The 43321-nt window shown below is 68.2% G+C and carries 42 protein-coding genes and 1 tRNA gene (1 of these 43 running past the window's edge); 29 read left to right on the forward strand and 14 right to left on the reverse strand.

Features of this window, described 5'->3' with window-relative positions; all coding sequences use genetic code 11:
* The 3 genes from U1F38_RS15310 to U1F38_RS15320 form a co-directional block, all read left to right on the forward strand.
* A protein-coding gene (locus U1F38_RS15310; protein ID WP_409987936.1) for a heme biosynthesis protein HemY crosses the window boundary here: on the forward strand, positions 1–302 show its final stretch. The gene continues 985 nt to the left of window position 1, outside the view; only the last 302 of its 1287 coding nucleotides appear in the window; its start codon lies off the left edge, out of view; the stop codon is at positions 300–302.
* Positions 303–479: 177 nt separating this feature from the next.
* Positions 480–1208, forward strand: coding sequence for a FadR/GntR family transcriptional regulator (locus U1F38_RS15315; protein ID WP_409987937.1), 729 nt, complete (start codon positions 480–482; stop codon positions 1206–1208).
* A 206-nt stretch (positions 1209–1414) separates the two neighbouring features.
* On the forward strand, positions 1415–2365 hold the full coding sequence (locus U1F38_RS15320) for a Bug family tripartite tricarboxylate transporter substrate binding protein (RefSeq protein ID WP_409987938.1): 951 nt from the start codon (positions 1415–1417) through the stop codon (positions 2363–2365).
* Positions 2366–2609: 244 nt separating this feature from the next.
* On the opposite strand, the gene ahpF is transcribed toward U1F38_RS15320, so the two are convergent.
* From ahpF to U1F38_RS15335, 3 genes are all read right to left on the reverse strand, one after another.
* Positions 2610–4214 carry an alkyl hydroperoxide reductase subunit F gene (gene ahpF, locus U1F38_RS15325; RefSeq protein WP_409987939.1) on the reverse strand — a complete coding sequence of 535 codons (1605 nt, stop codon included), beginning with the start codon at positions 4212–4214 and terminating at the stop codon, positions 2610–2612.
* Positions 4215–4440: 226 nt separating this feature from the next.
* Positions 4441–5010, reverse strand: a complete 570-nt coding sequence (gene ahpC, locus U1F38_RS15330) for an alkyl hydroperoxide reductase subunit C (RefSeq protein ID WP_409987940.1) — start codon at positions 5008–5010, stop codon at positions 4441–4443.
* A 178-nt stretch (positions 5011–5188) separates the two neighbouring features.
* Positions 5189–8062: a ribonuclease E/G gene (locus U1F38_RS15335; RefSeq protein ID WP_409987941.1), complete on the reverse strand. Its 2874-nt coding sequence runs from the start codon at positions 8060–8062 to the stop codon at positions 5189–5191.
* Positions 8063–8635: 573 nt separating this feature from the next.
* On the opposite strand from U1F38_RS15335, the gene U1F38_RS15340 reads away from it, so the two are divergent.
* The 4 genes from U1F38_RS15340 to U1F38_RS15355 all read left to right on the forward strand — a co-directional run bounded on the left by U1F38_RS15340 (position 8636) and on the right by U1F38_RS15355 (position 11707).
* Positions 8636–9622 (forward strand): RluA family pseudouridine synthase, encoded by a 987-nt coding sequence (locus tag U1F38_RS15340; protein ID WP_409987942.1) that lies wholly within the window; start codon positions 8636–8638, stop codon positions 9620–9622.
* Positions 9619–10281 (forward strand): HAD family hydrolase, encoded by a 663-nt coding sequence (locus U1F38_RS15345; RefSeq protein WP_409987943.1) that lies wholly within the window; start codon positions 9619–9621, stop codon positions 10279–10281. The genes U1F38_RS15340 and U1F38_RS15345 overlap by 4 nt, the downstream gene beginning before the upstream one ends.
* Positions 10278–10664: a Rieske (2Fe-2S) protein gene (locus tag U1F38_RS15350; protein ID WP_409987944.1), complete on the forward strand. Its 387-nt coding sequence runs from the start codon at positions 10278–10280 to the stop codon at positions 10662–10664. The genes U1F38_RS15345 and U1F38_RS15350 overlap by 4 nt, the downstream gene beginning before the upstream one ends.
* An 80-nt stretch (positions 10665–10744) precedes the next feature.
* Positions 10745–11707, forward strand: a complete 963-nt coding sequence (locus U1F38_RS15355; protein ID WP_409987945.1) for a S49 family peptidase — start codon at positions 10745–10747, stop codon at positions 11705–11707.
* 77 nt (positions 11708–11784) lie between these two features.
* Here the strand turns inward: U1F38_RS15355 and U1F38_RS15360 are convergent, their stop codons facing one another.
* Both U1F38_RS15360 and U1F38_RS15365 read right to left on the reverse strand, forming a co-directional pair.
* Positions 11785–12564, reverse strand: a complete 780-nt coding sequence (locus U1F38_RS15360) for an SAM-dependent methyltransferase (RefSeq protein WP_409987946.1) — start codon at positions 12562–12564, stop codon at positions 11785–11787.
* Entirely contained in the window at positions 12561–13169 is a 609-nt protein-coding gene (locus U1F38_RS15365; RefSeq protein WP_409987947.1) for a Maf family nucleotide pyrophosphatase, read from the reverse strand. The genes U1F38_RS15360 and U1F38_RS15365 overlap by 4 nt, the downstream gene beginning before the upstream one ends.
* Before the next feature lie 26 nt (positions 13170–13195).
* Here U1F38_RS15365 and U1F38_RS15370 point away from each other — a divergent pair, with 26 nt between their 5' ends.
* The 21 genes from U1F38_RS15370 to acpS all read left to right on the forward strand — a co-directional run bounded on the left by U1F38_RS15370 (position 13196) and on the right by acpS (position 31652).
* A complete protein-coding gene (locus U1F38_RS15370) occupies positions 13196–13744 on the forward strand; it encodes a YceD family protein (RefSeq protein ID WP_409987948.1) in 549 nt (182 codons plus the stop codon).
* A 194-nt stretch (positions 13745–13938) separates the two neighbouring features.
* A complete protein-coding gene (gene rpmF, locus U1F38_RS15375) occupies positions 13939–14121 on the forward strand; it encodes a 50S ribosomal protein L32 (RefSeq protein WP_409987949.1) in 183 nt (60 codons plus the stop codon).
* 156 nt (positions 14122–14277) lie between these two features.
* Positions 14278–15309, forward strand: coding sequence for a phosphate acyltransferase PlsX (plsX, locus tag U1F38_RS15380; RefSeq protein ID WP_409987950.1), 1032 nt, complete (start codon positions 14278–14280; stop codon positions 15307–15309).
* A gap of 21 nt (positions 15310–15330) precedes the next feature.
* Complete coding sequence (locus U1F38_RS15385) at positions 15331–16311, forward strand: beta-ketoacyl-ACP synthase III (RefSeq protein WP_409987951.1); 981 nt, start codon at positions 15331–15333, stop codon at positions 16309–16311.
* Between the two features lie 59 nt (positions 16312–16370).
* Entirely contained in the window at positions 16371–17321 is a 951-nt protein-coding gene (gene fabD / locus U1F38_RS15390) for an ACP S-malonyltransferase (RefSeq protein WP_409987975.1), read from the forward strand.
* A 19-nt stretch (positions 17322–17340) separates the two neighbouring features.
* On the forward strand, positions 17341–18096 hold the full coding sequence (gene fabG / locus U1F38_RS15395) for a 3-oxoacyl-ACP reductase FabG (RefSeq protein ID WP_409987952.1): 756 nt from the start codon (positions 17341–17343) through the stop codon (positions 18094–18096).
* An 89-nt stretch (positions 18097–18185) separates the two neighbouring features.
* Entirely contained in the window at positions 18186–18422 is a 237-nt protein-coding gene (gene acpP / locus U1F38_RS15400; protein ID WP_106703654.1) for an acyl carrier protein, read from the forward strand.
* A gap of 6 nt (positions 18423–18428) precedes the next feature.
* Positions 18429–19673, forward strand: a complete 1245-nt coding sequence (fabF, locus tag U1F38_RS15405; RefSeq protein ID WP_409987953.1) for a beta-ketoacyl-ACP synthase II — start codon at positions 18429–18431, stop codon at positions 19671–19673.
* 56 nt (positions 19674–19729) lie between these two features.
* On the forward strand, positions 19730–20212 hold the full coding sequence (locus U1F38_RS15410; protein WP_409987954.1) for a hypothetical protein: 483 nt from the start codon (positions 19730–19732) through the stop codon (positions 20210–20212).
* 16 nt (positions 20213–20228) lie between these two features.
* On the forward strand, positions 20229–20855 hold the full coding sequence (gene rpoE, locus U1F38_RS15415) for an RNA polymerase sigma factor RpoE (protein WP_409987955.1): 627 nt from the start codon (positions 20229–20231) through the stop codon (positions 20853–20855).
* Between the two features lie 2 nt (positions 20856–20857).
* Entirely contained in the window at positions 20858–21481 is a 624-nt protein-coding gene (locus U1F38_RS15420; protein WP_409987956.1) for a sigma-E factor negative regulatory protein, read from the forward strand.
* Entirely contained in the window at positions 21481–22572 is a 1092-nt protein-coding gene (locus U1F38_RS15425; RefSeq protein WP_409987957.1) for a MucB/RseB C-terminal domain-containing protein, read from the forward strand. Before U1F38_RS15420 ends, U1F38_RS15425 begins: the two co-directional genes overlap by 1 nt.
* Positions 22573–22649: 77 nt before the next feature.
* Positions 22650–24146 (forward strand): DegQ family serine endoprotease, encoded by a 1497-nt coding sequence (locus tag U1F38_RS15430; RefSeq protein WP_409987958.1) that lies wholly within the window; start codon positions 22650–22652, stop codon positions 24144–24146.
* 492 nt (positions 24147–24638) lie between these two features.
* On the forward strand, positions 24639–26447 hold the full coding sequence (gene lepA / locus U1F38_RS15435) for a translation elongation factor 4 (protein WP_409987959.1): 1809 nt from the start codon (positions 24639–24641) through the stop codon (positions 26445–26447).
* Positions 26447–27415, forward strand: a complete 969-nt coding sequence (gene lepB / locus U1F38_RS15440; RefSeq protein ID WP_409987960.1) for a signal peptidase I — start codon at positions 26447–26449, stop codon at positions 27413–27415. Before lepA ends, lepB begins: the two co-directional genes overlap by 1 nt.
* Positions 27416–27434: 19 nt before the next feature.
* On the forward strand, positions 27435–27803 hold the full coding sequence (locus tag U1F38_RS15445) for a DUF4845 domain-containing protein (protein WP_409987961.1): 369 nt from the start codon (positions 27435–27437) through the stop codon (positions 27801–27803).
* A 25-nt stretch (positions 27804–27828) separates the two neighbouring features.
* Positions 27829–28512, forward strand: a complete 684-nt coding sequence (gene rnc / locus U1F38_RS15450; protein ID WP_409987976.1) for a ribonuclease III — start codon at positions 27829–27831, stop codon at positions 28510–28512.
* On the forward strand, positions 28509–29495 hold the full coding sequence (gene era / locus U1F38_RS15455; protein WP_409987962.1) for a GTPase Era: 987 nt from the start codon (positions 28509–28511) through the stop codon (positions 29493–29495). The genes rnc and era overlap by 4 nt, the downstream gene beginning before the upstream one ends.
* Before the next feature lie 149 nt (positions 29496–29644).
* Positions 29645–30433 carry a DNA repair protein RecO gene (gene recO / locus U1F38_RS15460; protein ID WP_409987963.1) on the forward strand — a complete coding sequence of 263 codons (789 nt, stop codon included), beginning with the start codon at positions 29645–29647 and terminating at the stop codon, positions 30431–30433.
* Complete coding sequence (locus U1F38_RS15465) at positions 30430–31191, forward strand: pyridoxine 5'-phosphate synthase (RefSeq protein WP_409987964.1); 762 nt, start codon at positions 30430–30432, stop codon at positions 31189–31191. Before recO ends, U1F38_RS15465 begins: the two co-directional genes overlap by 4 nt.
* Before the next feature lie 59 nt (positions 31192–31250).
* Positions 31251–31652 carry a holo-ACP synthase gene (gene acpS / locus U1F38_RS15470; RefSeq protein ID WP_409987965.1) on the forward strand — a complete coding sequence of 134 codons (402 nt, stop codon included), beginning with the start codon at positions 31251–31253 and terminating at the stop codon, positions 31650–31652.
* A gap of 24 nt (positions 31653–31676) precedes the next feature.
* On the opposite strand, the gene U1F38_RS15475 is transcribed toward acpS, so the two are convergent.
* The 9 genes from U1F38_RS15475 to fdnG form a co-directional block, all read right to left on the reverse strand.
* Positions 31677–32069 (reverse strand): DsrE family protein, encoded by a 393-nt coding sequence (locus tag U1F38_RS15475; RefSeq protein ID WP_409987966.1) that lies wholly within the window; start codon positions 32067–32069, stop codon positions 31677–31679.
* Positions 32066–32545 (reverse strand): glycine cleavage system protein H, encoded by a 480-nt coding sequence (locus tag U1F38_RS15480; RefSeq protein WP_409987967.1) that lies wholly within the window; start codon positions 32543–32545, stop codon positions 32066–32068. The genes U1F38_RS15475 and U1F38_RS15480 overlap by 4 nt, the downstream gene beginning before the upstream one ends.
* 338 nt (positions 32546–32883) lie before the next feature.
* Positions 32884–32979: transfer RNA gene (locus U1F38_RS15485), tRNA-Sec, on the reverse strand.
* Positions 32980–32986: 7 nt separating this feature from the next.
* Entirely contained in the window at positions 32987–34900 is a 1914-nt protein-coding gene (gene selB, locus U1F38_RS15490) for a selenocysteine-specific translation elongation factor (protein WP_409987968.1), read from the reverse strand.
* 7 nt (positions 34901–34907) lie between these two features.
* Positions 34908–36392, reverse strand: a complete 1485-nt coding sequence (gene selA, locus U1F38_RS15495) for an L-seryl-tRNA(Sec) selenium transferase (RefSeq protein ID WP_409987977.1) — start codon at positions 36390–36392, stop codon at positions 34908–34910.
* Positions 36392–37402 (reverse strand): formate dehydrogenase accessory protein FdhE, encoded by a 1011-nt coding sequence (fdhE, locus tag U1F38_RS15500; RefSeq protein ID WP_409987969.1) that lies wholly within the window; start codon positions 37400–37402, stop codon positions 36392–36394. The genes selA and fdhE overlap by 1 nt, the downstream gene beginning before the upstream one ends.
* A gap of 62 nt (positions 37403–37464) precedes the next feature.
* A complete protein-coding gene (locus U1F38_RS15505) occupies positions 37465–38112 on the reverse strand; it encodes a formate dehydrogenase subunit gamma (RefSeq protein ID WP_409987970.1) in 648 nt (215 codons plus the stop codon).
* Complete coding sequence (gene fdxH / locus U1F38_RS15510) at positions 38109–39023, reverse strand: formate dehydrogenase subunit beta (protein ID WP_409987971.1); 915 nt, start codon at positions 39021–39023, stop codon at positions 38109–38111. Before fdxH ends, U1F38_RS15505 begins: the two co-directional genes overlap by 4 nt.
* Before the next feature lie 2 nt (positions 39024–39025).
* Positions 39026–42106, reverse strand: coding sequence for a formate dehydrogenase-N subunit alpha (gene fdnG, locus U1F38_RS15515; protein ID WP_409987972.1), 3081 nt, complete (start codon positions 42104–42106; stop codon positions 39026–39028).
* A 232-nt stretch (positions 42107–42338) separates the two neighbouring features.
* On the opposite strand from fdnG, the gene U1F38_RS15520 reads away from it, so the two are divergent.
* On the forward strand, positions 42339–43097 hold the full coding sequence (locus U1F38_RS15520; protein ID WP_409987973.1) for a 3-hydroxyacyl-CoA dehydrogenase: 759 nt from the start codon (positions 42339–42341) through the stop codon (positions 43095–43097).
* The last annotated feature ends 224 nt before the right edge of the window (positions 43098–43321 follow it).

The following is a 43321-nucleotide window of genomic DNA, read 5'->3' on the forward strand; positions in this document are numbered from 1 at the left end:
CGCTGGAACAAGCCCTGGCTGCAGACGGCGAGGACGCCGGCGCCGACACCGAATGGCTGGCCCGCATCGAGTCGGCGCAGCAAGCCCATCCGCACGACGCCACGCTGCAATACCTGGCCGGCATGGCCTGCCTGCAACGCGGCCTGTGGGGCCGCGCCCAGTTGCTGCTGGCGCAAGCCGCCCGCACGCTGGACGACGCCGGGTTGCGCCGCAACGCCTGGCGCGCGCAGGCGCGGCTGGCCGAGGAGCGGGGCGACGAAGACGCGGCGGCGCGGGCGTGGCGGCAGGCGGCCCAAGGCTGAACGACGGGGCTTGCCGGCAGGCCCGGTGTCGGCGGGGATTTTCGGCGGCAGCGGGTAGCGGGCCATTGACGGCGGCATGCCATGCATCCCGGCTCGCGATGCCGACAAGCCGCAGCATGTCACGACGATTTTGTGATACGACGTCACAAATCGTACTTTCGTGACTATGATGCGCGCATGGTGATTGCCCATCGTCCACCCCGCAGTCGGCCGCGCTCCCTGACGGTCGAGGTGGTCGAGGCCGTGGGCGACCGCATTCTGGACGGCAGCCTGGCGGCCGGTGCCAAGCTGCCGCGCGAGGCCGATCTGATGGCCGAATTCGGCGTCAGCCGCACCGTGGTGCGCGAGGCCATGTCGCGCCTGCAGGCGGCCGGCATGGTGTCCACGCGGCATGGCGTGGGGACTTTCGTGGTGGGCCCCGGCGACGCTGCGGCGTTTCGCATCGGACCGGATCAACTGGCCACGCTGCAGGACGTGGTCGACGTGCTGGAGTTGCGCATTGCGCTGGAGACCGAATGCGCCGGCCTGGCGGCGGCGCGCCGCAGCGAAGCCCAGTTGCAAGCCGTGCGCGAAGCCCTGAAGGCCTTCGTGACGGCGCTGCAGTCGGGGCAGGACGCGGTGACCGCCGACTTCCAGTTTCACCTGGAGATCGCGCGCGCCACGCAGAACCGGCATTTTGTCGAGTTGATGGGCACGCTGGGCCTGAGCATGATTCCACGCGCGCGCCTGGCCGACGAAGAGGGCCTCATGGCCGGGCAAGCGGCCTACCTGGCGCGCATCAACGCCGAGCACCAGAGCGTGCTGGACGCCATTGAACGCCAGGACGTGGAGGGTGCGCGCGCCGCCATGCGCACGCACCTGGTCAACAGCCGGCAACGCCGTCAGCAGGCTGCGCAAGCCCGCTGAACCCAACGTCCGATCAGGGTCGAGCGCGAAATCAGGGTTTGTGCCTACATGCGCATCGCCGACAGGTTGTACGATGTCATACCAATAAAGGATCAGAAGACCACGATCCGGAACGCACCCGGGGCGGTGCCGACAACCCGATTGCCGGCCCTGCCGCTGACCCATTCATTGGCCGCCCGGCCCATCCTCAACCAAGGAGACACACCATGAAGAAAGCGCTTGCCAGCATCGTTCTGGGCCTGGCCAGTGCGGCCGCCTTTGCCTGGCCGACCAAGACGGTCACCATCGTGGTGCCATTCCCGCCTGAGGGTTCCACCGACATGATTGCCCGCATCATCTCGGCCCAGTTGGGCGCCAAGATCGGCGGCACCGTGGTGGTGGACAACAAGGGCGGCGCCACCGGCACCATCGGCACTGCGCAGGTCGCGCGCAGCGCACCGGACGGCTACACGCTGCTGGTGTCCTCGCTGGGCCCGTTCGTGATCGCGCCGCACCTGATGAAGGTGCAGTATGACGCGCTGAAGGACCTGGACCCGATCACCGTGGCCGTGCAGGCGCCCAACGTGCTGGTGGTGCCGGCCGCATCCAGGCTCAAGTCGCTGGCCGAGGTGCTGGCCTACCTCAAGGCCAATCCGGGCAAGATGTCCTTTGCCTCCTCGGGCGCGGGCAGCAGCGACCACCTGACGGCCGAGCTGTTCTGGCAGCAAACGGGCACCAGCGGCCTGCACGTGCCCTACAAGGGCGGCGGGCCGGTGATGACCGACCTGCTGGGCAACCAGGTCGATTCGTCCTTCATGAACATCAACACCGCCATGCCGCAGATCAAGGCGGGCAAGCTGCGTGCGCTGGTCATCACCGGCGACAAGCGCTCGCCGCTGCTGCCCGACGTGCCCACGCTGCAGGAAAGCGGCGTCAAGGGCGCGGACGTTTATTCGTGGCAGGCGGTGGCCGGCCCGCACGGGCTGCCGGCCGACGTCAAGGCCAGGCTGCACAAGGCCATTGTCGAGATCCTGAGCGAGCCAGCCACCAAGGCCAAGCTGCTGGACCTGGGCTTCGAGATGGTGCTGAACTCGCCCGCCGAATTCGCCAAATACCAGGCGGACGAATACAGCCGCTGGAAAAAGCTGATCACCGAGCGCAAGATCACGGCGGATTGACCTGCATCTCAGTTGTCCATGGCGCTGCGCGCCACCCGCAGCCGATGAAACGCAAAGGGCCAAATGGCCGCGGAGCAGGCCAAGCCAGCGATCGCCGCGGAAGGGCTTGGCCCGCCCGCTGGCGATGCCCCCTGCAAGGGGGTGGGCGGAACATCGCGCAGCGAGTGGAGACTGGGGGTGTTTCATCTCAGCGCAACAAAAGCCCGCCAGCTGGCGGGCTTTTTTGCTCACGGCCTGTGATGCGTCAGGCGATGGCGTGCTCGGATGGCGTCACAGCCTGCTTGGCGGGCGCCGGCGTGCGGATCAGGTAGTCGAAGGCGCTGAGCGCGGCCGTGGAGCCCGCGCCCGCCGCCACCACGATCTGCTTGTAGGGCACGGTGGTGCAGTCGCCGGCGGCAAACACGCCGGGCACGTTGGTTTCGCCGCGCGCGTTGACTTCAATCTCGCCGAACTTGCTGCGCTTGACGGTCTCGCCCAGCCACTCGGTGTTGGGCACCAGGCCGATCTGCACGAACACGCCTTCCAGGTCGACGCGGGCATCCGTGCCGTCGCCGCGGTGCTTGAAGGCCAGGCCGCTGACCTTGCCATCGGTGCCGGTGATCTCGGTGGTCTGCGCGTTGGTGTGCACCGTCACGTTGGGCAGGCTTTTCAGCTTCTTGATCAACACCGCGTCGGCCTTCATCTCGGGCATGAACTCGAGCACGGTGACGTGCCTGACCACGCCGGCCAGGTCGATCGCCGCCTCGACACCCGAGTTGCCGCCGCCGATCACGGCCACGTCCTTGCCCTTGAAGAGCGGGCCGTCGCAGCTGGGGCAGTAGGCCACGCCCTTGGTCTTGTATTCCTCTTCGCCGGGCACGCCCACGTTGCGCCAGCGCGCGCCGGTGGCCAGGATGATGCTGCGGCTTTGCAACGTGCCGCCATTGCCCAGCCTGACGGTGATCAGGCCGCCGGGCTGCTCGGCCGGCACCAGCGCAGCCACGCTTTGCGCTGTGATGATGTCCACCTCGTAGTCGCGCACATGGCGTTCGAGTGCGCTGGCGTATTCGGGCCCGGTGGTGTGCGACAGGCCCGGGTAGTTGGCGATGTCCAGCGTGTCGTTGACCTGGCCGCCGAAGCGCTCGGTGACGATGCCCGTGCGGATGCCCTTGCGCGCCGTGTAGATGGCTGCGGCTGCGCCGGCCGGGCCGCCGCCGATGATCAGCACCTCGAACGACGCCTTGGCCGACAGCTTGGCGGCATCGCGCGTGGCGGCGCCGCTGTCCACCTTTTGCAGGATTTCTTCCAGCGAGGTGCGGCCGCCGTGGAACATCTTGCCGCCTTCGAACACGGTGGGCACGCCCATGATCTCGCGCGCCTCGATTTCCTTCTGGAACATGCCGCCGTCGATGACGGTGGTCTTGATGCGCGGGTTGAGGATGGACATGAGCGAGAGCGCCTGCACCACGTCCGGGCAGTTGTGGCAGGACAGGCTCATGTAGACCTCGAAGTCCAGGTCCTGGTCCAGCGCCTTGATCTGCTCGATGACCTCCGGTTCGACCTTGGGCGGGTGCCCGCCCGTCCACAGCAGCGCCAGGATCAGCGAGGTGAACTCGTGCCCCATGGGGATGGCGGCAAAGCGCAGTTGCGTGCCGCTGCCCGGGCGCGCGAGGGTGAAGGAGGGCACGCGCGCATCCTGGCCATCGGTGCGCAGTGTGATCTTGTCGTTGCGCAGGTTGGCGATTTCTTCGAGCAGCTCGCGCATCTCGGCGGACTTGGCGTCATCGCCCAGGGTCGCCACCATCTCGAACGGCTCTTGCACACGCTCCAGGTAGGCTGCGAGTTGTTGCTTGATGTCTGGGTCCAACATGGTGGTTACTCCTTGTTTGATAGCTGCCTGCGCCGATTCGGCGGGCGCAAGCGGCTGATTTGTTCAAAAAAAAGCCGAACGGCAGGGCGCGTGCGCCCCGTCGCCGTTCGGCGGTGGTTTGCGCCTCACCCCGCTGCCTTTTTCGGGGCACCCGTGGAGCGGGCTTTGCCCGGCCACTGGGTGCGCCCCTTGAGGGGAGGCGAGCGCAACTCGCTTCGGGGTGGTTTTAAATCTTTCCGACCAGGTCGATCGAGGGCTTCAGCGTCTTCTCGCCTTCCTTCCACTTGGCCGGGCACACCTCGTCGGGGTGCGCGGCGGTGTACCGGGCGGCTTTCAGCTTGCGCAAGGTCTCGCTCACGTCGCGGGCGATTTCGTTGGAATGCACTTCCATCGTCTTGATGGTGCCGCTGGGGTCGATCACGAAGGTGCCGCGCAGCGCCAGACCTTCTTCCTCGATGTGCACGCCGAAGTTGTGGGTCAGTTGGTGCGTGGGGTCGCCCACCAGGAAGAACTTGGCCTTGCCCACGGCGTCGGACGTCTCGTGCCACACCTTGTGGCTGAAATGCGTGTCGGTGGTGACGACGAACACCTCGGCGCCCAGCTTCTGGAACTCGGCGTAGTGCTCGGCCGCGTCCTCGATCTCGGTCGGGCAGTTGAAGGTGAAGGCCGCCGGCATGAAGATCACGACCGACCAGGTCTTGCCGTTGCTGAAGTTCTTCTCGGTGACTTCCTCGAACTTGCCGTTGTGGAAGGCCTGGGTCTTGAAGGGCAGGACCTTGGTGTTGATCAGGGACATGGGGAGTTCTCCTTGGGTTGATGAAACGGGATGACTGAAGTTTAGATTAAAACTATCACAAATTCAATTCGTTTTAACTAAACTATTTTTAGGGTGACTCTATCGGCCAAAGGAAACGGGCTGGACGGTTGCCCATCCAGCCCATTCTTTCACGTCGCGCCTTCAGCCTTTCAGGCGCTCAGTGCGCCGAGCGCTCGAAGGGCAGGGTGATCGCACCCAAGTCCTTGCGGGTCTCCACCAGCACCAGCGGGCCTTCGTCGAGCTCCACCAGCGGCGGGCGCTCGCGCGGCACGTGGATCGGGCGCGGCTCGGCGGCAATCGCCGCCTGCACGGCAGCCACCTTGTCGGCGTCGGAGTTGACCCAGTTCAGGCCAGCCTGATCGGCCACCCGAGCCAGCGCGTCCACTGGCAGCGCAAATGCACCGACCTTGGGCATGCCGACGGCCGCCGCTTGCGCGGGGGCGGGCGCCGCAGGGGCCGGAGCCGGGGCAGGGGCCGGCGCAGCGGCTGGTGCAGGGACGGCTGCGACCGGCGTTGGCGCGGGACTCACCACGGGGGCAGCCAGCGGAGCGGCCGGCGCCGGCGCCTCGCTGTCCGCCGGGCGGGCGAAGTACGAGCGCACCGCCGGTGCCGCGGGTTCGGCCTCGGCGCTGTCGGCGTGCTGCGGCTGCGGCGCGGCGGGCTGGTCGGGCGTGCGGTCTTCGGCGCGCTCGCGGTGCTCGCGGCCTTCACGGCCCTCGCGTTGTTGGCGTTCGCGCGGGCGGCGTTCGCGGCGCTCGTCCGTCGCGCCTGCATCCGAGCCGGCCGCGTCGGCCAGGGGTTGCGCGACTTCGCCAGGCGCGGCGCCGTCGGCGCGCGGTTCGCCCGGCTCGCGCCGGCCTTCGCCGCGGCCGCGGCGGCCGTCGCCCCGCGGCGGACGCGCCGTGCGGCTGCCTTCGCTTTCGCCGGCGCTCTGGACTTCGTCCGTCACGCCTTCGCGGCGCTCGCGCGGCGCGCGGTCGCCACGTTCGCCACGTTCGCCGCGGTCACCACGCTCCGGGCGTTCGCCGTTGCGGCGGCCGCCGTCGCGGGGGCGGCGGACTTCGCCGTTGGCGTCGGCGGTGCCGGTCTGGGCTTCGCGTCCTTCGCTGCGGCCGTCATCATTGCGGGCTTCGCGCCCGCGGCCTTCTCCCGAGCGGCCTTCGCCGTTGCGGCCGCCACGGCCGCGGCCGCCGCGGCGCTGGCCGCTGCGTTCACCGCGGCCTTCACGCTTTTCCTCGGGTGCGGCGGCGGGTGCCGGCGTCGCCGGGGCCGCTTCCGCCGGGGGCGTGGGCGCCGATCCGAACAGACCCTTGAGCCAACCCATCAGGCCGCCCGTGCTGGTCTCGACCGCCGGGGCGGCGGCGACAGGCGCCCGCGTCGGCACGGGCGCCGCGGCGGGCGCGGGCGCAACCGGCGGGGTCGGCAGCGGGGTGTCGCGCAGCACGCCCTTGATGACGGGCTGCTGGCGGTTGGTGGGCTCCTGGCTGCGGCGGGTGACCGTGGTCGGGTCCTCGAACTCCTCGGCCATCTTGTAGCTGGAGTCGATGTCGTCCAGGCGCGGGTCGTCGTGCTTCAAGCGGTCGAGCCGGTAGTGCGGCGTCTCCAGCGTCTTGTTGGGCACCAGGGTGACGTTGACGCGCTGCTTGAGCTCGATCTTGGCGATCTCGGGGCGCTTTTCGTTCAGCAGGAAACTGGCCACTTCCACCGGCACCTGCACGTTGACGGCGGCGGTGTTGTCCTTGAGCGATTCCTCCTGGATGATGCGCAGGATCTGCAGCGCGCTGGACTCGGTGTCGCGCACGTGGCCCGAGCCGCCGCAGCGCGGGCAGGGGATCGAGGCGCCTTCACTCAGCGCCGGCTTCAGGCGCTGGCGGCTCATCTCCAGCAGGCCGAACTTGCTGATCGAGCCGAATTGCACGCGCGCGCGGTCCTGGCGCAGCGCCTCGCGCAGGCGGTTTTCGACCTCGCGGCGGTTCTTGCTCTCCTCCATGTCGATGAAGTCGATCACGATCAGGCCGCCCAGGTCGCGCAGGCGCATCTGGCGCGCCACCTCGTCGGCGGCCTCCAGGTTGGTGCGGGTGGCGGTCTCCTCGATGTCGCCGCCCTTGATGGCGCGCGCGGAGTTGACATCCACCGCCACCAGCGCCTCCGCGTGGTCGATCACGATGGCGCCGCCCGAGGGCAGGCTGACTGTGCGGCTGTAGGCCGACTCGATCTGGTGCTCGATCTGAAAGCGCGAGAACAGCGGCGCGTTGTCGCGGTAGCGCTTGACGCGGTGCGCCTGCTCCGGCATCACGTGCGCCATGAACTGGTGCGCCTGCTCGAACACGTCGTCGGTGTCGATCAGGATGTCGCCGATGTCGCTGTTGAAGTAGTCGCGGATGGCGCGGATCACCAGGTTGCTTTCCTGGTAGATCAGGAAGGCGCCCTTGCCCTCCTTGGCGGCGCCGTCAATGGCGTCCCACAGCTTGAGCAGGTAGTTCAGGTCCCACTGCAGCTCGGGCGCGCTGCGGCCGATGCCGGCGGTGCGTGCGATGATGCTGGCGCCCTTGGGATATTCGAGCTGATCCATCGCCTCCTTCAGCTCGGCGCGGTCCTCGCCCTCGATGCGGCGGCTGACGCCGCCGCCGCGCGGGTTGTTGGGCATCAACACCACGTAGCGCCCAGCCAGGCTGACGAAGGTGGTCAGCGCCGCCCCCTTGTTGCCGCGCTCTTCCTTCTCGACCTGTACCAGCAGGCTCTGGCCTTCCTTGATCGCGTCCTGGATCTTGGCCTGGCCGACCGAGACGCCCTCGGCGAAGTACTGGCGCGAGATTTCCTTGAAGGGCAAAAAGCCGTGGCGCTCCTCGCCATAGTCGACGAAGCAGGCCTCCAGGCTGGGCTCGACGCGCGTGACGACGGCCTTGTAGATGTTGCCCTTGCGCTGTTCGCGTCCTTCGATCTCGATCTCGTAGTCGAGCAGTTTTTGTCCATCGACAATCGCCAGGCGGCGCTCTTCGGCCTGCGTGGCGTTGATCAGCATCCGTTTCATGATGCGTGTTCCTTTGCGTCAAAAAGCATGGCCCCATCCAAGGGGCACTTGACGCCGGGACGGCGCGCAGAAAACGCAAAGACGAAACGGGGGACCGAGAGTGCGCTCAGGCGGCTGCCAGACCCGGGTGTGGGGCAGGGGCCAAAGGAGGGGCGGGGGCCGCAACGTGCGCGGGTGCCGCCGCGGCCAAGGCGATGGCCTTGGCAGCAGTCGGCAGCGGCGCGGGCGTGCAGGTAATGCGCCCTGGCGCAGACATGCGGGGCGCGGGCATCAGCCAGCGCCAGCAGATCGCAAACCAGGTCATCAGCACGTTGTGTTCTCGTTGGGAGCCGACTCGCGGCAGCCGCTTGTTGCAGCGCTGCCGCCAATCTCGGGTGTTTCGTCGTCAGAGTTTCATTGCGCCATCCGTGCCCGCGCTTTTTTGGGCCGGGCGACCCGGTGTGGGGCCCTGCGCTTTCTTGTGCGGACGCGGCGTCGAACGTTTGCGGGCCGGGCGGTGCGTGCCTGATGGAATTAGACTTGCCGTGATCGGGATGTCCATTCCGGTTCAGATTCAAGCGTCAACACCACCGGATGCCAGCAGCAACCATTATAGAGGCGCAGCCCGCCCGCCCGGGCGACGCCGCCGCCAAGCCGCAGGTGTTGCACCTGACGGTGGATGCGGAAAGCGCCGGCCAGCGCCTGGACAACTACCTGATCCGCCAGCTCAAGGGCGTGCCCAAGACCCATGTCTACCGCATCATCCGCTCGGGCGAGGTGCGGGTGAACAAGGGGCGTGCCGGCGCCGACACGCGCGTGCAGGCCGGCGACGCGGTGCGCGTGCCCCCGGTGCGCCAGGCCGAGCGCGCCGAAAAGCCGGTGCCGGCGCGCGAGTTCGCCGTGTTGTTCGAGGACGATCATCTGCTGGCCATCGACAAGCCCGCTGGCGTGGCCGTGCACGGGGGTTCGGGCCTGGCCTTTGGCGTGATCGAGCAACTGCGCCGCGCCAGGCCCGACGCGCGCCTGCTGGAGCTGGTGCACCGGCTGGACCGCGAAACCAGCGGCGTGCTGCTGATCGCCAAGAAGCGCAGCGCGTTGAAGCACCTGCAGGAGCAGTTTCGCGACCGCAGCACCGGCAAGACCTATCTGGCGCTGGTGGCGGGCGATTGGCCCGAGCGCCTGAAGGTGATCGACATGCCGCTGCACAAATATCTGCAGGGCGATGGCGAGCGCCGCGTCAGGGTGGTGGACGCGGCGCACCCGGACGCCATGCGTGCCGTCACCCTGGTCAAGGTGCGCGAGCGGCGGGACGGCTGCAGCCTGCTGGAGGTCACCATCAAGACGGGGCGCACGCACCAGATTCGCGTGCACCTGGCGGCGCAGGGCCATCCGATCGCGGGCGACGACAAGTACGGCGACTTCGACTGGAACCGGCGCCTGCAGAAACAGGGCCTCAAACGCATGTTCCTGCATGCGTGGCGGTTACAGTTCGAGCATCCGGCCAGCGGCGAGCGCCTCGAATTGCACTCGCCCCTGCCGCCCGATCTGCCCTGGCCCTCCCAAGCTTCCACGCCCGCATGAATCGCCCCCGCCAGTTCGACCTGATCTGCTTTGATTGGGACGGCACCCTGTTCGACTCCACCGGCATCATCACCCGCTGCATCCAGCAGGCCGTGGTGGACGTGGGCGGCGCGCGGCCCAGCGATCAGGCGGCCTCCTTCGTGATCGGCATGGCCCTGGCTCCGGCCCTGGCCAAGGCCGCGCCCGACGTGCCGCCCGAAAAATACCCCGAACTGGCCGCGCGCTACCGCCATCACTACCTCAGGCACCAGGGCGACATCAGCCTGTTCGACGGCGTGCTGCCCATGCTGGCCGATCTGCGCGGGCGCCACCATTGGCTCACGGTGGCCACCGGCAAAAGCCGGCGCGGCCTGGACGACGTGCTGGCCACGCGCCAGTTGCGCGGCGTGTTCGACGGCTCGCGCACGGCCGATGAAACTGCGGGCAAACCCGACCCGCGCATGCTCAATGAACTGATGCGCCAGTTTGGCGCCGAGCCCGAGCGCACGCTGATGATCGGCGACACCACGCATGACCTGCAAATGGCGCTGAATGCCGGCTGCGCCAGCGTGGGCGTGGGTTATGGCGCCCACCCGCTGGACGACTTCGACGCGCTGCACCCGCGTTTCGTGGCGCGTTCGGTGGCCGATTTGCATCGCTGGCTGGACGAGCAGGCATGACCGCAGCCACCGAGCCCCCATCGGCCGCCATCGAGCTTTGCCCGTCGGGCGATCTGGCCGAGGGCGGCCTGGCCGTGTCCTTCGACGTGGTGATCGACGGCGAGCACTGCCGCGCCTTCGCGATTCGCTTCGAGGGCCGCGCACATGCCTATCTGAACCGCTGCACCCACGTGGCGATGGAGCTGGACTGGCAGCCGGGCCGCATCTTCGACGACACCGGCCAATGGCTGCTGTGCGCCTCGCATGGCGCGGTCTATGCGCCCGATACGGGCGAAGGTGTGGCCGGGCCGTGCCAGGGCGGCCTGTTCAAGATCGAACTGACCGAGGCCGACGGCATGGTCTGGTGGCACCCCACCGAGCGCTTGCAGCCGCTTTCATTCTGACACCGCGGTGGCGGCGTCGGCGGGCGTTGTTTGATGGACAATCGACGCCATCGAGGATTGCGCAGGCTGCGCCGCACGACATGGAAAATGAAATCACGCTGGACGCCAAGACCATTCACTGGGAGCGCGAGGCGATCGAGAAGCTGCTGATGGCCGAAGTGCGCGAGCGCCGGGCCGCGCGCCGCTGGCGCATGCTGCGCAGCCTGCTGTGGATGGTGCTGGTCGGCGGTCTGATCTGGGTGATGTTGTGGGGCAACCAGTGGCCCGGCGGCGCCAGCGTGAGCGGGCCACACACCGCCATGGTGTCGATTCGTGGCGAGATCGCCGACCGCGGCGAGGCCAGCGCCGAGCTCATCCTGCCGGCCATGCGCAGCGCGCTGGAAGACCCCGGCTCCAAGGCGCTGGTGCTGCTGATCAACTCACCCGGCGGCAGCCCGGTGCAGGCCGGCTTGATCAACGACGAGATTCGCCGCCTGCGCAAGCTCTATGACAAACCGATCTACGCGGTGGTCGAGGAAACCTGCGCCTCGGCGGCCTATTACATCGCCTCGGCCGCCGACGATATCTACGTCAACAAGGCCAGCATCGTCGGCAGCATCGGCGTGCTGATGGACGGCTTCGGCTTTGTCGGCACCATGGACAAGCTGGGCGTGGAGCGGCGCCTGCTCACGGCCGGCGCCAACAAGGGCTTTCTCGACCCGTTCAGCCCCCAGTCCGACACGCAAAAGCAATTTGCGCAGACCATGCTCAACCAGATCCACCAGCAGTTCATCGACGTCGTCAAGCAAGGCCGCGGCGATCGCCTGAAGGCCACGCCGGAAACCTTCAGCGGCCTGTTCTGGACGGGTGAGCAGGCCATCGGCATGGGCCTGGCCGACGGCACGGGCAGCCTGGACTCGGTGGCGCGCGACGTGGTCAAGGCCGAAAAACTGGTGGACTACACCAACAAGGTCAATTTTGCCGAGCGCTTTGCCAAGCGCTTCGGCGCCGAGATCGGGCAGGGCGCGGTGAGCGCCCTGCGAGCGCTGCCGGTGCTGCGCTGATTGGTTTCACGCGGGGGCGACGCCTCGCGTCGAAGCCGTCTGCCGCCAGCCCGGACAGGCCGCCCGCAGGGCGCCGCTTACCGGCCGATGGCGAATACCGCCGGCAGCGCGGCGGAGGCGGGTGCCGTTGTGGCGCTTCGCCAGTCGGTCACGCTTTGGCTGACGCAGCGCGCGTGCTCCAGCGTCAAACCATGACAAATCGCCAGGCGCGTGCCGGGCTGCAATTCATGCAGCAGGGCCTGCACCAGCGCGGCGTTGCGGTAGGGCGTTTCGATGAAGAGCTGGCTTTGGCCTGTCTTGCGAGCCAGGGCTTCCAGTTCGCGAATGCGCGTGGCGCGGGCCGCTGGCTCCTGCGGCAGGTAGCCTACAAAGGCAAAGTTCTGGCCGTTCAGCCCGCTGGCGGCCAGGGCCAGCAGGATCGACACGGGCCCCACCAGCGGCACCACGGCGATGCCCAGGCCATGCGCGGCGCGCACCACCGAGCTGCCGGGGTCGGCCACGGCAGGCATGCCGGCCTCGCTGATCAGGCCGACGTCGTGGCCTTTCAGTGCGGCGGCCAGCAGGGGGCGCACGTCGGGGTGGGCGGACTGCGGGTCGTGATCGCCCTTTTTGTGCACGGCGCGCGGCAGCTCGGTGATGGTGTGCGCCTGCACCGGCTGCGCCAGCGGCGCCACGGCGTCCACACGCTTGAGGAAGGCTCGGGTGGACTTGGCGTTTTCGCTGATCCAGTGGGTGATGCGCGCGGCCGCCTGCAGCGTGCCCAGCGGCAGCACGTCGGTGATGGGCGCTTGCGGCGTGCAGCCGTGGTCCAGCGGCGTGGGCACCAGCAGCAGCCGGCCCGGAGGCGGCGCTGTCATGGCAGCATGCAGCCGGCGGCGCGCAGCAGGCGCGCGGTGCGGATCAGCGGCAGGCCGACCAGGGCGCTCGGATCGTCGTTGTGGATGGCCTCGAGCAGGGCGATGCCCAGGCCCTCGCTCTTGGCGCTGCCGGCGCAGTCGTAGGGCTGCTCGGCGCGCAGATAGCGCTCGATCTCGCCCTCGTTCAGGGTGCGAAAGCGCACCTCCACGGCGGCCAGGTCGGTCTGCTCGAAGCCGGTGGCCACGCACACCACGCTGAGCGCGGTCTGAAAGACAACGGTCTGCCCGCTCATGGCGCGCAGCTGCGCCACCGCGCGCTCGTGCGTGCCGGGCTTGCCCAGCGGTCGGCCCGCCAGGTCGGCCACCTGGTCGGAGCCGATCACGATCGCCTGGCGGTGGCGCGCGGCCACGTCGCGCGCCTTGGCCAGCGCCAGGCGCAAGGCCAGCGCGCGCGGCGCCTCGCCGGGCTGGGGGGTTTCGTCCACGTCGGGGGCGGCCACGTCGAAGGCCAAGCGCAGGCGAGACAGCAATTCGCGGCGGTAGCGGGAGGTGGAGCCCAGCACCAGCGGGCGCGCTGTGTCGGGCGTGGCGAGGAGGGCGCTCATCCGGGGGATTCTCTTACACTGCCGGCATGACTTTCCCGTTTCAGCCCGAGCGGCTTGATGTGGCTGCATTTGCGCAGTCCAAGGCGTCCCTGTCGGAGCGCGATCCACTATCAATTTACGAGCGCCTTGCGCAGGAGGCCATTGGTCCAACGCCCGATATTGCTGTGGACTGGAGCGTGCACGGCGAGCAGCGCAGCGCGGTCGATGGCGTGGTGCGCCCGGCGCTGCACCTGCGCGCCCGCGCCGTGCTGCCGCTGGCCTGCCAGCGCTGCATGGGCGAGGTGCGGGTGCCGCTGGAAGTGGATCGCCACATCGTGTTCGCGCAGGGCGAAGACAGCGCCGCCGCGCTGGACGATGCCAGCGAGGACGACGTGCTGGCTTTGACCAGCGAGCTGGACGTGCGCGATCTGGTCGAGGACGAGTTGCTCCTGGCGCTGCCCCTGGTGCCGCGCCACGAGGTGTGTCCGGGCCCGGTCAAGCTGTCGGCGCAGGATGCGGATTTCGACGCGGCCGGCCAGGAGCAGCCGCATCCGTTTGCCGGCCTGGCGGCGCTCAAGACGGGCAAGCCGCACTGAAGCCCCCAACTCGTCCGTTGTGAAGCGGCTGCATGGGGCTTGGTCGGCCTCGGGTTTCGCACTATAATCAAAGGCTTTTCGCGCGGGGCTGCTCAATTTGGCTTGGCGCGATGTGTTCAAACCAACGCCTGTTTCGCTGGCTGCGCCCTTTGGGGCAGCTTCTGGCGAAACCCTTTGATTTCCAAGGAGCCACCATGGCCGTTCAGCAAAACAAGAAATCGCCGTCCAAGCGCGGCATGCACCGTTCGCACAACGCCCTGGCCACGCCGGGCATTGCGGTGGAGCCCACCACGGGCGAGACGCACCTGCGCCACCACATCAGCCCCAACGGGTTTTATCGCGGCCGCCAGGTCATCAAGGCCAAGACGGAGGCCTGATCGCGGGCCGTGGGTGCCGGTGTTCGCCCGCCCCGGCCAAGCCCTTCTATACTTTCCAGGCCCGGTGCTACACGTCGTAGCCTCGGGCCTGTGTCGTTTCCGGCGTTTCCTTGACTGACAGTGCGGGGCGGCCCTCGGGTGCCCGCGGGAGCTTGCATGACCGTTGTGGCTGTTGATTGCATGGGCGGCGACCATGGGCCGCAGGTCACCTTGCCGGCCTGCCGCCGTTTTCTCGACAGTCACCCCGACGCCCGCCTGCTGCTGGTGGGCCAGCCCGAGGCGCTCAAGGGCTTTGCACACGAGCGCGCGCAGATCGTCGCGGCCAGCGAGGTGATCGGCATGGACGATGCCATCGAGGTGGCGCTGCGCAAGAAGAAGGATTCGTCCACCCGCGTGGCGATTCAGCAGGTGAAGGACGGCGCCGCGCAGGCCGCGGTGTCGGCCGGCAACACCGGCGCGCTGATGGCCGTGGCGCGCTACCTGCTCAAGACGCTGGAGGGCATCGACCGGCCCGCCATCGCCACCCGGATTCCCAACGCCAAGGGCGGCGCCACCACCGTGCTCGACCTGGGTGCCAATGTCGATTGCACGGCCGAGCACCTGCTCCAGTTCGCGGTGATGGGCTCGGCCCTGGTGTCGGTGCTCAACAACGATCCGCAGCCTACGGTGGGCCTGCTCAACGTGGGCGAGGAGGCCATCAAGGGCAGCGAGGAGATCAAGCGCGCGGGCGAACTGCTGCGCGCCGCGGCGGCCACGGGCGACCTCAACTTCGTCGGCAATGTCGAGGGCAACGACATCTTCAAGGGCGCGGCCGACATCGTGGTGTGCGATGGCTTTGTCGGCAATGTGGCGCTCAAGACCATCGAGGGCCTGGCCACGATGATCGGCGGCTTCATGAAGGAAGAGTTTTCGCGCAACCTGTTCACCAAGGCCGCCGCGCTGGTGGCCTACCCGGTGCTTTCGGCGCTCAAGCGCCGCATGGACCACCGGCGCTACAACGGCGCGGCGCTGCTGGGCCTGCGCGGCCTGGTGTTCAAGAGCCACGGCTCGGCCGACGCGCTGGCCTTCGAGCAGGCGATTGCCCGCGCGTATGATGCCGCGCACAACCAGTTGCTGGCGCGCGTGCAAAGCCGCATCGCCCATGCCTTGCCGCTGCTGCAACCCCAGCCGGCCAGTGCGGCAAACTGAATTGACCAAGAATCGATACCGATGACGCGACGCTATTCCCGCATCACGGGCACCGGCAGCTACCTGCCCCCGCGCCGCGTGACCAATGACGACCTGGTGGCCGAGCTGGCCCGCCAGGGGGTCGAGACCTCCGACGAATGGATCGTGGAGCGCACCGGCATCCGCGCGCGCCACTTTGCCGCGCCCGACGTGGGCGCCAGCGACCTGGCCGTGCCGGCCGCGCAGGCGGCCATGCAGGCGGCCGGGGTGCAGGCCGGCGACATCGACCTGATCATCGTCGCCACCTCCACGCCCGACATGGTGTTCCCGTCGACGGCCGCCATCGTGCAGCACAAGCTGGGCGCCAGCGGCTGCCCGGTGTTCGACGTGCAGGCGGTGTGCAGCGGCTTTGTCTATGCCCTGACCGTGGCCGACGCGCTGATTACCAACGGCACGGCCCGGCGCGCGCTGGTGATCGGCGCCGAGGTGTTCTCGCGCCTGCTGGACTTCAAGGACCGCACCACCTGCGTGCTGTTCGGCGACGGCGCAGGTGCCGTGGTGCTGGAGGCTTCCGACACCCCCGGCATCCTGGCCACCGACCTGCACGCCGACGGCAAGCACGTCGATATCCTGTGCGTGCCCGGCCACGTTTCGGGCGGGCAAATCCTGGGCGATCCGCTGCTCAAGATGGATGGGCAGGCCGTCTTCAAGCTGGCCGTGGGGGTGCTCGACAAGGCCGCGCGGGCGGTGTTGGCCAAGGCCGAGATGGACGCCTCCAGCATCGACTGGCTGATTCCGCACCAGGCCAACATCCGCATCATGCTCAGCACCGCCAGGAAGCTGCATCTGCCGCCCGAAAAGGTGGTGGTCACCGTGCAGGACCATGGCAACACCTCGGCCGCCTCCATCCCGCTGGCGCTGGACCACGGCGTGCGCGCCGGCCAGGTCAAGGCCGGGCAGACCGTGCTGCTGGAAGGCGTGGGGGGCGGTTTCACCTGGGGCGCCGTACTCCTGAAAATGTAGCTGCCTGCGCTTGCTGGACAAGCGATGGGCCTTTATTCGTTGTTTATTCTGCAATGAGCATGACACCGTTTGCCTTTGTTTTTCCCGGCCAGGGCTCGCAGTCCGTGGGCATGCTGGACGCCTGGGGCGACCACCCCGCCGTGCGCGAGACGCTGACCGAGGCCTCGGCCGCGCTGGGCGAAGACCTGGGCGCGCTGATCGCCACCGGCCCCAAGGAGACGCTGGCGCTGACCACCAACACCCAGCCGGTGATGCTGGTGGCCGGCGTGGCCTGCTGGCGCGCCTGGCGCGCCGAGGGTGGGGCGCTGCCGCAGGCGGTGGCCGGCCACTCACTGGGCGAGTACTCGGCCCTGGTGGCGGCCGAGGTCCTGAGCCTGGCGCAAGCCGTGCCGCTGGTGCGCCTGCGCGCCGCGGCCATGCAGGACGCGGTGCCCGTGGGCACCGGCGCCATGGCCGCGATCCTGGGGCTGGACGCTGAAAAAGTGATAGCGGGTTGCGCTGACGTGACGCGAGCCATGGGCTCAAACGGTGCCGAAGTGGTGGAGGCCGTCAATTTCAACGACCCGATGCAGACCGTGATCGCCGGCAGCAAGGCCGCGGTGGACAAGGCCTGCGAGGTGCTCAAGGGCCTGGGAGCCAAGCGCGCGCTGCCGCTGCCGGTGTCGGCGCCGTTTCACTCCAGCCTGATGAAGCCGGCGGCCGAGCGGCTGAAGGCGGCGCTGGCCGATATCGACCTGGCCGCCCCGCGCATCCCGGTGGTCAACAACGTGGACGTGGCGGTCGAGTCCGACCCGGCCCGCATCCGCGATGCCCTGGTGCGCCAGGCAGCCGGCCCGGTGCGCTGGGTCGAATGCGTTCAGGCCATCCGGGCGCGTGGCATCACCCACGTGATCGAATGCGGCCCGGGCAAGGCGCTGGCGGGCATGACCAAGCGCATCGACGCCGAACTGGTCGGTGCATCCCTGTACGACCCGGCCACCCTGGCTGAGGTCAAGGCGTTGCTGGCCTGACAGCCCGAGGAAGCACGACATGGCAGAGACGACAACCCCCATGGCAGGCCAGGTGGCCCTGGTGACCGGCGCTTCGCGCGGCATTGGCGCGGCGGTGGCGCGCGAGCTGGCCGCGCGCGGCCTGAAGGTGATCGGCACGGCGACGAGCGCCGACGGCGCGGCGCGCATCGGCGCGGCCCTGGCGGACTTTCCCGGCTGCCGCGGCGCGGCGCTCGACGTCAACGACCTGGCCGCCGCCGAGGCGCTGATCGAGGCCATCGTCAAGGAACACGGCGCGCTGCACGTGCTGGTCAACAACGCCGGCATCACGCGCGACATGCTGGCCATGCGCCTGAAGGACGAGGACTGGGACGCGGTGATCGACACCAACCTGAAGGCGGTGTTTCGCATGAGCCGCGCCGTCATGCGCCCGATGATGAAGCAGCGCTACGGGCGCATCGTCAACATCACCAGCGTGGTCGGCGCCTCGGGCAACCCGGGGCAGGCCAACTACGCGGCGGCCAAGGCCGGCGTGGCCGGCATGACGCGGGCGCTGGCGCGCGAGCTGGGCAGCCGCGGCATCACCGTCAACTGCGTGGCGCCGGGTTTCATCGCCACCGACATGACGGCGGCGCTGTCCGACGAGCAAAAAAGCGCGCTGACGGGCCAGATTCCGCTGGGGCGCCTGGGCCAGCCGGGCGACATCGCGAGCGCCGTGGCCTATCTTGCCAGCCCCGAGGCGGGCTACGTCACCGGGCAGGAGCTGCACGTCAACGGCGGCATGTACATGGCCTGATCGAACTTCTTTGTTACTTGGGCGGGTACGCGATTCGGCGTGTAAGCCCGGGTAAAATCCACATTTTTTACAACCCTCAGAGGGAACCCATGAGCGATATCGAAGCACGTGTCAAGAAAATCATCGCCGAGCAGCTCGGCGTGGAAGAGTCCCAGGTGACCAACGAGAAAGCCTTCGTGGCCGATCTGGGCGCCGACTCGCTGGACACCGTCGAATTGGTGATGGCGCTGGAGGATGAGTTCGGCATCGAGATTCCCGACGAGGACGCCGAAAAGATCACCACGGTGCAGGCCGCGATCGATTACGCCAACAGCAAGAAGGCCTGACCGCCCATGAGCCGGCGCCGAGTCGTCGTCACCGGATTGGGTTGCGTCAGCCCCGTGGGCAACACGGTGGCCGAATCCTGGGCCAGCCTGCTGGCCGGGCGTTCGGGCATCGACGCGATCACGCAGTTTGATGCAGCCGCGTTTGCCTGCCGCTTTGCCGGCGAGGTCAAGGGTTTCAACATCGGGGACTACATGCCCGAAAAAGAAGCCCGCCACATGGACCGCTTCATCCACCTGGGCCTGGCCGCGGCCGACCAGGCGGTGCGCGACGCCGGCCTGCCCACGGGTGACGCGCTCGACCCCGAGCAGGCCGTGCGCATCGGCTGCAACATCGGCTCGGGCATCGGCGGCCTGCCCCTGATCGAGGCCACGCATGGCGAATACGCCAGCCGCGGGCCCCGGCGCATCTCGCCGTTCTTCGTGCCGGCCTCGATCATCAACATGATCTCCGGGCACGCCTCGATCCGCTTTGGCTTCAAGGGCCCCAACATCGCCACCGTGACGGCCTGCACCACCGGCCTGCACGCCATCGGCGTGTCGGCGCGCATGATCCAGCACGGTGATGCCGACGTGATGGTGGCCGGCGGCGCCGAATCCACCGTGTCGCCCCTGGGCGTCGGCGGCTTTGCCGCCGCGCGCGCGCTGTCCACCCGCAACGACGATCCCAAGACCGCGTCCCGCCCCTGGGACAAGGACCGTGACGGCTTCGTGCTGGGCGAGGGCAGCGGCGTGCTGGTGCTCGAGGAATACCAATACGCCAAGGCGCGCGGCGCCCGCATCTATGCCGAGCTGATCGGCTTCGGCATGAGCGGCGACGCCTTTCACATGACCGCGCCCGACGTGGACGGGCCGCGCCGCTCCATGGTCAACGCCCTGCGCGACGCCGGCGTCAACGCCGACCAGGTGAACTACCTGAACGCCCACGGCACCAGCACCCCGCTGGGCGACGTGAACGAGACCAACGCCATCAAGGCGGCGCTGGGCGATGCGGCGCGCTCCGTGGTGGTCAACTCGACCAAGTCCATGACCGGCCACCTGCTGGGCGGCGCCGGCGGCATCGAGAGCGTGTTCACCGTGCTGGCCATCCACCACCAGAAGAGCCCGCCCACGATCAACATCTTCAACCAGGACCCCGAGTGCGACCTGGACTACTGCGCCAACACCGCGCGCGACATGAAGATCGACGTGGCCATGAAGAACAACTTCGGTTTCGGCGGCACCAACGGAACCCTGGTGTTCCAGCGGGCTTGATCGGGAGCCGGCGCGGGCCGCCGGCACCCCATCGCCCCTTGTTCCGGCGGATCTTCATGCACAGCGCGCCCGCCGTCACGCACCCCACCGGTCGCACGGCGCGGCTCGCGCTGTTGCTGGCAAGCCTGGGTGCGCTCGGGCTGGCCGGGGCGATCGGCGTGGCCGTCTCCGGCGGCGCGCAGCCCCGGGCAGCATGGCAAGCCGGCGCCCTGCTGGCCGCCTGCGCGGTGGCGCTCGGCGCTTTGTGGCGGTTTTGGCATGCGCAGCGTCCGCGCCAGCTGGCCTGGGACGGCGCACAGTGGCGCCTGCAAGACGGCAGCGCGCCGGCTGTGCCCGATGGTGCGGTGGTTCAGGTGCAGGTGCGCCTGGATCTGCAAGCCATGCTGCTGTTGTGCGCCCAGGACCTGGAAACCGGACGCCATGTCTGGCTTTGGGCGCAAAAGGGCGCAGATGCCGATCGCTGGCATCTGCTGCGCTGTGCCGTGTGGGCCATGCCGCCAAGGCCCCAAGGCGCCGCGGCCGACGCCACGCCCGTTTGATGGGGCGGTCCAGACCTTGACCAACCCAGGCCCCGACCGCCCCGCCGACAGCGAAGCCTTGCTGGTGCAGCGCGCCGCCGCGGGTGACCAGCGCGCCTATGAATTGCTGGTGATCAAGTACCAGCGGCGCATCCAGCGCCTGATCGGGCGCCTGGTGCGCGACGTCGACCTGGTGGAAGACATTGCGCAGGAGACTTTCATTCGCGCCTGGCGGGCGCTGCCGCAGTTTCGCGGCGACGCGCAGTTCTACACCTGGCTGTACCGGATTGCGGTCAACACGGCCAAGAAGGCGCTGCTGGAGCTCAAGCGCGACCCCACCGTCACGGAGGCGGCGCTGCGCTCGTCCGACGAGGACGATGAAACTTCCCGCCGCGAGAACGAACTAATTTCGGAATCCACGCCGGAAACGGAGCTGGCGGCCCGAGAAATCGCCGCCGCCGTCAATGCGGCGATGGAGGCCTTGCCCGACGATTTGCGCCAAGCCATCACGCTGCGCGAGATCGAAGGGCTCAGCTACGAAGAGATTGCCGAAACCATGAACTGCCCCATCGGAACCGTCCGCAGCCGGATTTTTCGGGCCCGCGAGGCCATTTCCGCCAGGGTCAAGCCCTTGCTCAGTCATCAATCGGGAAAACGGTGGTGATCATGAATCCACAAACCGACATCGACAGCGCGCGCGCGAACATTTCTGCTCTGGCCGACGGCGAGTTGGGCGGCGACGAGGCCGCGCGAATCCTGGATGCAATGGATGCCGGCGCGACGCGCGAGTGCTGGCACCTCTATCACCTGATCGGCGACGTGCTGCGCGCGCCGGATCTGGGCGACGCGCGGCACGACGTCGAATTCGTCTCGCGCCTGCGTGGGCGCCTGCCGCCGCAGGTGTCGGTGGTGGCGCCGGCGCAAGTGCCCGACGCGCCCGCGGCCGCGCGCCCGGCGGCCAACGACGGCGTGTTCCGCTGGAAGATGGTGGCCGGCCTGGCATCGGTGGCGGCGGTTGCCGCCATTGGCTGGGGCAGCCTGGGCAGCATCGGCCCTGCAGCGCCGGGTGGCGGGCCGCAGATGGCCTCGAACACCGGTCCGGCACCCGCCAACGCCGTGTTCGCGGCGGCGCAACCGGGCGCGCCGGCGCCCGCCGGCACGGCGGTCATGTTGCGTGACCCCGAGCTGGATCAACTGCTGGCCGCACACCGCCAGGCCGCTGGCGTGTCGGCCTTTGGCGATTCGGCGGCATTCATGCGCGCCGCCGCTTTTGAAGGGCCGGCGCGTTGATGGCCACCGCGCGCGAGCTGGGGCCCTTGCGCGGCTTGGCATGGTCGGCGGTGCGCCGCCGCCGGGCGCTGCTGCGCCGGCTGGGCAGCGCCGCGCTGCTGTGGTGTGCCGGGGGCGTGGTCGGGACGGCCATCGCGCAGGGTTCGTTTGGCGGCGGGGCGGTGTCCGTCGGCCCGCAGCCGCGCACGGTGAACGAATGGCTGGTGCGTTTGCAGCAGGGCTCCAACGTGCCCGCCTTCATGGGCACCTTCGTGGTGACGGCGTCCTCGGGTGCCATGGCCAGCGCGCGCATCTGGCACGTGTGCGAGGGCAATACGCAGTTGGAGCGGATCGACGCGCTTTCCGGTCCGCCGCGCTCGAGCTTTCGGCGCAATGACGAGGTCAGCCTGCTGTTGCCCGAGGCGCATGTGGTGCGCACCGAGCAGCGCGAGCCCGGCGGGCGTTTTCCCAACCTGCTGCGTCCCGGCGCCGATCAGACGGCGGCGGCCTTTTACACGGCGCGCGAGGAGGGGCCAGAGCGGGTGGCCGGGCAGGAGACCGACATTGTGTGGCTCAAGCCCGTCGATGCACTGCGCTACGGCTATCGCATCTGGAGCGAGCGGCGCACCGGGCTGGTGCTGAAGATGCAAACGCTGGACGATGCCGGCAAAGTGCTGGAGCAGTCGGCGTTTTCCGAGGTGCAGATCAACCCGCCACAGCCGGTGGTGCAGGCGCAGCTGAAAATCAGCGGCGTCGAGGGCTGGCGCAGCGAGCGCATCGAGCGCCAGCGCACCGATGCCGCGCAAGAAGGCTGGCGCATGCAGCAGGGCGTGCCGGGTTTCGAGCCGCAAGGTTGCTGGCGCCGGCAGATGACGGCCGCAGGCCCCACGCTGCAATGGGTGTTTTCCGATGGCCTGGCCACCGTGTCGATGTTCATCGAACCCTTTGACGCCAAGCGCCACGTGCGCCAGGGCGTTTCCAGCCTGGGCGCCACGCATGCCATGAGCCACCGCTGGCCCGACGCCCGCGGCGCCTGGTGGGTGACGCTGATCGGCGAAGTCCCGCTGCCGACGCTGCAACGCCTGCTGGACAATTTGCGCCACGACAAATGACGCTGCCTGCGTGGCCGGCAGGCGCCACGCCCGACACCCCGAAACCCGAAACCCTCTCGAGCAAGGATCTTGCCCTCATGAAACCTGTCGTCGCTTTCCGCCGTGCCCACCTGGCGGGCCTGTTGCTGCCGCTGTTGCTGAGCACGGGGGCGCTGCCGCTGCCCGCGCTGGCGCAGACCCAGGCCGCCCCTGCGGTGCGCACGCTGCCGGACTTCACCGACCTGGTCGATCAGGTCAGCCCTGCAGTGGTCAATATCCGCACCCTGGAGCGGGTGCGCGGGGGGGGCGACGGCGATGCCCAGGCCGACAAGGACATGCAGGAGTTCTTCCGGCGTTTCTTTGGCGTGCCCATGCCCAACCTGCCGCGCCCGGCGCCGCGCTCCAATCGCCCGTCGCCGCAAGCGCCCGACGAGGAGGTGCCGCGCGGCGTGGGCTCGGGCTTCATCCTGTCGGCCGACGGGTACGTGATGACCAATGCGCATGTGGTGGACGGCGCCGACGAGGTGATCGTCACGCTGACCGACAAGCGCGAGTTCAAGGCCCGCATCGTGGGCGCCGACAAGCGCACCGACGTGGCCCTGGTCAAGATCGACGCCACGGGGCTGCCGTTTGTGAGGGTGGGTGACGTGAGCCGGCTGCGCGTGGGCGAGTGGGTGATGGCCATCGGCTCGCCCTTCGGCCTGGAAAACACCGTGACGGCCGGCATCGTCAGCGCCAAGCAGCGCGACACGGGCGACTACCTGCCCTTCATCCAGACCGACGTGGCCGTCAACCCGGGCAACTCGGGCGGGCCGCTGATCAACATGCGCGGCGAGGTGGTGGGCATCAACAGCCAGATCTATTCGCGCTCGGGCGGCTTCATGGGCATCTCGTTTGCCATCCCGATCGACGAGGCCATGCGCGTGAGCGATCAGCTGCGCGCCAGCGGCCACGTGACGCGCGGGCGCATCGGCGTGCGCATCGACCAGGTCACGCGCGAGGTGGCCGAGTCCATCGGCCTGGGCAAGCCACAGGGCGCGCTGGTGCGCAACGTGGAGAGCGGCTCGCCGGCCGAAAAGGCGGGCATCGAGGCGGGCGACATCATCACGCGCTTCGACGGCAAGCTGATCGACAAGGCCAGCGACCTGCCGCGCATGGTGGGCAACACCAAGCCGGGCACGCGCAGCACGGTGACGGTGTTTCGGCGCGGACAAAACCGCGACCTGGCCATCACCATCGCCGAGCTGGAGCCGGAGCAGACCGCGGCTGCGCGCAAGTCGGGTGCCTCCGGCAGCGAGCCGGCCAAGGCGCCCGGCACGGCGCAGGCGCTGGGGCTGACGGTGGCCGATCTGACGGCGACGCAGCGCAAGGAGCTCAAGGTCAAGCACGGCGTGCGCGTGGAGGCCGCCGCCGACGCGGCGGCGCGCACCGGCCTGCGCGAGGGCGACGTGATCCTGGCGGTGGGCAACACCGAAATCGCCAACGTGCGCGAGTTCGAGGCGGCCGTGGCCAAGGTCGATCGCTCCAAGCCCATCAACATGCTGGTGCAGCGCGGGGACATGGTGCAGTTCGTGCTCATTCGCGCGTCCCGCTGAACGGGTGGGCGGCTTGCCGGAATTCCGATAAAACCATGGGGTTTTTGGGATTTCCGGCCGGGCGTGAAGCAGCGGTGTCGTTCTTTTGACCCACGGCGAAGCGGCGGCCGTGTGGATGACTGGACAGGCTTACAGATCGAATCGGCTAAAATTCAGGGCCTCATTCTGCTGAATTCGGAATATGCCAGCGCTTGGGACATCCACCATGCGAAAGGGGATTGGTGTCCACAGCAAACAAACCAACAAATCACAGCTTGTTCACGGATTTGTTTGCCGTGATCTGTTGATAATATGTTGATAAATTATTCGTTGTGACGTCGCAACGTCGCCGATATTTGGATTTTTGATCTTGGCACTGCCGATTTCTGCCTACAATGAAGCTCCAACTATCGCAGTTGCCATAGATTGTTGGTTGAGGGCGCGTCACATTCAGTGCGCGCCCTTTTTTCGTGCGTGATCAAAGCGCAATCAATCACTTGCCTTCGTTCCTTGATGGATCACATCAGAAATTTTTCAATCATTGCGCACATCGATCACGGCAAATCGACGCTGGCCGATCGCCTGATTCAGCGCTGCGGCGGGCTGGCCGAGCGCGAGATGCAGTCGCAGGTGCTCGACTCGATGGACATCGAGAAAGAGCGGGGGATAACCATCAAGGCGCAGACCGCCGCGCTGCACTACACAGCGCGCGATGGCAAGGTCTACAACCTCAACCTGATCGACACGCCGGGCCACGTGGACTTCTCGTATGAGGTCTCGCGTTCGCTGTCGGCGTGCGAGGGCGCGCTGCTGGTCGTCGATGCCTCGCAGGGTGTCGAGGCGCAGACGGTGGCCAACTGCTACACCGCGCTGGACCTGGGCGTCGAGGTGCTGCCCGTGCTCAACAAGATGGACTTGCCGCAGGCCGACCCGGAGAGCGCCAAGGCCGAGATCGAGGACGTGATCGGCATCGACGCGAGCGAGGCGATCGCCATCTCGGCCAAGACCGGCATGGGCATCGACGAGGTGCTCGAGCAGATCGTCGCCAAGGTGCCGGCGCCGCGCGGCAAGCTGGATGCGCCCTTGCGCGCCATGATCATCGACAGCTGGTTCGACGCCTATGTGGGCGTGGTGATGCTGGTGCGCGTGGTCGATGGCGAACTGAACAAGGGCGAACGCTTTCGCATGATGGCCACCGGCGCGGCGTATGAGGCCAACCAGCTGGGCGTGTTCACCCCCGCCAACGTGCAGCGCGAACAGCTGAAGGCCGGCGAGGTGGGCTACATCATCGCCGGCATCAAGGAGCTGAAGGCCGCCAAGGTGGGCGACACCATCACGCTGGACAAGAAGCTGCCCAACAACCTGGGGCCGGCCGACAAGCCGTTGCCGGGCTTCAAGGAGGTGCAGCCGCAGGTGTTCGCGGGCCTGTACCCGACCGAGGCCAACCAGTACGACCAGTTGCGCGACAGCCTGGAGAAGCTGCAGCTCAACGACTCGTCGCTGCGCTTCGAGCCCGAGGTCAGCCAGGCGCTGGGCTTTGGTTTTCGCTGCGGCTTTCTGGGTCTGCTGCACATGGAGATCGTGCAAGAGCGCCTGGAGCGCGAGTTCGACCAGGACCTGATCACCACCGCGCCCAGCGTGGTCTATCAGGTCGAGAAGGGCGACGGCGAGGTGATCCTGGTGGAGAACCCTTCCAAGATGCCCGATGCGGCACGCATCCAGGAAATCCGCGAGCCCATCGTCACCGTGCACCTGTTCATGCCGCAGGACTACGTGGGCCCGGTGATGACCCTGTGCAACCAGAAGCGCGGCGTGCAGATCAACATGCAATACCACGGCCGCCAGGTCATGCTGACCTACGAGCTGCCGCTGGGCGAGATCGTGCTGGACTTCTTTGACAAGCTCAAATCCGTCAGCCGCGGCTATGCGTCGATGGACTACGAGTTCAAGGAGTACCGCGCCTCGGACGTGGTCAAGGTGGACATCCTGCTCAACGGCGAGCGGGTGGACGCGCTGTCGATCATCGTGCACCGCAGCCAGGCGCAATACCGCGGCCGGGCCGTGGCCGCCAAGATGCGCGAGATCATCAGCCGCCAGCAGTTCGACGTGGCCATCCAGGCGGCCATCGGCGCCAACATCATCGCGCGCGAGAACATCAAGGCCTTGCGCAAGAACGTGCTGGCAAAATGCTACGGCGGCGACATCACCCGAAAGCGCAAATTGTTGGAAAAGCAGAAGGCAGGCAAGAAGCGAATGAAGCAGATCGGTTCGGTCGAGGTGCCGCAAGAGGCCTTTTTGGCCATCTTGCAGGTGGAGGAATGATGCCGATCCTCACCGCCATCATCCTGGCCGCCTTCGTGGCGTATGGCGCGGCCTGGTACACGGGCAGCATCGAGGGCAACTTCGCCCTGCTGCTGCTGCTGGCCACGGTGGTCACCGGCATCTACTGGCTGGCCGACCGCTTCATCTTCCTGCCGCGCCGGCGCGCCGCGGCCCAGGCCGCGCAGGACCAGTTGCAACGCCGACGCACCGAATTGGCCGCGCAGGGCATCACGCAGGTCGATCAGGCCGATGCCAAGCTCACCACCGACCGCCTGCTGGCGCAACCCTGGTGGCTGGACTGGACGGCCGGGCTGTTCCCGGTGATCCTGATCGTCTTTCTGCTGCGCTCCTTCGTGTTCGAGCCCTTCAAGATTCCCTCGGGCTCGATGATTCCGACGCTGCTGATCGGCGACCTGATTCTGGTGAACAAGTTCACCTACGGCCTGCGCCTGCCGGTGGCCAACACGCGGCTGACCGAGGGCCACGCGGTGCAGCGTGGCGACGTGGTGGTGTTTCGCTACCCGCCCAAGCCCAGCGTGGACTACATCAAGCGCGTGATCGGCCTGCCGGGCGACGAGGTGTCCTACCTGAACAAGCGCCTGACCATCAACGGCAAGGAAGTGCCCCAGACCGCCGTTTCGGACTTCTTCGACGAGTCCACGATGGAGTACTTCAAGCAGTTCAACGAGCAACTCGGTGACGTTCGTCACGACATCATCGTGGATACGCGGCGCGCGGCCTTCATCGGCAACCCCGACGCCTTTCCGTACCGGGATAATTGCCGCTACAGCATCGAGGGGGTGACCTGCAAGGTGCCCGAGGGGCAATACTTCATGATGGGTGACAACCGCGACAATTCGCTGGATTCGCGCTACTGGGGCTTCGTGCCCGAAGGCAACATCATCGGACGGGCGTTCTTCGTCTGGATGAACTTCGGCAACCTGGGGCGCATCGGTTCGTTCCATTGACGGTTTGGAGGGAGTTCACATGACGCATTCCAACGCTGCGCGCCAACGCGGCATTTCCTTCATCGGCCTGCTGTTTCTGGGCGTGGTGCTGGCCTTTCTGGCCATCGTCGGCGCCAAGGTGGTGCCCACGGCCAGCGAGTACATGTCCATCGTCAAGGCCGTCAAGAAGGCCGCCAGCGACGGCGACACCGTGCCGGCCGTGCGCGCGTCCTTCGACCGCACGGCGTCGGTGGACTACATCGACTCGATCAGCGGCAAGGACCTGGAGGTCACCAAGGTCAACGACAAGATCGTGGTGCGCTTTGCCTACGACAAGGAAATTCCCTTGTTCGGCCCGGCCTACCTGCTGATCAAATACCGGGGTTCTTCCGCGGGTGGTTACGACTAAGTCACGGCGCCCCGCCAAGCCGGCGCTGTCGCCCGAACTGCAGGCGCTCGAGCATCGTCTGCAACACCGTTTTGCCAACCCGGCCCTGCTGCAACGCGCGCTGACGCACCGCAGCTTCTCGGCCGACCACAACGAGCGCCTCGAATTCCTGGGCGACTCGGTGCTGGGCCTGGGCGTGGCCCACATGCTGTACGAGGCACTGGGCGAGGGCGCCGAGGGCGATTTGTCGCGCCTGCGCGCCCAGCTGGTGCGCCAGGACAGCCTGCACCAGCTGGCGCTCAAGCTGGGCGTGCCGCCCCTGCTGCGCCTGGGCGAGGGCGAACTGCACTCGGGGGGGCAACGCCGCCCGTCCATCCTGGCCGACGCGCTGGAGGCGCTCATCGGCGCGGTTTATCTGGATGGCGGCCACGGCGCTGCCGACGCTCTGATCCGGCGGCTGTTCGAGCAGGTCGAGATCTCGCCCGCCATGTCGGCCGCCGCCAAGGACGCCAAGACCCGCTTGCAGGAATGGCTGCAAGGTCGCAAGATGGCGCTGCCGCAGTATGAGGTCACGCAGGTCTTGGGTGCGGCGCACCGCCAGACCTTCGAGGTGCGGTGCACTGTGGCGCAACTGGCGCTTCAAGCCATCGGCCAGGGCCCGTCGCGCCGCGCCGCCGAGCAGGACGCCGCCGTCGCCATGCTGCGCCTGCTGGACACTCCATCACCATGAATGCTTCTGAAACAATAGCTGACAGCGCAGGCCCACAGGGCGTTGCAAGCCAATCCGATCAAAATCCGGTGCCCACGCAGCGTTGTGGCCTGATCGCCATCGTGGGCCGCCCCAACGTGGGCAAGTCCACGCTGCTCAATGCCCTGGTCGGGCAGAAGATCAGCATCACCAGTCGCAAGGCGCAGACCACGCGCCACCGCATCACCGGCATTCGCACGCGCGCGGACGAGCAGGGCGGCGGCACGCAGTACGTGTTTGTCGACACGCCCGGCTTTCAAACCCGCCACAGCAGCGCGCTCAACAAGTCGCTCAACAAGACTGTGCTGGGCGCCATCGATGGCGTCGATCTGGTGCTGTTCGTGGTCGAAGCCGGCAACTTCACCCTGGGCGATGCCAAGGTGCTGTCACTGCTCAAGCCCGGTACGCCCGCGCTGCTGGTGGCCAACAAGCTCGACACGGTCCATCGCCGCGCCGAGCTGGCACCCTGGCTCAAAGGCATGGCCGAGCGCCACCCCTTTGCCGAATTCGTGCCGATGTCGGCCAAGAATCCGCGCGACGTGGCCCGGCTGCTGGATGTCTGCGCGCGCTACCTGCCCGAGCAGCCCTGGTGGTATGGCGAAGACGAGCTGACCGACCGCAGCGAGAAATTCCTGGCTGCCGAGGTGGTGCGCGAGAAGCTGTTTCGCCTGACGGGCGACGAGTTGCCCTACACCTCCACCGTGGTGATCGACCAGTTTGCCGAGGAAAAAAGCCGCGCCCACGGCCGCATGGTGCGCATCGCCGCCACCATCGTGGTCGAGCGCGACGGCCACAAGGCCATGATCATCGGCGAGAAGGGCGAGCGCCTGAAGCGCATCGGCACCGAGGCCCGGCAAGAGCTTGAGAAACTGATGGACTGCAAGGTGTTCGTCGAGCTGTGGGTCAAGGTGCGCTCGGGCTGGGCCGACGACGAGGCGCGCGTGCGCTCGTTCGGCTACGAGTGAGCCCCGCGAAAGCGGATGCGGATACCGGACGCAGAGGACGCAAAGGCTTCGCAGAGAACGCGAAAGATGCAAAGAGCTTCTTGGTTGTTCCTTTTGCGTCCTCAGCGAATTTTTGCGACCTCTGCGTCCGGTAGTCCGATTCCTCTCCAATGCCCTCCCACCGCGTCACCCACGAACCCGCCTACGTCCTGCACCACTATGACTGGAGCGAGTCCAGCCTGATCGTGGAGGCCTTCACGCGCTCGCACGGGCGCATGGCGCTGGTGGCCAAGGGGGCCAAGCGGCCGTCATCCAACTTTCGGCCGGTGCTGCTGCCCTTGCAGCCGCTGCTGCTGTCCTGGGGCGGCGAGGGCGAGATCCGCACGCTCAAGGGCGCCGAATGGGGCGGCGGGCTGGTGATGCCCACGGGCGAGGCGCTGCTGTCGGGCTATTACGCCAACGAGCTGCTGCTGCGCCTGCTGGCACGCGAGGACGCGCACCCACGTCTGTTCGACGCCTATGCCGCGCTGGTCCATGTGCTGGCCTCGCCCGACGCCGAAGTCCTGTCGCCCGCCGCGCTGCGCGCCTTCGAGCTGCTGCTGCTGCGCGAGACCGGACACCTGCCGGCGCTCGATGCGCAGAGCCTGACGCTGGCGCCGATCGAGGGCGACACCGGCTATCGCCTGGTGGCCGAAGGCGGCCTGCGCGAGGCGCACGGCGACGACGATGGCGCGTGGCTGCCCGGCCTGGCCTGGCAGGCGCTGGCCGCGGCCCTGGGCGACGAGGCGGCATTCAGCGCCACGCTGCAGGCGGTCGCCCACTGGCCGCTGGCGCAGCAGGCGCGGCTGCGCCAGCAATTGCGCGAGCTGCTCCACTACCATGGCGGTGGCAGCACCTTGCGCACGCGCCAGCTCATGCTGGATTTGCAGCGCCTGAAAACCCGATCGACCGCACCATGACCGTCCAGCTATCCGTCAACGTCAACAAGGTCGCCCTGGTGCGCAACACGCGCCACCTGGGCATTCCCAGCGTCACGCGCGCCGCCACGCTGTGCCTGCAAGCCGGTGCGCACGGCGTCACCGTGCACCCGCGGCCCGACGGGCGCCACATCCGCCCGCAGGACGTGTTCGAACTGGCCGCGTTGATGAAGCAGTGGCCCCGCGCCGAATTCAACATCGAGGGCAACCCCACGCAGAACCTGCTGGACTTCATCCGCGCGCTTGCGGGCCGGGACATGCGCCCGCAGCAGGCCACCTTCGTGCCCGACAGCGAGAGCCAGTTCACCAGCGACCATGGCTGGAGTTTGTCCAGGGATGCCGAGCGCCTGCGGCCCCTGATTGCCGAATGCCACGCGCTGGGCGTGCGGGTCAGCCTGTTCATGGACCCAATGCCGGATCAGATGGCCGCCGCCCGCGCCGTGGGCGCCGACCGCGTCGAGCTCTACACCGAGCCCTACGCCGCCGCCTGGGGCACGCCCGATCAGGCCGCGCAGTTGCAGCGCTACGCCGCCGCCGCGCAGGCCGCGCTGGATGCCGGCCTGGGCGTCAACGCCGGCCACGACCTCAACCGCGACAACCTGGCCGCCTTCGTGCGCGCCGTGCCCGGCCTGGCCGAGGTGTCGATCGGCCATGCCTTCATCGCCGATGCGCTGGAACTGGGCTATGCGGCCACCACGCAGGCCTATCTGGCGTGCATCGCCAGCGGTGACAAATCCTGATTTGATAGCTGCTTGCGCAGGCAAGGCAAGCGCTGGTGTCCATTTTTCCTTGTGAACGCATGATTTACGGCATTGGCACCGACATCTGCGACATTCGCCGCATCCGCGCCAGCTTCGAGCGCCATGGCGAGCGCTTTGCCCAAAAGATCCTGAGCGAGGGCGAGCTGGCAATCTGGCGCCGGCGCAGCGCGCGTTGGCCCGGGCGCGGCTTGCGCTACCTGGCCACGCGCTTTTCGGCCAAGGAGGCCTTCAGCAAGGCCATCGGCCTGGGCATGCGCCTGCCCATGCACTGGCGCCGCTGCGAGATCGCCAACGCACCGGGCGGCGCGCCGTGCATCGTGCTGCACGGCGAGCTCAAGACCTGGTTCGAGGCGCGCGGCCTGCAGGCGCACATCACGCTGAGTGACGAGAGCGACTATGCGGTGAGCTTTTGCGTGGTCGAGCGCGAGGCGGCGCGCTGACGGCGCGGATGGCCCGGATGGCGATCAAAACACCAGCGCGCGCCAGCGCCGGTCGATGGCGCGGGCCATGAATTGCACGGCGCCGCCGCGCTGGCAACCGGGCCACAGCGGCGCCGCGTCCAGGCCCTGGGCGTGCAGGGCGTCGCTGCAGGCAAACAGGCGCGCACCCAGCGCCACCGCTTCGGTGATGTTGTCGGCAATGCTCTTGTCCACCCGCGGGCTGGCGCGCAGGCGTGCGGCCACGCCCGGCACCAGCAGGTGCACGCTGGCGGCGCTGAAGTACAGCTCCACCGGCACCTCCATGGCGGCCGCGGCGGCGGCGTGGAAAAAGGGCGTGGCCAGCCGCTCGGGCGCGGCCGGGTCGGCCGCCCACAGCAGGATGGCCACGCCCGCGACGCTGTCCTCGGCAAAGCTCATGGCGGCGTGTCCGGGCGGCCGGTGGCGCCGCAGTCAAGCGCGTGCGCATGGGCGCGCGCATGCTCGGCCATGGCGGCCTCGAGTGCCGGCCCGTGCAGCAACCGGGCCTGGTCGGCGGCCAGGTCCGTCAGGCGCAGCCGCGCGATCCAGCCCGCGCCACAGGGCTCGCGGTGCACCCAGTCGGGGCGATCGTCCAGCGCCGGATTGACTTCGAGCACCGTGCCGCTGACGGGCGACTTGACGGCCACGATGGACTTGGACAGCTCCACCACCGCGATCGTGCCGCCCTGCGCCACCACACTGCCCACCCGCTTGGGCCGGCACATGAAGACTTCGCCCGACAGCGCGATCCCCAGCGGCGTGATCCCCACCGTCGCCGTGCCGTCGTCGTGCACCCGCGCCCAAACCTGGTGGTCGACCAGCACGTGCAGATCGGCGGGCAGGGCGGTGAGAGCGGATTCGGTGGCGCTACTCATCGCAGCACCGCGTAGAGCGTCCGCTGTCGGCAGCGCCAATAACCCGAAGAGCCAGAAGGCCGCGGAGCAGGCCATGCAAGCCCGTGCTCCACGGCGCATCCATCGTCGGCAGCGCCAAGAGCCCAAAAAGCCGTGGGGTGGTGGAGCAGGTCACGCCAGGCCATGCGCGACGGCGCATCCATCGTCGGCAGCGCAAAAAACCCAAAGAGCCACGGGGCTGCGGAGCAAGCCATGCCAACGATCGCCGTGGCCGGGGTCTCCCCGGCCAGGGGCGATGCCCCCGTGAGGGGGGAGGCGCAACATCGCGCAGCGAGTGGAGACTGGGGGCGGGCGTTTGCTGGCGGAAAGGTATGGGAGTCGAACCCACCCGGCGACGCTTGGCGCCACCCACCGGGTTTGAAGCCCGGCCCACCCACCAGGATGGTTGCCTTTCCGTTTTGGTCATTGCAAAAGTTCGGTTTCGGCGCGCAGGCGATGGACGTCGCCCACGCGCCGGGTCAGGCCGATGCGATCGAAGTATTCCAGAATCTGGATGGCGCGCTTGCGGCCCAGGCCCGTGGCGTCGCGAAAGGCGGCCGCCTGCACTTCGCCCGTGTGCCGGGCGCCGACATCGCGCGCCAGCGCCGCCAGCCGAGTCATGGCGCCCGGCGGGTAGTACAGGTCCTTGACCACCTGGTGCAGCTCGCCGCGCCGCGCCAGCCGCGCCAGCGTGGTGCGCACCAGCGGCTCGGGCTCGCCGGCGTCGCGTGCCAGGTCGCGCGCCCACGCACCCTCGAAGCCGCAGGCGCCCAGCGCGGGCGCCACCTTTTGCGCAATGCGGGTTTCGGTGGCCGACAGCTCGGCGCCGTGCGTGGGCAGGTGCGCCACGGGGCCGTGCAGCGCCACCTGGCCCTGGGCCGCCAGCCGCGCCACCAGCGCCTGCCACAGCGGGGCGGGCAGGCGGGGTGCGGCCAGCCGCCGCAGGCGCGCGGTGTCGGGGCCCAGCTCGTCGGGCTGCTTTTCATGAAAGCTCTGCAAGGCTTGCAGCACGGCCTCCGCGTGCGCCTGGACCTGCGCGGCGCCCAGCGCAAATCCGCCTTGCACCAACGCCCCTTCAGCGACAGCGTCGTCGGGCGGTGCGGCAAGGCCCTGGGCCATGGCAAAGCGCGCCAGATCGACGCCCTGGGGCGCGACGGCGAGCAGGGCCTGCAAGCGCTCGGCCACGCTGCGCTGGCCCAGCGCCTGCAACTGGGCCAGGCGCTGCGGCGTGCGGCGGTAGCGCGCGGGGCCATCCGGATCGAGCACCTGGCCGCCGGCCAGGGTGCGGCTGGCCGCGGCATCGCGCAGCAGCACGCGCTCGCCGTGCCAGGCGCCCAGCGGTGCGTGCAGCACCAGTTGCGCCAGCGCCGTGTCGCCGGGGGCCAGCCGGTCGGTGCCCAGCAGGGCGACGGTGGCATTGGTGTGCGCGGCGCCGATGTGCGCCTGCACGTGCGCGCCCGAGCGCAGCGCCTGCGCCTCGCCCGGCCACAGCGTGAGTTGCAGGTCCAGCCGCGACGTGGCCAGCGCCACGGCCGGGTCGGTCAGCCACTGGCCGCGCGCCACCGCGTCGCGCGCCACGCCGGCCAGTGCCACGGCGCAGCGCTGGCCGGCGCAGGCCTGTTCAACCGCCTGGTTTTGCGCGTGCAGGCTGCGCACGCGCGCGCGCAGCGGCGCGCCGTGCGCGGCGGGCGACACGGCCAGCTCGTCGCCCACGCGCACGCGGCCGGCGTGGATGGTGCCGGTGACCACGGTGCCGGTGCCGGACAGGGTGAAGGCGCGGTCGATGGCGAGGCGGAAGGCTTGCGATTCGGATGGGTCGCCAGCGCTTTCCCCATCGGCGCGAGCAGCTTCAAAAAGATGAGCGCGCAGCGCATCGATGCCCGCGCCGGTGGCGGCCGATGCCGCCAGGATCGGCGCCCCCGCCAGCGCGGTGCCGTCGAGCAGCACCGCCATTTCCTCGCGCACGGCTTGCACGCGGCTTGGCGCGGCGCGGTCGATCTTGGTGATGACCACGGCGCCGCGCGCAATGCCCAGCAGCGAGAGCACGGCCAGGTGCTCGCGCGTTTGCGGCATGGGCCCGTCGTCGGCGGCCACCAGCAGCAGCGCAAAGTCGATGCCGCTGGCGCCGGCCACCATGGTGTGCACCAGGCGCTCGTGGCCGGGCACGTCGATGAAGCCGATGCGCGGGCCGCCCGGCGTGTCCATGAAGGCGTAGCCCAGCTCGATGCTGATGCCGCGTTTTTTCTCCTCGGGCAGGCGGTCGGTGTCCACGCCGGTCAGCGCGCGTACCAGCGTGGTCTTGCCGTGGTCGATGTGGCCGGCGGTGCCAATGATCATCGAGCTATCAATATGAGAGCTGCTCGCGCTTGTCAGACAAGCGTAGCAGCCCGATTTGGTCAACAAAGTCGGACGCCCGCTCCAGGCAGCGCAGGTCCAGCAGAAGGCGCTCGTCCTGAATGCGGCCGATGACCGGGATGGGCAGCGCGCGCAGCGCGTCAGCCAGTTGCTGCAGCGCGCGGCCGGCGCCTTTCTTCTCGGTGGGGGCGATGGCCAGGCCGGCCGAAGGCAGCCGCTCGACGGGCAGCGAGCCGGAACCGATCTGTCCCTGCAAGGCCACGACTTCGACCGTGAAGCGCGGCGCCAGCGCGGCTTGCAGGGCGGGCAGCAGCGCGTGCGCCGCGGCCTCGATGTCGGCCAGCGGGCGGGTGAGCAGGCGCAGCGTGGGCAGATCGCGCGCCAGCCGCTCGGGGCGCAGGTACAGGCGCAGCGTGGCCTCCAGCGCCGCCAGCGGCAGCTTGCTCAGGCGCAGCGCGCGCTTGAGCGGGTGCTTGCGGATGCGCGCCACCAGGTCTTTGCGCCCCACGATCAGCCCGGCCTGCGGGCCGCCCAGCAGCTTGTCGCCGCTGAAGGTGACGATGTCGCAGCCGGCGGCCAGCATCTGCTGCGGCGTGGGCTCGGCCGGCAGGCCCCAGGCCGTCATGTCGATCAGCGCGCCGCTGCCCAGGTCGGTGACCAGGGGCAGGCCGCGGGCACGGGCCAGGGGCGCCAGCACGGCCTCGGAGGCCGCGGCGGTGAAGCCCTGCACCGCGTAGTTGCTGGTGTGCACCTTCATCAGCAGCGCGGTGCGGGCGGTGATGGCGCGCTCGTAGTCGGGCAGATGGGTGCGGTTGGTGGTGCCGACCTCGACCAGGCGCGCGCCGGCGCTCTTCATCACGTCGGGCATGCGAAAGGCGCCGCCGATCTCCACCAGCTCGCCGCGCGAGACGATGACCTCCTTGCGCGCGGCCAGCGCCGCCAGGCACAGCAGCACGGCCGCCGCGTTGTTGTTGACCACGGTGGCGGCCTCGGCGCCGGTCAGCTCGCACAGCAGGGCTTCGATCAGGCTGTCGCGGTCGCCGCGCCCGCCGGTGGCCAGCTCGTATTCGAGGTTGTTGGGGCTGGCCATCAGCGCCTGCACCTGCGCCAGCGCGGCATCGGGCAGCGGGGCGCGGCCCAGGTTGGTGTGGATCACCGTGCCCGTGAGGTTGATGACGGCGCGCAGGCGCGGCGCCAGGCGCTGCTGCACGCGCCGCTCCAGCGCGCCGGCCAGGGCCTGCAGCGCCACGCCATCGGCGCCCAGCGCGCCGGCCAGCGCCTGCTGGCGCAGCTCGGCCAGCAGGGCCCGCGCCTGGCCGGCGATCAGGGTGTGGCCGTGCTCGGCCGCCAGCGCCTGGACGGCCGGCGTGTGCAGCAGGCGATCGACGGCGGGCAGTTGCTCCGGTGTCGCGAGGGGCCGTTGGCTGGGCTGGGCCGGCGAACCGTGAACCACGGATTCTTCGGGCCGGCGCATCATGCCGGCTCCGGTTGCGCGGGTTCGCTGTCGCCGAACAGCAGCAGCAAATTGGTGCCGTGGCGCTGGTAGCCGGCGTCCGACACCAGCAGGTCGAGCGTGAGGCTGGCCAGGTCGTCGGCGATGGGCTCGACGTGCGCGTCGCGCTCCATGTGCACGATCTTGAGGTAGTGGCGGCAGGCTTCGCAGGTCTCGGCCTCGACGGCGGCGCGGGTGTCGGGCGTGCCGGCGTCGCCCACGGCCTGCAGGGCCTGGTATTGAATGCCCTTGGCGCTGCCGCAGTGGCAGCAGTGGATCAGCTCGGTGCGCCATTGGGCATTGCACAGCGCGCAGTGCAGATAGCGCTGGCCCTTGAACCCCTGGCCGGCGCGCGTGATGCTGGCCGTGGGCAGGCTGCCGCAGCAGGGGCAGTGCTGCGCGGGCGAGGCGGGCGGCGCGAAGGATTTGAAAGCGTCGGGCTGCGCCGCCGCGGTGGCGGCCAGGCGCTGGGTCCAGTACAGCTGCAGGCCGGCGGCGATCAGCGGCGCGGCGGCCATGTCCAGGCCCAGCGTGATGCCGGCCAGCAAACGCTCGGCCTGCTGCTCCAGCGCGGCGTCGGGCAGGGCGATGACGGCTTGCACGGTGGCGCGCGCGGGGCTGTCGGCGGGCAGGTGCTGCAACACCTGCGCCATGGCCGCGCGCCATTCGGTGCGCCACGAGGGCTCGCGCGCGAGTCGTTGGGGGGCGAGCGGGGGCTGGGCGCTGGCCAGGGCTTGGGCGACGGATTCGGCGTCGGGCGGCGGCAGCGCGGGGTGCGCCTGCGCGCGCTCGTGCAAGGCTTCGCACACCACGGCCATCAGCAGCAGGTATTCGCGCATCGCGTGGCCGGCGGCCAACTGGCGCAGGCGCAGCGCGCGCTCGGCAAACAGCGCCGTGGGTTTGGGGGCGATGAAGGACGGGATGTCGAGGCCCGCGCGCAAGACGATTTGCTCGGGGGAGGGCAGCTCGGATGGGTGGGTTGGCGTGGTCAAGGCAAGAAAAACGGCCGCCGATGCGGGCACCGGCCGGCAATGAAGGGTGGGTTAATGCGGCATCACTTGGGTTGTGCCTTGGCCGAGCGGCCCTGGATTTGCTCACGGTACCACAGCGGATGGTGGTGCCGCGCCCAGCCGGCGCTGACGGTGCCGCGCGTCATGGCCTGCACGGTGCCCTTGACCCAGATGGCGGCATAGGCATGCACGATGACCGTGAGAATCAGCCCGAAGGCCGCCAGCGCGTGCAGCACCACGGCGATGCGCTGCAGCCAGATCGGCACGCTGGGCGCGAACCAGGCCTGCCAGAACAGCAAGCCGGTGGCCAGCAGCACGATCAGGCACAGGGCAAACAGCCAGAACACCAGCTTCTGCCCGCCGTTGTATTTGCCGATCGGTGGCATCTGCGCCGCGTTGCCTTCGGAGATCAGCTTGCTGGCCGAGCTCAGCCACGCCGAGTCTTCCTTGCACCAGACGTTGGCACCCACGAACATGAAGAACATGCCCAGGAACAACACGAACATGGCAATGCCGAGGTAGGGGTGCAGGATGCGCGCCCATTGCGGACCACCGACCAGCGCCGTCAGCCAGAACAGCGCCGGATGGAACAGCGCGAAACCCGAGACCGCCGCCAGCACGAAGCAGGTGACCACGGCCCAATGGTTGGAGCGCTGGCCGGCGCTGTAGCGCTGCAGTTGGAGCTTTTTCATCGCGGCTCTCCTTGGGTGCCTTGCCCGGCTTCAGCGGCGGCGGCTTCCTCGTCTTCGTCGGAGACCTCCAGCGGGCCCTTGCGCAGGTAGTGAAACCAGCCGGCAAACGCGGCGCCGGCCATGACGGCCAGGCCGACGGGCTTGGAAACGCCCTTCCACAGCGACACCCAGGGGCTGATGCTGGGGTTGGCCGGCAGGCCTGTGAGGGCTGGCTGGTCCGAGTGCTTGAGCACGTACATCACGTGGGTGCCGCCCACGCCCGCCGGGTTGTACAGGCCGGCATTCTTGTAGCCGCGCTCCTTCAGGTCGGCCGCGCGCTGCTCGGCATAGGTCACCATGTCGTCCTTGGGGCCGAAGGTGATGGCGCCGGTGGGACAGGCCTTGACGCAGGAGGGCTCCAGGCCCACGCCCACGCGGTCGGAGCACAGGGTGCACTTGTAGACCTTGTTGTCCACCGGGTTCATGCGCGGGATGTCGAACGGGCAGCCCTTGATGCAGTAGCCGCAGCCGATGCAGTGCTCGCTGATGAAATCGACGATGCCGTTGGCGTACTTGACGATGGCGCCGGGCGAGGGGCAGGCCTTCAGGCAACCCGGGTCGGCGCAGTGCATGCAGCCGTCCTTGCGGATCAGCCATTCGAGGTGGTTGGGCTCGGGCTCGACCTCGTAGAAGCGCATCAAGGTCCATGACTGCGCCGTCAGGTCCATCGGGTTGGTGTATACGCCGACGTTGGTGCCCACCTCGTCACGCAGGTCGTTCCACTCCATGCACGCCACCTGGCAAGCCTTGCAGCCGATGCACTTGGAGACGTCGATGAGCTTGGCGACCTCGGGCACGTGCGAGCGCGCCTGCGGTGGCGGGGTGGTGGTGGCTGATCGGGCAACCACGTCCTGGGTTTGCAGGCTTGACATGGCTATACCTTCTCGATGTTGACGAGAAACGCCTTGAACTCAGGCGTCTGCGAGTTGGCGTCGCCCACGAAGGGCGTCAGCGTGTTGGCCAGGTAGCCGTTCTTGGTCTGGCCCTTGAAGCCCCAGTGGAAGGGAATGCCCACCAGGTGCACCTTCTGGTCGTTGACGTCCCAGGGTTTGATGCGCTTGGTGACCACCGCCTTGGTGACGATGTGTCCGCGGTTGCTGCTGACCTTGACGCTGTCGCCGTGCCGGATGCCCTTTTCCTTGGCCAGCTCTTCGCTGATCTCGACGAAGGACTCGGGCTGGATGATGGCGTTGAGCCGCGCGTGCTTGGTCCAGGTGTGGAAGTGCTCGGTCAGGCGGTAGGTGGTGGCCGAGTACGGGAACTCCTCCTTCTTGCCAAAGGCGTCCATGTCGCTCTTGAACACCCGGGCGCAGGGATTGCTGAGCGCCTTGGGGTTGCCGGGGTGCAGTGGGTTCACGCCGATGGGCGTCTCGAAGGGTTCGTAGTGCTCGGGGAAGGGGCCCTCGGCCATGCCGATGGCATGCAGTCGCGCCACCCCCTCGGGGTTCATGATGAACGAGCCCATGCCCATCTCCGGCGCGGCGGTCGGCATCATGTCGGGGATGTCGGCGCCGGTCCAGGCCTTGCCGTTCCAGTACTCGTACTTCTTGTTGGGCGCCCAGGGCTTGCCGCTGGGGTCGGCGCTGGCGCGGTTGTACAGGATGCGGCGGTTGGCGGGCCAGGCAAAGCCGAAGTTCTGGTACACGCCCAGGCCCGTCGGGTCGTTCAGGCTGCGCCGCGCGGTCATGTTGCCGGCCTCGGTCCAGGCGCCCGAGTACAGCCAGTTGCCGCAGGCGGTGGAGCCGTCGTCGCGCAGCATGGCAAAGCCGGGCAACTGCTGGCCGGCCTTGACCAGCACCGCGCGCGGCGCCGTCGGGTTGGCCGGATCGGCCGGGGCCAGCACGTCGGCCAGGGCCTTGCCGTTGATCTCGCGCAGCAGCTCGGTCGAGGAGGGTTCCTTGGGCTGCACGTAGTCCCAGGCCAGGTTGGCGATGGCGTCGGGGAAGGCGCCGCCCTCCTTGGCGTACATCTCGCGCAGCTTGACGAACAGCAGCGCCATGATCTCGGAGTCGACCTTGGCCTCGCCCGGCAGGGCGATGGACGCTTCCTTCCAGATCGCCACGCGGCTGGAGTTGGTCAGGCTTCCTTCTTCTTCCGCAAAGCAGTTGCTGGGCAGGCGGAACACCTCGGTCTGGATGTTTTCGGGCTTGGCGTCGTTGAAAGGGCCGAAGTTCTGCCAGAAGTCGGCCGTCTCGGTCTCGAGCGGGTCGATGACGACCAGGTACTTCAGCTTGGCCAGCGCCGCCGACAGCTTGTTCTTGTTGGGCACCGTGGCCAGCGGGTTGAAGCCCTGCGACAGGAAGCCGTTCATCTTGCCCTGGTGCATCAACTCGAACAGGTGCATGGCGTCAAAGCCGCCCTCCAGCTTGGGCACCCAGTCGTAGCAGAAGTTGTTCTCCGGCGTGGCGGCCTTGCCGAAGTAGGACTTCATCAGGCTGTTGAAAAAGCGCGGGAAGTTGCTCCAGTAGTTGAACTGGTTGGGCCGCAAGGGCTTGGGCGTGCAGCGCTTCAGGTACTTTTCGTACGTGTCGTCGCCGTCCATCGGGGCGCTGAGATAGCCCGAGAACACCTCGGCGTAGGCGTTCATGTCGGTCACGCCCTGCACGTTGGAGTGCCCGCGCAGCGCGTTCACGCCGCCGCCCGGCCGGCCGATGTTGCCCAGCAGCAGCTGGATCATGGCCATGGTGCGGATGTTCTGGCTGCCCACGGTGTGTTGCGTCCAGCCCAGCGCGTACAAGATGGTGCTGGTCTTGTCGGGCGCGGACATCTCGCCCAGCATCTCGCACACCTTCAGGAACTTGTCCTTGGGCGTGCCGCAGATCTTGCTGACCATCTCGGGCGTGTAGCGGCTGTAGTGTTTCTTGAGCTGCTGGTACACGCAGGCCGGGTCCTGCATGGTGTCGTCGACCAAAACGTACCCGTCCTCGCCCAGCTGGTAACCCCAGGTGGACTTGTCGTACTTGCGCCTGGCCTCGTCGTAGCCGCTGAAGACGCCGTCCTTGAGCTCGAAGCCGGGCTTGGTCAGGAAGGTGGCGTCGGTGTTGAACTTGACGTATTCGTGGTGGATCTTGTCGTTGGTCAAGAGCCAGTTGATGACACCGCCGAGGAAGGCGATGTCGGTGCCGTTGCGAATCGGCGCGTAGAAGTCGGCCACCGCCGACGTGCGATTGAAGCGCGGGTCGACCGAGATCAGCTTGGCCTTGCGCTTTTCCATCGCCTCCACCACCCACTTGAAGCCGACGGGGTGGGCTTCGGCGGCATTGCCGCCCATGACGAGAACGAGATCCGTGTTGCGGATGTCGGTCCACGAGTTGGTCATCGCTCCGCGACCGAAAGTCGGGCCCAGACTGGACACCGTCGGCGCGTGTCAGACGCGTGCTTGTGTATCGATCCCCACCATCCCCAGGCCGCGCGCCACCTTCACCGTGAGGTAGCTCGACTCGTTGGAGGATGAACTGCACATCAGAAAACCGGTGGTCGTCCAGCGGTTGACGGTGGTGCCTGCGGCGTTCTTGGTCTGAAAATTGGCGTCGCGATCGGCCTTCATCCGCTTGGCGATGCGCGTGATGGCCTCGTCCCAGCTGATGCGCTTCCACTCCTTGCTGCCGGGCTCGCGCACGGCGGGGTATTTGACACGGGCGGGCGAGTTGATCATGTCCAGCACACCCGAGCCCTTGGGGCACAGCGAGCCGCGGCTGACGGGATTGTCCGGATCGCCCTCGACGTGGATCACGCGCTCGCGAACGTTCTTGGCTTCGTCGCCCAGCTTGTAGATCAGCATGCCGCAGCTGACGGAGCAGTAGGGGCAGATGCTGTGCGAGACGGTGGCGTGGGTCAGCTTGAAGGCGCGTGTTTCAGCCAGCGCGGCGGTGGGCGAGAAACCCAGGGCCACCAGGCTGGACGCCGCCAAGCCAGCCCCGCTCACGCGGAAAAACTGGCGCCGGTTCATGTCCATGAACGTTCTCCTCGTTGCCATGCATCGCGTGAGGCCCGACGTGCGCCTCCTTTCGGATGCATTTCGCCACAGTCTAGACCCAGCTTGAGGGTCGGCCACTCAGGTAAACCCTGAATCGAACGGTCGTGCGGGTATTGTGAGCGCCGCGGTTGATGCAGCGCATGTGCGCCCAGTGTTGGCGTGCACGTCAATAATGCAGACCCCTGAAGAATTGAGCAGCAAGGAGCTTGATATGCAGATCAAAGGCAACGTATTCATCGTCACCGGTGGCGCATCCGGCTTGGGCGAGGGCACCGCTCGCATGCTGGCAGGCGCCGGTGGCCGGGTGGTCATCGCCGACATGCAGGCCGACAAGGGCGAGGCCGTGGCGCGCGACATCGGTGGCGTGTTCGTCAAGTGCGACGTCAGCAGCGAGGCCGATGGCCAGGCGGCGGTGGCCAAGGCGACGTCGCTGGGCAAGCTGGCAGGCTTGGTCAATTGCGCCGGCATCGCGCCGGCCGAGAAGACCGTGGGCAAGAGCGGTCCGCACAAGCTGGACGTCTACACGCGCACCATCATGGTCAACCTGGTGGGCAGCTTCAACATGATCCGGCTGGCCGCCGATGCCATGAGCAAGAACGAGCCCGAGGCCACGGGCGAGCGCGGCGTGCTGATTTCGACGGCCAGCATCGCCGCCTATGACGGGCAGATCGGACAGGCGGCCTACGCGGCCAGCAAGGGCGGCGTGGTGGGCATGACCCTGCCCATTGCGCGCGACCTGGCGAAGAGCGGCATTCGCAACATGACCATCGCGCCGGGCATCTTCGGCACCCCCATGCTGTTTGGCATGCCCAAGGAGGTGCAGGACGCGCTGGCTGCCGGCGTGCCGTTTCCCAGCCGCCTGGGCACGCCCGAGGACTATGCCAAGCTGGTGCGCCACATCCTTGAGAACGACATGCTCAACGGCGAGGTGATCCGCCTGGATGGGGCGATCCGGTTGGCGCCCAAGTGACCATGCGCATGGCCGACTTCGCGGTGCCCACTGGCGCGCCTTGTCTTACATGTGGCTGACAAACAGTGGTCCAAATCGCTGAATTTGTTCAGGGTTTTCGAGCTTTTGCCGGGGATGTGCGCGAGCGTACATTCAGCAATACATCATGACTTGACCTGTTTTGCGGACGTTTGATTCGCAGGAGCCAGGTCGCTGCAATGGTGCGGTTTCGGTTGGTTTGGTTG

The sequence above is a fragment of the Ottowia sp. genome (genome assembly GCF_046348305.1).
Taxonomy (GTDB): Bacteria; Pseudomonadota; Gammaproteobacteria; order Burkholderiales; family Burkholderiaceae_C; genus Ottowia.

Coding starts and splice junctions, on each gene's coding strand:
- U1F38_RS15315 (WP_409987937.1), top strand. CDS start 480: ATGGTGATTGCCCATCGTCCACCCCGCAGTCGGCCGCGCTCCCTGACG.
- U1F38_RS15320 (WP_409987938.1), top strand. CDS start 1,415: ATGAAGAAAGCGCTTGCCAGCATCGTTCTGGGCCTGGCCAGTGCGGCC.
- ahpF (WP_409987939.1), bottom strand. CDS start 4,214: ATGTTGGACCCAGACATCAAGCAACAACTCGCAGCCTACCTGGAGCGT.
- ahpC (WP_409987940.1), bottom strand. CDS start 5,010: ATGTCCCTGATCAACACCAAGGTCCTGCCCTTCAAGACCCAGGCCTTC.
- U1F38_RS15335 (WP_409987941.1), bottom strand. CDS start 8,062: ATGAAACGGATGCTGATCAACGCCACGCAGGCCGAAGAGCGCCGCCTG.
- U1F38_RS15340 (WP_409987942.1), top strand. CDS start 8,636: ATGCCAGCAGCAACCATTATAGAGGCGCAGCCCGCCCGCCCGGGCGAC.
- U1F38_RS15345 (WP_409987943.1), top strand. CDS start 9,619: ATGAATCGCCCCCGCCAGTTCGACCTGATCTGCTTTGATTGGGACGGC.
- U1F38_RS15350 (WP_409987944.1), top strand. CDS start 10,278: ATGACCGCAGCCACCGAGCCCCCATCGGCCGCCATCGAGCTTTGCCCG.
- U1F38_RS15355 (WP_409987945.1), top strand. CDS start 10,745: ATGGAAAATGAAATCACGCTGGACGCCAAGACCATTCACTGGGAGCGC.
- U1F38_RS15360 (WP_409987946.1), bottom strand. CDS start 12,564: ATGACAGCGCCGCCTCCGGGCCGGCTGCTGCTGGTGCCCACGCCGCTG.
- U1F38_RS15365 (WP_409987947.1), bottom strand. CDS start 13,169: ATGAGCGCCCTCCTCGCCACGCCCGACACAGCGCGCCCGCTGGTGCTG.
- U1F38_RS15370 (WP_409987948.1), top strand. CDS start 13,196: ATGACTTTCCCGTTTCAGCCCGAGCGGCTTGATGTGGCTGCATTTGCG.
- rpmF (WP_409987949.1), top strand. CDS start 13,939: ATGGCCGTTCAGCAAAACAAGAAATCGCCGTCCAAGCGCGGCATGCAC.
- plsX (WP_409987950.1), top strand. CDS start 14,278: ATGACCGTTGTGGCTGTTGATTGCATGGGCGGCGACCATGGGCCGCAG.
- U1F38_RS15385 (WP_409987951.1), top strand. CDS start 15,331: ATGACGCGACGCTATTCCCGCATCACGGGCACCGGCAGCTACCTGCCC.
- fabD (WP_409987975.1), top strand. CDS start 16,371: ATGACACCGTTTGCCTTTGTTTTTCCCGGCCAGGGCTCGCAGTCCGTG.
- fabG (WP_409987952.1), top strand. CDS start 17,341: ATGGCAGAGACGACAACCCCCATGGCAGGCCAGGTGGCCCTGGTGACC.
- acpP (WP_106703654.1), top strand. CDS start 18,186: ATGAGCGATATCGAAGCACGTGTCAAGAAAATCATCGCCGAGCAGCTC.
- fabF (WP_409987953.1), top strand. CDS start 18,429: ATGAGCCGGCGCCGAGTCGTCGTCACCGGATTGGGTTGCGTCAGCCCC.
- U1F38_RS15410 (WP_409987954.1), top strand. CDS start 19,730: ATGCACAGCGCGCCCGCCGTCACGCACCCCACCGGTCGCACGGCGCGG.
- U1F38_RS15420 (WP_409987956.1), top strand. CDS start 20,858: ATGAATCCACAAACCGACATCGACAGCGCGCGCGCGAACATTTCTGCT.
- U1F38_RS15425 (WP_409987957.1), top strand. CDS start 21,481: ATGGCCACCGCGCGCGAGCTGGGGCCCTTGCGCGGCTTGGCATGGTCG.
- U1F38_RS15430 (WP_409987958.1), top strand. CDS start 22,650: ATGAAACCTGTCGTCGCTTTCCGCCGTGCCCACCTGGCGGGCCTGTTG.
- lepA (WP_409987959.1), top strand. CDS start 24,639: ATGGATCACATCAGAAATTTTTCAATCATTGCGCACATCGATCACGGC.
- lepB (WP_409987960.1), top strand. CDS start 26,447: ATGCCGATCCTCACCGCCATCATCCTGGCCGCCTTCGTGGCGTATGGC.
- U1F38_RS15445 (WP_409987961.1), top strand. CDS start 27,435: ATGACGCATTCCAACGCTGCGCGCCAACGCGGCATTTCCTTCATCGGC.
- era (WP_409987962.1), top strand. CDS start 28,509: ATGAATGCTTCTGAAACAATAGCTGACAGCGCAGGCCCACAGGGCGTT.
- recO (WP_409987963.1), top strand. CDS start 29,645: ATGCCCTCCCACCGCGTCACCCACGAACCCGCCTACGTCCTGCACCAC.
- U1F38_RS15465 (WP_409987964.1), top strand. CDS start 30,430: ATGACCGTCCAGCTATCCGTCAACGTCAACAAGGTCGCCCTGGTGCGC.
- acpS (WP_409987965.1), top strand. CDS start 31,251: ATGATTTACGGCATTGGCACCGACATCTGCGACATTCGCCGCATCCGC.
- U1F38_RS15475 (WP_409987966.1), bottom strand. CDS start 32,069: ATGAGCTTTGCCGAGGACAGCGTCGCGGGCGTGGCCATCCTGCTGTGG.
- U1F38_RS15480 (WP_409987967.1), bottom strand. CDS start 32,545: ATGAGTAGCGCCACCGAATCCGCTCTCACCGCCCTGCCCGCCGATCTG.
- selB (WP_409987968.1), bottom strand. CDS start 34,900: ATGATCATTGGCACCGCCGGCCACATCGACCACGGCAAGACCACGCTG.
- selA (WP_409987977.1), bottom strand. CDS start 36,392: ATGCGCCGGCCCGAAGAATCCGTGGTTCACGGTTCGCCGGCCCAGCCC.
- U1F38_RS15505 (WP_409987970.1), bottom strand. CDS start 38,112: ATGAAAAAGCTCCAACTGCAGCGCTACAGCGCCGGCCAGCGCTCCAAC.
- fdxH (WP_409987971.1), bottom strand. CDS start 39,023: ATGTCAAGCCTGCAAACCCAGGACGTGGTTGCCCGATCAGCCACCACC.
- U1F38_RS15520 (WP_409987973.1), top strand. CDS start 42,339: ATGCAGATCAAAGGCAACGTATTCATCGTCACCGGTGGCGCATCCGGC.